A 55676-nucleotide genomic window follows, 5' to 3' on the forward strand; every position below is an offset into this window, starting at 1 on the left:
CCGAGCTGTACTTCTCGCACCGGCTCAGCCCGGAGGAGGTGGCCGACTTCTGCGCGCTGTCGGCGCACGACTGCGCCCGCGCGCACGCCGTCGAGCGGATCTTCGACACCCCGGGCCGGCTGATGGCCGCGCTGTTCCCGGCGCTGCTGCTGGTCCTGGCCGAGGGGCTGCGCCGGGGGCTGCGGTTCGCCTGGCGGATCACCGTCGCCACCGAACTGCTCTGGGCGGCGCTGCTGGGCTGGCTGTACCTCGACTCCGGCCCGGTCAGCGGCGACGTGGTCCAGTACTTCGTCGAGGCGCTGCTGCTGCCGCTGCTCACCCTCGGCCTGCTGCTGGCCACCCGGCAGCGCTTCCGGCTGCGGCTGGCCGGCCGGGCGGTGCTGCGGCTGGGCGCGCTGCTCGGCGGCGCCGCCCTGGCGGCCTCGGCCGCGTACGTGGGGCTCGGGCGCCTCGCGGCCGACCAGTTCGAGCCGGGGGCGAACATCCGCCGGCTGCTGCACGGGCTGCCCGCGCAGTTCCTGCCGCCCGCCTACAACGACCTGCTGCCGGACTACCCGATCGCGGTCGGCCCGGTGGCGCTGTTTCTGGAGACGTACTGCGGGCTGGCCTTCTGGGTCGTCGCGCTGACCACGCTGCTGCTGGCCTTCCGCCGGCCGGTGCTGCACACCGACGCGGAGGCGGCCGCCCGGGCCAGGGCGCTGCTCACCGCGTACGGCGGCGGGACGCTGTCCTTCATCACCACCTGGGACGGCAACCACTACTGGTTCGACGAGGAGGGCCGGGCGGCCGTCGCCTACCGGGTGCACAACACGGTGGCGCTGACCACCGGCGATCCGTTCGGCGCGCCGGAGGCCCGGGCCCGGGCGGTGGCCGGGTTCGCCCGGTTCTGCGACCAGCGCGGCTGGACCCCGTGCTTCTACAGCGTCTCCCCGCAGACCCGGGAGGCCGCCGCGCAGCTCGGCTGGCGCTCGGTGCAGGTCGCCGAGGACACCGTGGTGGCGCTGCCCGAGCTGGCCTTCACCGGCCGCAAGTGGCAGGACATCCGGACCGCGCTGAACAAGGCCGGCAAGCAGGGCATCACCGCCGAGTGGTGGTCCCACCACGAGGCGCCGCGCGCTCTGCGGGACCAGATCCGGGCGATCTCCGAGGAGTGGGTGTCCGAGAAGGGCCTGCCCGAGATGGGCTTCACGCTCGGCGGACTGGAGGAGCTGGACGACCCGGACGTGCGGGTGCTGATCGCGGTGGACGAGCAGCGCGTCGTGCACGGGCTGACCAGCTGGATGCCGGTGTACGAGAACGGCGTGCCGGTCGGCTGGACGCTGGACTTCATGCGCCGGCGCTCGGACGGCTTCCGCGGCGTCAACGAGTTCCTGATCGCCTCGGCCGCGCTGGGCTTCAAGGAGGAGGGCGCGCGCTTCCTGTCGCTGTCCGGCGCGCCGCTGGCCCGTTCCGGGCAGGACGAGGAGCCCTCCGGCCTGCAGCGGATGCTGGACTGGATGGGACGGGTGCTGGAGCCGGTGTACGGCTTCCGCTCGCTGCTCGCGTTCAAGGCGAAGTTCCAGCCGGAGTACCGGCCGATGTACATGGCCTACCCCGACCCCGCCGCGCTGCCGAGCATCACCAGGGCGATCGGCAAGGCGTACCTGCCGCACCTGACGCCGGCGCAGGGCGTCCGGCTGATGCGAAGGCTGTCGGGCTGAGGCGCCCCGGGCCCGGGTGACGGCCGGAAGCGCGGCGGCGCCCCCGGACGCCGGCCCCGCGCGCCGCTCAGCCGAGCAGCTCGGCGAGCGCGCGGTCGGCGTCCAGGTGCAGGTGCTCCTCGCCCTCGGGGACGAGCAGCCGGCTGCGCCACAGGAAGCGGCGCAGGTCGGTGGTGTCGAACTGGAGCAGCGCGGTGCCCTCCGGCGCCCGCAGCTCGACCATGGTGCGCCGGCCGACCGCGGGCCGGACGTGGACGTCGCCGACGCCGGCCGGCAGCTCCAGGCCGGCCGAGAGCAGCTGGCGGGCGAAGACCCAGACGATGTCGTCGGCGCCGTCCGAGCCCGCGCCGCCGTCGGCCGGCTCGTCCAGCGAGAACTCGGCGGGGAAGGCCATCCGGACGGCGAGCGGGTCCTCCGGCAGGTAGCTCAGGAGCACCCGCAGCCGGACGGAGCGGTGGAGCGAGAGGATCAGACGGGCCTGGACGGTCTCTTCGGCGGCGGTGTGCACGGCGAGTCCCTTCGGGTCGGTGTGAGGCCGAGCGACAAGGGGGAGGGTTGGGGCGGCCTCACCCTGGTGAGAGTCCCGGGGCCGGCCATGATTACTCGGTTTCGGAACTGATCGGATGTGATCCGGGTCACGTCGATTTCCGGCCGCCCGGCCCCGGCGCGTCGCCTCGCCTGGCCGCCCCGACGGCGCCGGGCCGGTACGCTGGGCGGGTTGTCCGATCGCCGCCCTTCCGCGGGCCGGGGCTGAGAAACCGCCCCTGACCTGCGATGATCCCCCCTCGGAGACCGTGAGTACTGCCGCCGCCTCCTCGATGCCGCTGTTCTCCGACGTGCCGGAGCCGCAGGCGCCCGCCCGGGGCGCCGGACCCACCGCGTCCGCCGCCTCGCACCACCTCTCGCCGGCCTTCCCCGGCCGCGCCCCCTGGGGCACCGCGGGCAAGCTGCGGGCCTGGCAGCAGGGCGCGCTGGACAGGTACATCGAGACGCAGCCGCGCGACTTCCTCGCGGTCGCCACCCCGGGCGCCGGTAAGACCACCTTCGCGCTCACCCTGGCCTCGTACCTGCTGCACAACCACCTGGTGCAGCAGGTGACCGTCGTCGCGCCGACCGAGCACCTGAAGAAGCAGTGGGCCGAGGCCGCCGCACGCATAGGCATCCGGCTCGATCCGGCCTACTCCTCCGGCCCGCTCTCCCGGGACTACCACGGCATCGTGGTCACCTACGCGGGCGTCGGGGTCAACCCGATGCTGCACCGCAACCGGACCGAGGGGCGCAAGACCCTCGTGATCATGGACGAGATCCACCACGCCGGCGACTCCAAGTCCTGGGGCGAGGCCTGCTTCGAGGCCTTCGAGCCGGCCACCCGCCGGCTGGCGCTGACCGGGACGCCGTTCCGCTCCGACACCAACCCGATCCCGTTCGTCCAGTACGAGGCCGGCGGCGACGGCATCCGCAAGTCCGTCGCCGACTACACCTACGGCTACGGGCACGCGCTCGCCGACCACGTCGTCCGCCCGGTGATCTTCCTCAGCTACAGCGGCAACATGCGCTGGCGCACCAAGTCCGGTGACGAGCTGGAGGCCCGGCTCGGCGAGCCGATGACCAAGGACCTGATCGCCCAGGCCTGGCGCACCGCGCTGGCCCCGCAGGGCGAGTGGATCCCGTCCGTGCTGCAGGCCGCCGACCGGCGGCTGTCCGAGGTCCGCAAGGCGATCCCGGACGCCGGCGGGCTGGTCATCGCCACCGACCAGAACACCGCGCGGGCCTACGCCAAGATCCTGCGCGAGATCTCCGGCGAGAAGGCCACCGTGGTGCTCTCCGACGAGACCGAGGCCTCCCAGCGGATCTCCGACTACGCGGCCGGGGACTCGCGCTGGATGGTCGCGGTCCGGATGGTGTCCGAAGGCGTCGACGTGCCCCGGCTGTGCGTCGGGGTGTACGCCACCTCGATCTCCACCCCGCTGTTCTTCGCCCAGGCCGTCGGCCGCTTCGTGCGAGCCCGCAAGCGCGGCGAGACCGCCTCGGTGTTCCTGCCCACCATCCCGACGCTGCTCGGCTTCGCCAACGAGATGGAGGTCCAGCGCGACCACGTGCTGGACCGGCCGAAGAAGGAGGGCGAGGGCCTCTTCGACGAGGAGGACCGGCTGCTCGCCGAGGCCGAGCGGGCCAACGACGGGCCGGACGGCGCCGGCGGCGACGAGTTCTCCTACGAGGCGATCGGCTCCGACGCGGTCTTCGACCGGGTGCTGTACAACTCCATGGAGTTCGGCATGCAGGCCCACCCGGGGAGCGAGGAGGAGGACGACTACCTCGGCATCCCGGGCCTGCTGGAGCCGGACCAGGTGCAGATGCTGCTGCAGAAGCGCCAGCACCGGCAGATCCAGCGCAGCAAGGGCAAGCCCGCCGAGGAGGCCGACCTGCTGGAGCTGCCGGCCGAGCAGCGGCCGGTCGTCACCCATCAGGAACTCCGGGAGCTGCGCAAGGAGCTGAACGCGCTGGTGGCCGCCTGGCACCACCGCACCGACCAGCCGCACGGCACCGTCCACAACGAGCTGCGCCGCCAGTGCGGCGGCCCGCTGACCGCGCAGGCCACCGCCAACCAGCTGAAGGCGCGGATCGCCAAGATCCGCGAGTGGGCGAAGTAGCCGCGGAACCAGGAGAGGGAACGGTACGGCGCGCGGGAGCGCGCCGGCCGCCCCGCTCCCGCGTGTCCGGACTCCGGAGCGCGGCCGGACCCACGCGCTGACGGGCCCGGAGAAATGCGGGCATTTGTCCCGATTTCTTCGCGCTGTTGAAGTCGATCACGCCCGAATTTTGGACAACCACTTCCGTCACGACATTTCCTTCACTACCTTTCCCCCACGCTCTTCCACCGGGCAACCCCCACAGGACGGGCGCCGCAGGACCGCACGCACGTCAAGGACGACACCGCGAGCGGTCCGAGCGCGGCCACCCCACCTGCGCGCGACACCGAACCCGGTCCGGCGCCGCCTGCCCCCGCGAGCGCCGCGGAAAGGATGCCCGTCGTGACTGCCGAGACCTCCCAGACCCTGGACCGTGGCGTCCGGGTCCTCAAACTCCTCGCCGACTCCGAGCGCGGGCTCACCGTCACCGAGCTGGCCGCCCGACTGGCCGTCAACCGCACCGTCGTCTACCGGCTGCTGGCCACCCTGGAACAGCACGGCCTGGTCCGCCGGGACATCGGCGGCCGCGCCCGGGTCGGCCTGGGCGTCCTGCGCCTGGCCCACCGGGTGCACCCGCTGCTGCGCGAGGCCGCGCTGCCGGCCCTGCGCAGCCTGGCCGAGGACCTCGGCGCCACCGCCCACCTCACCCTGGTGGACGGCAACGAGGCGCTGGCCGTCGCCGTGGTCGAGCCGAGCTGGACCGACTTCCACGTCGCCTACCGCACCGGGCTGCGCCACCCGCTCGGCGAGAGCGCCGCCGGCCGGGCCATCCTGGAGGCGCGCACCTTCCCCAGCCAGCGCCGGCCGGAGCAGGGCTTCGTCATCACCCGTGCGGAGGAGCAGTCCGGGGCCTGCGGCGCGGCCGCCGCGCTGATCGGACTGAGCGGCATCGAGGGCAGCGTCGGCGTGGTGATGCTGAACGGGCTGGTCCCCGAGCGGGTCGGCCCCCGGGTGGTGGAGGCGGCGACCGAGGTGGCCGACGCGCTGCGGTAGGCCGGTACGGGCCCCGGTGTGTTTGGATTCCCCTTGTGTCCGACACCAAGCTGCCCAAGGCCCTCACCTCCCCGCGGACCCGCGCGCTCACGCTCTGCGGGGTGCTGGTCGCCGCGCTGTTCGGCGTGGCCGCCTTCGTCCCGCTGCCGTACACGCTGACCTGGCCGGGCCTGACCGCGGACACCCTCGGCACGTACAAGGACAAGCCGGTCCTCACCGTGACCGGGGCGCCGCTGCGCACCACCGAGGGCGAGCTGCGGATGGTCACCATCTCGGCCACCAACCCGGGGGAGAAGACCACCTTCTGGCGCGCGCTCCAGGCCTGGTTCGACCAGGGCGAGGCGGTACGCCCGACCGACACGGTCTACCAGCCGGGCAACCCGGCCAAGGCCGAGGAGCAGACCGCCCAGCAGATGGCCGAGTCGCAGGACAGCGCCACCGCCGCCGCGCTCGGCTACCTCCACCTCTCGCCGGACCAGGTCAAGGTGAAGGTCGACCTGGGTGACGTCGGCGGCCCGAGCGCCGGGCAGATGCTGGCGCTGGGCATCATCGACAAGCTCGCCGGCGACGGCAAGGGCGGCGACCTCACCGGCGGGCTCACGATCGCGGGCACCGGCACCATCGACGACCACGGAGTCGTCGGCGCGGTCGGCGGCGTCCCGCTCAAGACCCAGGCGGCCGCCCGGGACGGCGCGACGGTGTTCCTGCTGCCCAAGGACGAGTGCACGGACGCCAAGGTCAACACGCCCAAGACACTGCGCCTGGTGCCGGTCGGCACGCTCGGCGAGGCGGTCTCGGCACTGGAGGCGCTGAAGAGCGGCGGCAGCGTCCCCAGCTGCTGACCGGGACGCGGCCGCTGCCGTCGGGCGTGGGCCCTACTCGGCGGCGGCCTGGTCCACCAGCGGCAGGATGCGGTACGGCACCGGGTTCTCCAGCGCGATCGCGGTGGCCGAGCGGACGATCCCGTCGAAGCCCACCACCCGGTCGATCACCCGTTGCAGATCGGCGTTGGAACGGGCCACGATCCGCACCATCATGTCCCCGGCCCCGGTGATGGTGTGCAGTTCCAGCACCTCCGGCACGTTCGCCAGGTGCGTCCGGACGTCGGCGCCCTGGCCCTGCGAGATCTCCAGAGTGGCGAAGGCCGTCACCGGGTAGCCGAGCGCCGCCGGGTCGACCTCCGGGCCGAAGCCGCCGATCACCCCCTTGGCCTGCAACCGGTCCAGCCGGGCCTGCACGGTGCCCCGGGCGACCTGGAGCCGGCGCGAGCACTCCAGCACCCCGATCCGGGGCTCCTCGGCGAGCAGCCGGATCAGCCGGCCGTCCAGCGCGTCGATCGAGTCGTTCCCGCCGCCCGTCCCGGGGGCGGCCGAAGCACCCGGCGGGGCGGGGGAGTTGGGCGAGCCGGGGGAGCTCGGGGACTGGGCGGGGGGCATCGCGGCTCCGTCCTCCGGTGGGCATTCTGTACAGCGGCGCCGCCGATTCTCCCGCCCCGGCGCGCAGCTTGACCAGGAGGAAACGGAACAGTTGCGCGCCGGTCGGCTCGGCGCCACCCTCCAGCCACAACGCCGTGCGCCGGGCCCCACCCCGGCGCACGGTCGCACCCGCCGTGGTCCGCACACCTACCGGGAGGGCCGTCATGACCGACACCGCCGCCGAACCCGTCCTGCTCACCGCAGGGCCCGGAGAGTCCGACCCCCTCCCGATGGGCCGCGCCGACGCGGTGGTCTTCGCGGTCGGCGACGCCGAGCGGGCCGCCCGCCGCTACACCGCCGCGCTCGGACTGCGCTGTACCGCGTACGCCGGGCCGGAGACCGGTGAGCCGGAGACGGTCTCGTACGTGCTGGACGCGCCCGGGACCAGGATCGTGCTCACCTCGTTGGTCCAGGTGATCGGCCCGCGCGGCCGGGAGCTGGCCGCGCACCTGGCCCGGCACGGCGACGGGGTGCTGGACCTCGCGGTGAGCGTGCCGGACGTCTTCTACGCCTACGACTACGCGGTGGACCGGGGCGCCCTGTCGCTGGCCGAGCCGTACGAGGCGCGGGACCGCTTCGGTGCGGTGGTGCTCGCGACGATCGGGGTGCCGGGCGGGACCAGGCACACCCTGGTCGACCGGTCCGGCTACGCCGGGCCGTACCTGCCGGGCTACCTGCCGTTCGAGACCTGGTGACGGGGGCTCAGCGGACGGCCGTCTCGACCACCGGCGGGTGGCCGTTCCAGTAGACGAAGACCGAGTTGGCCTGCTCGCCCTTGGTGAAGTCCACCCGCATCCACTGGTCGCCGTTCCACACCTGCATCTGCCAGCCCGGGTCGGGGGTGGCGGAGACCAGCGAGGCCTTGTCGGGGCGGATGTCCAGGGCGACCTTGCCGCCCGGCACCGGGTAGCTCTTCACGGAGGACACCGCCGTGGTGGTGGCGGGGGTGGGGCGGCGGGTGGCCGGCGGGGAGGCGGCGGCGAGGGTGGTGGCGGGGGCCGGCCCGCGCGTCGTCGTGGCGGTGGTCGGGGAGGCGGGCGGTGGGGTCGGGGCTCCGGTCGGGGTGGCCGACCGCGGCTGGTCGGGGGTGACGGTCGCGGTGTGCGGCGTGCCGTCGGCTCTCGGCGAGGGCAGCGGCAGGGCCGTGGGCTGCTCGAACGCGGCGCCGGTCAGCACCGCGTGCACGCCGAGCCAGGACAGCGCCACCGCCGCCCCGGTGGCCGCCGCCCAGGCGCCGAGCTGTACCAGTCCGTTCCGCATCGTCCGCTCATCCTGCCGTATTCCGGGCCCGCGCAGCCGGGCAGCCCCGTTATTAGTCAGGGGAGTTGCACAATGTCCGGAGGCCGCCCCGAGGCCACCCCGAGGTACAGACCACTGCCCGTCGATGCCGTACCGTGCAGGGCCATGGCAACAGTGCTCGTGGTCGAGGACGACCCTTTCGTACGCTCCGCCCTCATCCGGCACCTGACCGACACCGGTCACGCGGTCCGCAGCGTGGGCACGGCACTCGAGGCGCTGCGGGAGGTCGCCCAGGTCGGCTGTGACCTGGTGATCCTCGACCTGGGCCTGCCGGACCTGGACGGCAGCGAGGCACTCAAGATGATCCGGGGCCTGACCAATGTGCCGGTGATCATCTCGACCGCCCGCGACGACGAGGCCGAGATCGTCCGGCTGCTCAACGACGGCGCCGACGACTACCTGGTGAAACCTTTCTCCGGGGAACACCTCAGCGCCCGGATGGCCGCCGTGCTGCGCCGGCTCGGCGGCGGCGCCGCCCCCGTCGCCCAGGTACTGCGGGTCGGCGGCCTCGCCATCGACCTCCAGCGCCGCGAGGCCTCGCTGGACGGGCGGCTGCTCGACCTGACCCGCCGTGAGTTCGACCTGCTGGCCTTCCTGGCCGGGCGCCCCGGCGTGGTGGTGCCGCGCAAGGAGATCCTGGCCGAGGTCTGGCAGCAGACCTACGGCGGCGACCAGACCATCGACGTCCACCTGTCCTGGCTGCGCCGCAAGCTCGGCGAGACCGCCTCCAGCCCCCGCTACCTGCACACCGTCCGGGGAGTCGGGGTCCGGCTGGAGGCCGCCGGGGGACTGGCGGAGCACCGGACATGAGGAGGTTCGGGCGCTCGCTGCGCTGGGCCCTGATCAAGGCCGCCGTCGCCGGGACCACCATGGTCGCGCTGGCCTTCCTCATCCCGCTCGGCCTGATGGTCCAGCAGACCGCCCGGGACCACGCCTTCACCGCCGCCGAGCGGCAGGCCGCCGCGCTCGGCCCGGCCCTCGCCATCACCACCGACCAGATCGCCATCGACCGCGCCCTGGCCAGCACCGACGCCGGCGGGCAGGGCCGGATGGCGGTCCACCTGCCCGCCCCGGCCGCCCCGGACGCGCTCCCCGGCGCGGGCGGCCCCGGCGGGCCCACCATCGGCGAGGCCCGGGCCGCCGCCGGCGACGTGTCCACCGCCGGAGGCCAGGGCCGCTCCTTCACCGTCGAGGTGCCCGGCGGCTACGCGCTGCTCCAGCCGGTCGCGGTGGACACCGGGCGCACCGCCGTGGTCGAGGTGTTCGTCGCCGACGGCGACCTCACCCGCGGCGTCTCCACCGCCTGGCTGGTGCTCTCGGGCGTCGCGCTCGGCCTGGTCGCCATCTCGGTCCTGGTCGCCGACCGGATGGGCGGCCGGATCGTGGCCTCCGCCCGGCGGCTCGCCGGCGCCGCCCGCTCGCTCGGCGCCGGCAACCTCGCCGTACGGGTCCCCGTGGACGGCAAGCAGGCCGCCGGCAGCCCCGAGGAACTGCGCGAGGCCGCCCACGCGTTCAACACCATGGCCGACCGGGTGGTCCAACTCCTCGCCGCCGAACGGGAACTGGCCGCCGACCTGTCCCACCGGCTGCGCACCCCGCTGACCGTGCTGCGGCTCAACGCCGCCTCGCTCGGCGAGGGCGACGCCGCCGACGCCACCCGGCACGCGGTCTCCCAACTGGAGCGCGAGGTCGACCAGATCATCCGCTCGGCCCGCCGCGACCCCGAGGACGCGCCCGCCGTCGCGGTCGGCTGCGACGTCGCCGAGGTGATCCGCGAACGGGTCGGCTTCTGGTCCGCGCTGGCCGAGGACGAGGGGCGCCGCTGGCAACTGGCCGGCGCCGACCAGGTGACGCCCGTCCCGGTCCAACGCGCCGACCTGGCCGCCACCGTCGACGCGCTGCTCGGCAACGTCTTCCGGCACACCGCCGTCGGCACCGCCTTCTCGGTGGACGTGCTCGCCACCGAGACCTCGGTGATCGTCCTGGTCGGCGACGCCGGTCCCGGCTTCAGCGACCCGGCCGCCGCCCTCAAGCGCGGCGAGGGCCACGGCGGCGAGGGTTCCACCGGCCTCGGCCTCGACATCGTCCGCAAACTCGCCGAATCCACCGGCGGCGACCTGGCGCTCGGCCGCTCCGCCGTGCTCGGCGGCGCCGAGATCCGGCTGCGGCTGCGGACCCGCCCGGACGGCACCCCCGCGCGGGCGGGGCGGCGGCGCAGCCGGGGCGCGCTGTTCCAGAAGTGACCGCTTCCCCGGCTGTTTCCCCGACCGCTTCCCCCGGCTGTTTCCCCGGCTGTTCCCGCGGCCGTTCGCTCGGCCGCTCCCTTGGCTGTTCTCTCGGTCTCGGCCGAAGCCCGGGGAACCGTGGCGGCCGGTCTTCGTGCGCGCCTGACTCCCTGTCGGCTTCGGGATCTTCCTTAAGCGCGTCCTAAGGGAGTTCTTCCCCTCGCTCAGCCCCCCGGTTCGGCCCCCCGGCCGCCGCTAGCGTCGGTCGCGCCGGTCACCCGACCGAGCCGGGCCGGCCGCCCGGACGTCCGCACGCACCCGCGCCCGGACCGCGGCCGACCGACGGCACCCCGGAGGTAACGCGCCATGACCACCCAGCCCAACCGCCGCCCAGGCCGCCGCAGGCGCAGCCGCAAGGGCGCGATCGTCGGGGCCTCGGCGGTCGCCGCCGCCCTGGTCGCGGGCGGTGTCGTCGTCCTCGCCTCCTCGGCCAGCGCCGCCTCGCTCGGCGCCGTCTACAGCCGGACCAGCAGCTGGGACTCCGGCTACACCGGCCAGTACCTGGTCACCAATCCGGACAGCGGCCCGATCGAGGACTGGACGCTCAGCTTCGACCTCCCGGCCGGGGCGAAGATCGACTCGCTGTGGAACGCCACCTTCACCGCCGCCGGCCAGCACGTCACCGTCAGGCCGGAGGCGTGGAGCAAGCGGCTGGAGCCCGGCAAGAGCGTGGTGGTCGGCTTCGTCGCCCAGGGCGCCGGCGCCGCGCAGGCCGAGCCCGGCAACTGCCTGATCAACAACACCTCCTGCAAGGCCGGTGACGGCACCGCGCCCACCCCCTCGGGCCGCCCCACCACCACCGCGCCGACCAGTCCGGTACCGACCGGCCCCGTGTCGACCGGTTCGGTGCCGACCAGCTCGGTGTCGACCACTCCCCGGCCGACCGGGACCGGCACCGCGGCCCCCTCCCCCACGGGGACCGCGAGTGCCACCCCCTCGGCGAAGCCGACCACCCCGGCTCCGGCCCCCACCCCGACCGCCACCCCCACGGCGACCGGTGTGCCCGTACCCCCGGCCGGCGCCGGGGCCGGCTTCGCCCCGTATGTCGACACCTCGCTCTACCCGCCGTACGACCTGGTCGCCACCGCCAAGGCCACCGGGGTCAAGAACTACACCCTCGCCTTCGTGGTGTCCGGCGGCGGCTGCCAGCCCAAGTGGGGCGGCGTCAGCGACCTGTCCGCCGACGCGGTGGCCGCCCAGATCGGCGCCCTGCGGGCGATCGGCGGCGACGTCCGGGTCTCCTTCGGCGGCGCCAACGGCAGCGAGCTCGCCCTCGTCTGCGGCTCCACCGCCGACCTGGCCGCCGTCTACCAGAAGACCGTCGACGCCTACGGCCTGACCAGGCTCGACTTCGACGTCGAGGGCGGCGCGATCGCCAACGCCGCCGCCAACACCCGCCGCGCCCAGGCCATCGCCCAGCTGCAGAAGAACGCCGCCGCCAGGGGCAAGGCGCTCGACGTCTCCTTCACGCTGCCCGCGCTGCCCTCCGGCCTGACCCAGGAGGGCGTCGACCTGGTCGCCGACGCGAAGAAGAACGGCGTCGCGATCGGCGCGGTCAACATCATGGCCATGGACTTCGGCGACGGCGTCGCCCCGAACCCGCAGGGCCAGATGGGCAAGTACGCGATCGCCGCGGCCACCGCCACCCAGGCCCAGGTCAAGAGCGTGCTCGGACTGGACGACGCGGCCGCCTGGCGCAAGGTCGCCGTCACCCCGATGATCGGCGTCAACGATGTCGCCAGCGAGGTCTTCACCGTCGCCGACGCCAAGCAGCTCGCCGACTTCGCGGCGTCCAGGCACCTCGCCTGGCTGGCCATGTGGTCCGGCACCCGCGACAAGGCCTGCGACGGCGGGGCCAAGGCCTACGCCGATGCCAGCTGCAGCAGCATCGTCCAGCAGCCGCTGGACTTCACCCGGGCCCTCGGCGCCTACACGGGCTGAGGTGCGGGGCCGCTGAGCCCCTGGGGCTCAGGGCCTCGCAGCCCTTCCCCCGGCGGCCCCGGCCGTCCGTGCTCCGCCCGCAACGGAGTACGGCCGGCCGGGGCCCGCTCGTCACGCTGTGTGACTGGTCGTGCCCAGGCCCGGTCGGTCCGCATCCGGTATCGTCGGCGATTGGTCGAGTGGTGGACGGAGTGGACTGGTGACAGCGGTGCAAGACGAGCGCAGCCCGGTGCGGACCGCACCCGACCCCGCGCCCGCCCCCCTGTCGGACCGGCTTCGGACCGCGCTCGGCGCCCCCGTCCGCGCGTTGCGCGAGGCCCCCCGCCGACCGCTGCTGGCCGCCTCGGCCGTGGCGCTCCTGTCCCTGGTCGTGTACGCGGTGGTCCGCCACTTCGTGAACACCTCGATGGTCGACATGATCGTCTACCGGGCCGAGGGCGCCGCCGTGGCCAACGGCACCGACCTGTACGCACTGCGCGTCACCGAGTGGAACCTGCCCGCGACCTACCCCCCGTTCGCGGCCATGCTGTTCGTGCCCACCACCTGGTTCCCGATCCCGTTCCTCCGGGTGGCGATCACTCTCGGCAACCTCGGGCTGCTCGCCCTGCTGACCCACCTGTCCTTCAAGCTGGTCGGCTGGCCGCGCCGTGAACTGCGGCCGATCGGCGTCATCCTGGTCACCGGCCTCGGCGTCTGGCTCGAACCCGTCTTCACCACGCTCCGGTACGGCCAGATCAACCTCGCGCTCGCCTGCCTGATCCTCTGGGACCTCACCCGTTCGGACGCCCGCCGCAGCAAGGGCATGGCGATCGGCATCGCCGCCGGCCTCAAGCTCACCCCCGGCCTGTTCGCCGTCTACCTGCTGATCACCGGCCGGGTCCGGGCCGCCTTCGTGGCCGGCCTCACCTTCCTCGCCACCTTCCTGATCGGCGCCGTCGCCCTGCCCGACGCCACCTGGGGCTTCTGGACCAAGTACCTCTACGACTCCTCCCGGGTCGGCAAGACCGAGATCGTCGACAACCAGTCGCTGCGCGGCGCCCTCGCCCGGCTGCTGCACACCGCCGACCCCGGCACCCTCGCCACCCTCGCGGCCGGCCTGGTCGCGGTGGCCGGCCTCGCCGTCGCCGCCTGGGCCCACCGCAGCGCCCGCTGGCTGCCCCGGGCCGAGGCCTGGGGCGTCTGCTGCGCGGCCGTCACCGCCGTGCTGATCTCACCGATCAGCTGGACCCACCACTGGGTCTGGTGCGTGCCGGTGCTCGTCCTGCTCGCCACCGAGGCCTCCGTCGAGCACGCCCGCCCGGTCGGCGTCCGCCGGCTGCGTTGGCGGGCCGCCTTCTGGGCGACGCTGGTCGCCTTCCTCTCCTTCGCGATGTGGGCCGCCAAGCCGCTAGGCCCGGCCGTCCTCCACATGGGGCCGCTGCGCCAGCTGCCGACCTCGGTCTATCCATGGGTCGGGCTCTGCTTCCTGCTCGCCGCCGCCATCCGGATAAGGGCCAGGCGACGCTCCGCCGGCGCACCGTTGGTCCGGCTGCCGGGACAGCGCGACGGCGGTGGCCCGGACGCCACCCGCGGCCGTCAGCAGGCCCCCGCGGCCCGCTGAGCCGGCGGGGGCGCGGCTCCCGTCGCGTCGCGCGGTCCCGGCCGGGCGGGTGGCCGAGGCCGTGTGCCCGTTCGCGGTCGTGCGCGTGCCGGTGGTCGTGTGCGCGCTGGTGGTTGGGCGCGTGCTGGTCGGGCGCGTGCTCACGCAAGCAGGTCCGCGAGCGAGCCGTCCATGTCCAGCGCGGCCATCTCGCTGCCCGGCGGGACCAGCCGGTGGGCCCGCTCCAGCCAGGCCGCGACGACCGGCAGCGGCGCCTCCAGCAGGGCGTCGCCGGCCGGGGAGCTCAGCGCCAGGCAGAGCACGCTCCGCCGGCCCGAGCGGGTCGGCCAGATCCGCACGTCGCCCTGGCCGCACGGCCGGAAGGTGCCCTCGACCAGCAGCTCGCGGGCGAACACCCAGGTCACCGGGGAGCCGGTGTCCAGGTGGAAGGTGATGTGCACCGCGTACGGGTCGTGGCTGCCGTAGGACAGCCGGGCCGGGACGGGGACGCTGTGCTCGGGGGAGAGCACCAGGTTCAGCTCCAGTTCGTGCTCGACCACGCTGGTGGGGCGCTCCATGATCGTCTTCCTCTCTGCCTCGGGTTCCTGCCCGGTTCCGGGCCCGGTGACCTTTGAGAGGGCGGTCCACACCGGCTCTTACACACGTTTCCGGGATTTCTTCGGGAAGTTCGAGGAGGGGCGGCGTGACGAGACGAGGCGGGCGGGACGAGGGGTGGCGAGACGAGGGGTGGTGACCGGTGGGGTGCGCGGCGCGCGGACGCCCGCCGCGCGCCGGGACGGATCGGCCGCCTTTACCCCGGAGGGCCCTCCGCTGTCCGGTGATTGACCAACTTTCCGTCGGCACCGCGACGAGGCACTACCCTTTGTGACTGTCCGGCGACTGTCCGCCTACCAGCGGTGCCCCCACCCACGCGCGCCGGGCGGCTCGCGGGTGCGCCGGGCGGGCGTGCCGTGTCGGCCCCGCCAGGACCCGCCAGGAGAGAAGACCCCCATGACGGACCGCCCCTTCGCCGGCGCCGGCGACTCGGCCGTCGGACCCGAGCCGGGCTACTACCCCGACCCCTCCATCCCCGGCTTCGTCCGGTACTGGGGCGGCTCGGCCTGGGTGCCGGGCACCAGCCGGCTCGCACCCGCCGAGGGCGAGGTGCTGGATCCGCCCCGGTTCGCGTCCCGGCGGCCCGCCGCCGGCGCGGCGGGGACGGCGCGGGCGGTGCCGCCACCGGCGGTGCCGGAGGCGGCCGTTCCGGAGACGGCGGTCCCGGAGGAGGCGGTCCCGGAGCCGTCCTGGGGCCGGACCGCGCGCGGCGGGGCCGGGGGCGGGGACACCGGGCCGGTGTACTTCGACCAGACCACGGGCGGGGCGAAGTTCGTCCTCGGGTCGCGGGCGGCGGAGGTGATCGGCGGGCCGGTGTTCCGGACGGTCGGGGAGCCGGAGGCGTCCGAGAACCCTGAGACGCCCGGACTGGAGATGGCAGCGGTTGAGGTGCCGGTCTTCGGTGAGGCGATCCTGGACGAAGCGGTCCTTGGCGAGCCGGTGGTCGGGGTTTCGGCGGTCGGGGTTTCGGCGGTCGGGGGTGCGGCAGGCCAGGGCGAGGCGGAGGAGCCCGGCTGGCAGGTCGTTCCGCGGGCGCAGCGGGGGCTGATGGAGGCGGGAGACGAGCCGAACCGGGTCTCCTGGGGGGTGCTTTCGGGGGCGCCCGACGGGGAAGAGGGGCGCGCGAGGGAGGTCCGCGCTTCGGTTGCTGTTCCGGTCCGGCCTTCGGTCGGGGTGGAGGTGGCCGCCGCCTCCGGAGCGCCCGCGACCGTCCCGGCGGCGGTGGCGGTGCGGGAGGCGCCGTCGTCCGTCGCGTCGTCCGTCGCGGCGTCTGTCCCGGCGGCTGTGCGCGGGGCCGGGCGCGCCGTCGAGCCCGCGTCCGAGCCCGTCGTACCGGCCCCGGCCCCGGCTCCGGTCGCCGCCGGAGTGGTTCCGGTCCGGGCCCAGGGCCGACCCCCCGCGCCTGCCGCGCCCGCCGGGTCGCTGCCGGTCGTACGCCCGGCCCGGGAGGCCGTCGCGCGGCGAGGGCACGCCCCGACGGCGCCTGCGCCCACCGTGCCCGCCTCCGCGACGCCCGCCGGACTCGGACGTCGGCTGGCCGCGCGCGCCGTGGACACCGTCGTACTCCTCGTGGTCGCCGTCGCCGCCGGAATCCCGCTCGGCCGCTCGGCGTCCGAGCATCTCCAGCAGAAGCTCGACCAGGCCCGGATGGCCAGTTCCCTCACCCGGCGCCAGGTCCAGGTCTGGCTGGTGGACGACGTGGTGCTGGGCAAGGTCGCGGTCCTGCTCGGCATCCTGCTCTTCGTCAGCCTGCTCTACGAGGTGCTGCCGACCGCCCGGACCGGCCAGACCTTCGGCAAGCGGCTGGCCCGGATCCGGGTGGCGGACGCCGCCGCCCCCGCCGCCCGGACCAGGCTGAGCCTCGGCCGCTCGCTGCTCCGATGGGCCGTGAGGCAGCTCGGCCTGCTGCTGCTCGTCGGCCTGGTCTGGCCCGTGTTCGACCGCCCGGCCCGGCGTGGCTGGCAGGACCGGGCCGCCCGCACCCGGGTGGTCCGCGGCTGAGGCCTCCCGGTGTGGCGGCCGGCGCCCGGCGCGGAGGCGTCATCCGGAGTGGAGGCGCCGTCCGGCCCTGGCTGCAAAACGGACAGAATGTCCCAAACGGCGGGAATGTGTGATGTTCTACTCGACGGATGAGCACTCACGACCCCTCAGGCTCCCAGCCGGAGGGGGGCGGTCAGCCCTCCTTCGACAAGCAGCCCCCGCAGCCGGGCGGCGGCACGCCGGAAGACCGGCCGTCGGACCCGAACCCGCCGTCGGACCCGAACCCGCCGTCCGCCCCGCCGCCCGCCGGCGGCCCGTCCGACGGCACCTCCGGCACCCCGTCCGGCGGCCCTGGCGCGTACGGCGGCACCTACGGCGGCCCGACCGGCGGTCAGAGCCCGCCCGGCGGCAGCCCCTACGGCCAGAACCCCTACGACCAGCCCCCGCCCGGCTACGGCCCCACCGGCTACGGAACCCCCGGCGCCGGGCCCGTCCCCGGCATGCCGCCGATCGGCAGCTGGCCCAGGCGCATCATCGCCCGACTGATCGACTACCTCCTCGTCCAGGCCGTCGCCGTGATCGTGGTGGCCCCCTTCGCCGACTTCAGCAACCGCTCCGGCGAGGTCGGCGCGTTCTGGCTCGGCTGCGGCATCTACCTCCTCTACGAGGGCGTGATGCTCGGCCGGGACGGCCAGACCCTCGGCAAGAAGGCGATGCACGTCCGCGTCGCCATGCTGATCGACGGCAACAAGCCCACCCAGAGCGCCGCCTGGACCCGCGCGGCCGTCTACATCCTCCCCGCCGTGATCTGCTGCGCCGCCTTCTGGTGGATCATCGACGGGATGTTCGGCGTCTTCGACAAGCCCTACCGGCAGTGCATCCACGACAAGGCCGCGAAGACCGTGGTGGTGACCACCGACTGACCGGACGAGCGGGCTGCGACGCCCGGCGGCGGACTGGCGTTGCTAGCGCTGCCGGGCGTACTCGTGTCCGGCCGGGGTCGGGGAGGCCGCTCCCGCCCTCGCCGCAGACCGGCCGGACACGGCGATCGACAACACCGTCACCACGATGCCGAGCGCCAGCGCGAACCCCTCCAGCACCGCGACCTCCAGGACGCCCGAGGCGCCCGAGACGGCCAGCAGCGCCACGGTGGCGACGACGACGGTGAACGAGCCGAGGCAGTACTGGGCAGCGGACGGACGAGGCATGGCGGGGGGTCCTTCGCACGTCGGGGGGAACGAGCGGGAATGGCGCCGGTCCCAGAAGTGCTGCCCGGCAAGGGAGTTCGGTAAGTCCAGGCTAACCCGCCGGGCCGGGAGCACGGGGGGCGCACAGGCTCACCTCGGGGTCGTCCGCCCCTCGGTACGGTGAACCCGACCGCGCCCGCCCCACCCACCCGGGGGAACACCCGTGCCCATCCCCGCCGACTGGCCCACCACCGAAGCCCAGGCACTCGCCGAACAGGAACGCCTGCGCCCCCTCGTCCAGACCCACGACACCGACGACACCGATGACCTCGACGGTTCCGGTTCCGGTTCCGGTTCCGCTTCCGCTTCCGGCGCCGGCGGCGGGGTCGGGCGGCTCATCGCCGGCGTAGACGTCGCCTACGACGACGAACACGACCTCGTCGCCGCCGCAGCCGTCCTCCTCGACCACGACACCCTCACCGTCGTCGAACAGTCCACCGCCGTCGGCCGCATCCCCTTCCCCTACACCCCTGGACTGCTCGCCTTCCGCGAACTCCCCGCCGTCCTCGACGCCCTCGCCGCCCTCACCCGCACCCCCGACACCGTCGTCTGCGACGGCTACGGCCTCGCCCACCCCCGCCGCCTCGGCCTCGCCAGCCACCTCGGCGTCCTCACCGGCCTGCGCACCCTCGGCGTCGCCAAAACCCCCTTCACCTTCCACCACCACGACCCCGACACCCCCCGCGGCTCCACCACCCCGCTCACCGACCCCGCCACCGGCGAAGAAGTCGGCCGCGCCCTCCGCACCCGGCCCGGCGTCAAACCCGTCTACGTCTCCGTCGGCCACCGCATCAGCCTCGACACCGCAGTCCGCACCACCCTCCAACTCGCCCCCCACTACCGGCTCCCCGAAACCACCCGGCGCGCCGACTCCCTCTGCCGCCGCGCCCTCGCCGACGCCCTCCACGCGGGGACGCCTGCGAACTGACCAGGTACCAGGCGGAATTCGGGCCCCGTGTGTTAGACATGAGACACCGGGGCCCAACCCCGGCAGCGACCCACGGCCGCACGGGGGAGGCGCCGAAGTGGCAACAGGAACCGGCACGACCGGAGGCGCCGGCCGGGGCTACCGCGTCGAGGTCGAACAACTCCGCGCCTTCGCCGCCCAAGTCCGGCTCCTCCTCGCCGAATTCCAGCACCACGCCGACGGCACCGGCACCCACGGGCGCAGCGGCATCGGCAAGACCGCCTTCGGCACCTTCGCCGAAGCCACCGAGATCCACAACCGCTACAACACCATGCGCGACGGCCTGCGCGACGTCCTCGACCAACTCCAACAAGCCGTCGACGAAGCCCAGAAGAACGCCGAACTCACCGCCACCACCTACGAGGAACACGACCGGCACACCGCGAAGAAACTCGAACTCGGCGACGACGGCTGGTCCGTCGCCAACCCCTCCGCCGGCGGCAAGGCCGCCTACGAGCGCACCGCCGCCCCACCCGCCCCCTGACCCCCGGCCACCACCGGCCGAGCCCGAACGGAGGCGAACCCCCCATGGCCTACACCGACTTCACCACCTACAGCCACGCCCAACTCCGCACCATGGCCCAAGCCCTCAACCCCGGCGAAGTCATGGCCGCCGGCGACCCCTGGCGCCATGCCGCCGACACCCTCAAGGCCATCCGCGCCACCCTCACCCGCGCCAGCACCGAAGCCGCCGTCACCTGGGAAGGCGCCACCAGCGACGCCTTCCACACCCGCATGCTCCACCTCGCCGACAGCATCAACAACGCCGCCTCCTACGCCAACGACGCGGCCAACACCCTCCACAACATGTCCGAGGCCATCGCCAAGGCCAAACGCGACATGCCCGAGGAACCCAGCACCTGGGAAAAGGTCAAGGACACCGTCGGCGACGGCGTCTCCTCCGTCTTCGGCGGCGACGACGAACACATCCCCGTCGCCGACCGCCGAAAAGCCGAAGCCGCCACCGTCATGCAAACCCTCGCCATGCACTACCGCATCGCCACCCCCACCCTGAAGCCGCCACCGAACCTGCCAACGCTGCAGCAGTCGGGTGAGACACGCGACGTGACACCACAGGACGATCCGGCCGGGGTGGCGGTGGTGGCGAGCGCGATGATGTCGGGAACGTCGATCGGCGTCGTGGGAACATCAGGGCGGGTGACGACCAGCCCACCACCACAGGGTCCGAATTCCTCCGGACCGGCGATGCCAGCCCGCTCCACGCCGAGGAGTGCGTCTGTTCCGACCGATTCGGGGATCAAGGGCGGCGCGGCGCAGACTCCGCCGAAGCCCCTGGGCTCGGTGACCTACGGCCCGGGTGCGGGCATCGCCGACACGCCGGCGGTCGTCCCCAACAGGACTGAGGTCACCACCGCGCTCCCGGGAACTCACGTGTCCGGGGCGGGCGTTGTACCGCTTGGTGGCGCTGCGGGCGGCCTCCCGGGAAGCAGCGGCGGGCAGGGGATCTCCAATCCCGCAGGCCCGGCGGCTGGTCTACCGGTCGGCCCCGGCATCGGCCAGGCCAAGGTCGGATTCGGCGGTCGGGAACTCCCGGGCAGTGACAATCCGGCGGGCGGCCGTGGACCGGGTGGGGGAATCGGAGGTCGAGGTGGCTCCGGTGCCCGGCCGATGGGTGGGTCTACAGGCCGACCTGGTGGGATCGTCGGTGGGACCGCAGGGCCGGTCGAGGGAATGCGCGGCAAGCAGGCGTTCACGGAAGGCGGTTCCGGCCTGGGAGTCCGGAACCGGCCCAGGGGCGAACCCGGTGCCGGCGGCTCTGGCGGTATGGCCCCTGGCCCGCCGCTCACCGGCGCGCAACGGCATGAGAAGGACCGGGAGAAGGGCCGTCGGAGGCCCGACTACCTCGTTGAGGACGAGGAGACCTGGGCGTCGGACAAGCCGGCCAATCCGAACGTGGTGGAATGAGCCCGGTCCTGAAGCGGACGGGTGATCTGATCGCGTCCCGTAGATCGGTGATCTGCGGGGCGCCTCGCTGAGTGGGGTGACCAGGCTTGACGAGCCACCGGTTGGCGCGTGGTACAGCGGTCCTTGCCGCCGGGGCATTGATCTGGAGTGTCGCGGCACCGACGGCATCGGCGGATCAGATCAGAGACAAGCAGTGGGCTCTGAAGGCCTTCGAGGCCGAGACGAAAGTCTGGACTGTCAACCAGGGCGAGGGCGTGATCGTCGGAGTGGTCGACAGTGGGGTCAACCCGGACCACCAGGACCTCACCGGACAGGTGCTTGCGGGGGGTGACTTCTCCGGTACGAACACGGACGGTCGTACCGACGGCGACGGCCATGGCACCGGGATGGCGAGCCTGATCGCAGGGCACGGGCACGGTGCACAATCGGGGGTCATGGGCCTGGCGCCGAAGGCGAAGATCCTGCCGGTGAAGGTGCGGACCGACGGCGGGAATCAGGATGTCCAGCAGAACGGCCTCGCCGAGGCGATCCGCTTTGCCGTGGACCACGGTGCGAAGGTCGTCAACATGTCGGTCGGGGGGACGTCGAGGTTCGACTCCCCGGCACGTGAAGCCGTCAACTACGCGGTCTCCAAGGACGTCGTGCTGGTCGCCGCCACCGGGAACAACGGCGACAGCCTGAGCGGTGTCCAGTACCCGGCGGCCTTTCCCGGAGTGGTGGCGGTGGCGGCTGTGGACTCCACGGGCAGAGTTTGGGACCGCTCGACGCCGGGTGCCGAGACGACACTCGCCGCGCCCGGTGTGGAGATCTACCAGGCCACGGCCAAGTCCTCGTCGAGCTACGGCGTGGGCAACGGCACCTCGGATGCCACCGCCTACGTCTCCGCCACCGCCGCGTTGATCCGGGCGAAGTATCCGGAGCTTTCGGCGGGGCAGGTGATCAATCGGATGATCAGGACTGCCACGCCGCCGCAGGACGGGTCGGCGGTGCCGGGGAGCAGGTACGGCTTCGGGGTGCTGGCGCCGGCGAAGGCGTTGGCGGCCGATCCGGTGGTGGACGGCGGGTCTCGGGAGAATCCGTTGGTGGGGCGGGCGGAGTCGCAGGGGGCTGCGGGGGACAGGGTGACGGAGTCGCCGGGTGGCGATGCCGTGGTGCCTGCGGCTGGGGCCGGTGGGGCTGGTGGGGGCGGCTGGTTCGGGGTCGGGGTTGCGGTGGGGGTGGCGTTGTGGGGGGTGCTGGTCGGCGGGGTGGTGGCGGTTGTGGTGTGGGTGGTGCGGGTGCGGCGGCGCAGGGGTGCGGGCGGCTGAGGGCTGCGGGCGGGGTGGCAGCATTTTGGCGGCGGTTGGCGTCCTTGCCGCTGGTGGGGCGGGTGGTGGGGTGGCCATGCTGGGGCCATGAGTGCTTCTGAGCGTGGCGCGGATCCGGTGGGTGTGGTCGTTCCGGACGGCAAGGACTGGACGTGGGTGTTGGAACGCCCGTGTCCGGATTGTGGGCTGGATGTTGCGGCGGTGGTGCGGGAGGACGTCGCCGGGATGGTCCGGGCCAATGCGGAGGCCTGGGTGGCGTTGTTGGCCGGGGCCGAGGAGGGTCTGCGTCGGCGGCCGCGGCCGGGGGTGTGGTCGGGGCTGGAGTACGCGTGCCATGTCCGGGACGTGTTCCGGCTGTTCCGGGTCCGGTTGGATCTGATGCTGGCCGAGGCCGACCCGCTGTTCCCGAACTGGGACCAGGACGAGACGGCGGTTGCCGAGCGGTACGGGGAGCAGGTGCCGGCGGTGGTGGCCGGGGAGCTGGCGGCGGACGCGGAGGCGCTGGCGGTGGCGTTCGGGCGGGTGGCGGGCGAGCAGTGGGGCCGGACCGGGGGGCGTAGTGACGGGGCGCGGTTCACGGTGGAGTCGTTCGCCCGTTATCTGATCCACGACCCGGTGCATCACTTGTTCGACGTGACGGGTGAGCGGGTCTGAGGGGGCTCACCAGCCGGAGGCCTCCCACAGCATGGTGCGCCGGAGCCGGCCGGCGACGCTGGCGGTGTCGGTGCCGATGACGTCGGCGATCTCGGGGGCGGCGAGGCCGACGACGTAGTGCAGGATCGCCAGGTCGTCGTCGGCGGGGTGGCGGTCCGGTGCGGCGGGCACGTGCCGGGTGTGGTCGGCGACGGTGCTGCGCAGGATCTGCCAGGCGTTCGCGGTGGGGTTGGAGCTGCCGAGCAACTCGCGCCATTGGACGGCGATTTCGGCGAACGCCTGTTGGACGGCGATGGCCGCGCTGCTGTGCTCGGTCAGCCACACCCGGGCGTAGCTGAGGTACCGGGGGCGGTGGAGTTCGCAGAAGGCGGCGAACTCCAGTGGTACGTCCTCCGGTTCACCGGGCCTCGGGGGCGGCTCGGCGGAACTCGCGTGACGATTGGTCATCTCGGCTTCTCGGAAAGGGAGATGGGTGGCTGACGGTCGATCATCTGCGCTCACTCTACGATATGCCCTCGGTGCGCTGGGTTACCAATCGGATTGAATGCCCGGAACCCGCCGCCGCTCGGCCGGTTCCGGTGTCGACCGGTGGGGCGCGGTGGTGCGGCGGTGGTGGGGCGGCCGGGCGGAGGATCGGTGGGGGAGGGTGGCGCAGTGGTGCGGGGGGTGCGGTTGCGAGCGCGTCGCGGCTGGTCAGGGGGTGCAGAAGGGCCGTGGTTGCAAGACGGTTGATGTGCCACCGTAGGGCTTATGGAGGCTGGCGTCCACGCCCACGGCGCGAAGCTGCGGCCGCACAACCATCCGCGCAACCACACCTTCGGTCGCGCCCGCACCGGCGTGGCGTGACGGGCCGAGTGGGCCTCGCCGTGCATGTCTCCACCGGGGGGCGCGCAGCCCGGGTGCGGGCGGTGGGTGCGAGGCGGGCGTGGTGGCGTGGCGGCAGGGGTGGCGGGTGGGCGGTGCGCTCGCCGTGGCGGCGGCGCACCGGGCGGCCGAGGGGGCGGAGCAGGCGCTGATCCGGGCTGTCCCGCGCCTGCTGGCCGCCACCGTTAACGTCGCCCACGCCTCGGCGGCCTGGGGCCGTCCGGCCCGGGGGCCGAGGCGCGGGTGGGGTGGTCTGCCGTCAGGACTGCGGTCGGGCCTCCGTCGGGGAGAGGCGGTCGTCGACGGCGCTGCTCCGTTCGACCTGGGCGGGGAAGGACTCGATGGCCCGCCGCCGGGCGAGTTGGGCGGCGCCGGCGGCTGCGGCTGCGGCCGCAGCGGCGGCCCCGGTGGCGGCTTCCTCGCGTTCGCACCGGTGTGCGGCGCCGGTGGTGTGCCCGGCGGTGGCGGGGTGCGCGGCGCCGGTGGGGTGTCCGGTGGCGGGGTGTCCGCCGGCGGTTCGTCGGCGGCGGCCGAGCGCGGTGCGGGCGGCGTGTTCCTCGGCCGCCTGTCTCGCGGCCAGGTAGGCCTGGACGGCGGCCATGCCGTAGACCGGCTGGATGAGCTGGTGGCCTTTGAAGAAGGGTCTGGCCGGGGCGAACCCGGCGGCGACCACGAGGTCGCGGATCTCGGCTATCTCGGCCTCGCTGCGGGCGGTGAAGCGGACCTCCCAGCCCTTCTTGTACGTATGGCCCTGTTCGCCGCTGCGGCGGGCCGGGTCCGGGCGGCGGACGTATCCGGGCAGACGGCCAAGGCGGAGCTGGGCCGCGCGGAGGCCGGCGGTCTCGTCACGTGACATGACGCAAGCCTAGGCAATTCCCGGGGCGGGTTTGACGCCTGATGGGTCTCCCGGCGTATGCCTTTGGTCACTCTGGGTCAGGCGGCCTGGTGGGCGATCGATTTCGATCAGATATGACAACCTGACGACCGTCAATTACTCCGATTGAGTGAGGGTATGGGGACTTTAGTGCGAGCTGATCCCGGTTTCGCGACGGTTGGGTAACAGTGCGTCAGGTGGCCGGTGGCGGGTCGGAGCGGTTGGGGATGGTGTCCGCATGAGCTACCGGATTCCCACGCCGCCGCCGTCCCTGGAGGAGCTGGCGAAGCGTCAACAGAACGTCGTCACCGCGAGCCAGTTGCGCGCCCGGGGCGTGCCGGCCCGGGTCATCACCGAGCACTGCCGTCGCGGCGGGCCCTGGCGGCGGCTGCTGCCCCGGGTGTACCTGCTGCAGTCCGACGGGCCGACCCCGGAGCAGCGGATGTGGGCCGCGCTGCTGTACGCGGCGCAGAACGGTCGCGAGGAGGGCCGCCGCGAGGGTGCGGTGATCACCGGTGCGGCCGCGCTCGCGCTGTACGGCTTCGCCGCCGTGCCCCGGCTGCCGGCGGTGACCGGGGTGGACGTCCTGGTGCCCCGCCAGCGCCGGTTGAAGGACGCCGGGGAGGTGCGGATCCGGCGCACCGAACGGGAGTTGGTGGCACGCTCGGTGCACGGCCTGGCCTGCGCGCCGGTCGCCCGGGCGGTCGCGGACGCGCTGTGCGAGTGGACCGCGGAGGAGGGTGGCACCCCGGTGCCGGTCCGGGAGGTGCTGCGCGAGGCCGTCTCGCGGCCCGACGGCCCGTGCACCGTGCGGGAGTTGGCGACCGAGCTGACCGATTCCGGGCTGACCGGCGAGCCCCGGGTGCGCGCCGCCCTGGACGAACTGCTGGCCGGTGAGCGGGACTTCGTCCTGGAGCGGGTCGGCGAACTGGTGGACGAGTGTCTGCTGCCCGTCCCGCTGGTCGGCCCCGAGCTGCGGATGCGCGGCGGCACGTACATCGCCGTCCCGGACCTCTACTGGCCGGAGCAGGGCGTCGCCGTGGAGGTGGACTCGGACCTGCGCTGCGTCAGCGAGGGCGAGGCCGCCTGGGTGCGCGGCGGCCAGCACCGGATGGAGTACCTGGGGATCCGGGTGGTGTACGTCTCCGGCGCCCGGCTCGCGGCCGACCGGGACGCGGTCGGCGCCGAACTGCGCGAGGCCCACCGGGTGGGCGGTTCGGACGTGGTGGAGTTGATGGTCGGTTAGCTCCGGGCCGGATCCGCCCGCACCCGGAGCCGGGACTGCACCCGAGCCGCACCCGGAGCCGGGGCCGCTCCCGAACCGGAGCCGGAGCCGGAGCCGGGACTGTACCCGAGCCGGAGCCGGGGCTACGCCCGAACCATCGGGGATCCCACCAACTCGACCCCGGCGGCCCGCAGTTCGGCGAGCGCGGCGGTGGTGGTCGCCGGCGCGACCCCGGCGGTGAGGTCGAGCAGGACGCGGGTGGTGAAGCCGGCCCGGGCGGCGTCCAGGGCGGTGGCCCGGACGCAGTGGTCGGTGGCGATGCCGACCACGTCGATCTCGTCGACCTGCCGTTCGCGCAGCCACTCCACCAGGCCGCGGTTGTTCTCGTCCAGCCCCTCGAAACCGCTGTACGCCGCCGAGTAGGCGCCCTTGTCGAAGACCGCCTCGACCGCGCCGGAGATGACGGACGGGGCGAAGTTGGGGTGGAAACCCACGCCCTCGGTGCCGGCCACGCAGTGCACCGGCCAGCTGGTGACGTAGTCGGGCTCGGTGGAGAAGTGGTCGCCCGGGTCGATGTGGTGGTCGCGGGTGGCGAGGATGTGCTGGTAGCCGGGGGAGGACTCGGCGATCAGGTCGGTGATGGCGGCGGCCACCTCGGCGCCGCCGGCGACGGCCAGACTGCCGCCCTCGCAGAAGTCGTTCTGCACGTCGACGACGATCAGTGCCCGGTGCATGGCTCGCATCCTCGGATGTGGGGGGCGGCCGTGGCGGCGCCCTGGTGGGGGGAGCCCTCGGGAGTACTCGGCCCGCGGCGGGGCTCGGGGGTTCTCGGGAAGCTCCGGGGGAACTCTACGGCTGACTCTAGGGAGTGGCGTGCGGGGGCGGAAGGCCTGGGGCGGACCCCGGACCGGCGCCCGGCGCGAACCGGCGAACCGCGGCGGCCCCGCGAACCGGCGGACCGGTGAACCGCGGCGAACCGGCGGACCGGCGGACGGCCCCGGGGCCGGCTCCCGGTCCGCGCCGGTCGGCCGGGGCGGGGTCAGAGCACGAGCTCGGTCGGCAGCACCGGGTCGCCCTTGGAGAGCTGGGTGGCCGACAGCGGCAGTGCGGCCCGGGCCCGGATGTGCCGGTCGCGCGCGGCGGTGAGCGGTTCGCGGCCGACGGCCCGGCCGGCCCGTACCAGCGGCACCTGCATCAGGTGCGGCTCCAGGTCGGCGGGGACCGCTCCGGTGCCGACCACCTCGGCTTCGGCGACGCCGTCGGCGTCGGGTCGGCGGGCGGCCCACTTGCGGCCGCCGATGCTGGTCTTGCCGCCGGCCGCGCGCTTGGCCACCGGCACCAGCGGCCCGTCCGTGCTCTCGGCGCGGGCGACCAGCTTGTAGACCATCGCGCAGGTCGGGTGGCCGCTGCCGGTGACCAGGCTGGTGCCGACGCCGTAGCCGTCCACCGGGGCGGCGGCGAGCGCGGCGATGGCGTACTCGTCGAGGTCGGAGGTGACGATGATCCGGGTCTTCGTGGCGCCGAGGTCGTCCAACTGGCGGCGGACCCGGTGGGCCAGCAGGGTGAGGTCGCCGGAGTCGATCCGGACGGCGCCCAGTTCGGGGCCGGCCACCTCGACGGCGGTGCGGACGGCCTCGCGCAGGTCGAAGGTGTCGACCAGCAGTGTGGTGCCCTTGCCCATGGAGGCGATCTGCGCGCGGAAGGCGTCCCGCTCGCTGTCGTGGACGAGGGTGAAGGCGTGGGCGGCGGTGCCGGTGGTCGGGATGCCGTGGGTGAAGCCGGCCTCCAGGTCGGAGGTGGCGGCGAAGCCGGCCACGTACGCGGCCCGGGCGGCGGCGACGGCGGCCTGCTCGTGGGCGCGCCGGGCGCCCATCTCGATCACCGGGCGGCCGCCGGCGGAGGCGGTCATCCGGGAGGCGGCGGCCGCGATCGCGGAGTCGTGGTTGAGGATCGAGAGGATCACCGTCTCCAGGATCACCGCCTCGGCGAAGCTGCCCTCGACGGTGAGCAGCGGCGAGCCGGGGAAGTAGACCTCGCCCTCGGGGTAGCCGTGGATGTCGCCGGCGAAGCGGTAGTCGGCGAGGTAGCGCAGGGTTTCGTCGTCGACCACGTCCTGGCCGGCCAGCCAGTCGAGCTGCGGGGTGGTGAAGCGGAAGTCCTCGATGGCGTCGAGCACCCGGCCGGTGCCGGCCATGACGCCGTAGCGGCGGCCGCTGGGCAGGCGACGGGTGAACACCTCGAACACGGAGCGGCGGTGCGCGGCCCCGCTGCGCAGGGCGGCCTGCAGCATGGTGAGCTCGTAGCGGTCGGTGAGGAGCGCGGTCGAACCGGCCGCGCGCACTGAAGTGGCGTCCATGCGGATGATGCTACTACCACTTAGCGTCAGAGTGACGATTTCTCGTGCTGCGAGCCGGGCCGGAATCGCCCGGGGGTCCCCCGGATGGCAGCATGGGGCTGAAGAGGCGTGGACGGACTGCGCAGCGAGGAGGACCCGGCGGTGAGTGTCGCGCCCGTGGAGATCGAGCGCCCGGAGGTCGAAGGACTACCGGTGGTGGAGCCGGACACGCCCTGGGTGACCATCGTGCACAACGACCCGGTGAACCTGATGAGCTACGTCCAGTACGTCTTCCAGGCCTACTTCGGCTACCCGAAGGACAAGGCCAGGAAGCTGATGATGGAGGTGCACACCAAGGGTCGGACGGTGGTCTCCAGCGGCTCCCGCGAGGAGATGGAACGCGACGTCCAGGCGATGCACGGCTACGGCCTCTGGGCGACGCTGCAGCACGACTGACCGCGGCACGACTGACCGCTGGCCGCGGCACGACTGGCCGCAGTGCGACCGGCGCAGTGCGGACCGCGGCGCGACCGGCCGCGGAGCCGGTACCCCACCCGAGACGACGAAGACGGGCTGACCGATAGACATGGCTGGGTTGTTCGAGAGTGCCGGCGGCGGGAGTGCGGCGATCGCGCTGGACGAGGTGGAGGCCTCCATCCTGCGCTCCCTGGAGGTGGGGATCCTGCAGCTGATCGGGCCCGGCCCGGGCGGGGACGGCGGCGATCCGCTGGCCGCGCTGTTCGCCGAGGGCCCGACCGAGGCGCCGGCCAACCCGATGCTCGCCCGGCTCTTCCCGGACGCCTACGGCGACCCGGCCGGGCCGGAGGACCAGGAGAGCCGGGCCGCCTCGGGCGAGTTCCGCCGCTACACCGAGGTGGACCTGCGGACCCGCAAGCGCGAGGACGCCCTGCATGTCGTCCGGATGCTCGACCGGCTCGGCGGTGAGGGCGGGGTGGTCAAGCTGGACCCCGCCGACGGCCTGCGCTGGCTGGGCGCGCTCAACGACCTGCGGCTGACCCTGGGCGTCCAGCTGGAGGTCAGCGAGGACGACGAGGAGCTCTACGAGCTGCCGGACGAGGACGACCGCAAGCCGCTGGTGATGGCGTACGTCTGGCTGGGGGCGCTCCAGGAGACGCTCCTGGAGGCGATCGCGGACTGATCCTGCCCGCTTCCGGGCAAGCCCCGGTCGATTCGTCCAATATGTGGACGGATGGCCGGGGCATTTCTCTTCAAATCGGGCAAACCCTAGCAGGTCATGCTCAAATAACGCTCAGATGAACACCGCTATCCGAACCCTGCGTGGTACGACTTCTCCACCCCACGAGACCCACCCAGGACGGTGCACCATGGCCGAGCAGCTGTACGACGACGTGGTCGACGCGAAACCGGACGAGGAGGGTTATCACCGGGGGCTGGGAAGCCGCCAGATCCAGATGATCGCGATCGGCGGTGCCATCGGCACCGGCCTCTTCCTCGGGGCGGGCACCGCGATCTTCCGGTCCGGCCCGAGCCTGATCCTCTCCTACGCCGTCGCCGGCGTGGCGATCTTCGTGATCATGCGCGCCCTCGGCGAACTCCTCACCTACCGCCCGGTCTCCGGCAGCTTCGCCGAGTACGCACGCGAGTTCCTCGGCCCCTTCGCCGGCTACGTGACCGGCTGGACGTACTGGCTGTTCTGGGTGGTGACCGGCATGGCGGAGACCACCGCCGCCGCCGTGTACGTGAGGTTCTGGGCGCCCGACATCCCGCAGTGGGCCAGTGCGCTGACCTTCCTGGTGATCCTCTACGCGGCCAACCTGATCTCCGTGAAGCTGTTCGGCGAGATCGAGTTCTGGTTCTCGATGGTCAAGGTCACCGCCATCATCGGCATGATCCTGATCGGCATCGGGGTGCTCACCCTCGGCTTCAGCAAGGCCGGTGACACCGCGTCGATCACCCACCTGTGGCAGGACGGCGGCTTCTTCCCCAAGGGCATCGGCGCCACCGTGATGACGCTGCAGATCGTCATGTTCGCCTACCTGGGCGTCGAACTCGTCGGCGTCACCGCCGGGGAGAGCGAGAACCCCGAGAAGACCCTGCCGCGCGCCATCAACACCCTGCCCTGGCGCATCATGCTGTTCTACATCGGCGCGCTGGTGATCATCCTCTCGCTCGTGCCGTGGACCGAGTTCCAGCCCGGCGTCAGCCCGTTCGTGGCCGCCTTCGGCAAGATCGGCATCCCGGCCGCGGCCGGCATCATCAACTTCGTGGTGCTCACCGCCGCGCTCTCCTCCTGCAACTCCGGCATGTACTCCACCGGCCGGATGCTGCGCGACCTCGCCCTGCGCGGCCAGGCCCCGGGGCAGCTCACCAAGCTCAACTCCCACCGCACCCCGGCCTTCGCGATCACCCTCTCCTGCCTGCTGATGGGCGTCGGCGTGGTGCTCAACCGCCTCGTCCCGGCCAAGGCGTTCGAGTACATCACCTCCGTCGCCACCGTCTGCGGCCTGTGGACCTGGGCGATGATCCTGATCTGCCAGATCCGCTACCGCAAGGCCTGGCGGGCCGGCCACCTGCCGCCGCCCACCTTCAAGGCGCCCGGCGGTCCCTGGATCAGCTGGACCGCGCTCGCCTTCCTCGCCCTGGTCGTGGTGCTGATCGCGTTCGACCCGGTCAACCGGATCTCGCTGTACGTCTTCCCGGGCTGGGCCGTCCTGCTGGTGGTCGGCTACCAGGTGCTCAAGCGCCGCAACCCGAGGGCCGCCCACGGCGTCGCCCACGACCACCTGCACGTGCGCGACGGCGGCTGAACCGCCTGGGCCGGGCCGCCGCGCCCAGGTGGCGGACACCCGGTGACCGCGCTCCGGACGCCCCGGCGGACACCCGCCGGGGCGTGGCTATCCTGACCGCATGCTGACCATCACCCGAGAGATCCGCGACCGGATCGTGGCCCACGCCCGCGCCGACCACCCGGACGAGGCCTGCGGCGTGGTCGCCGGACCGGCCGGCAGCGGACGGCCCGAGCGGTTCATCCCGATGCTCAACGCGGCCCGCTCGCCCACCTTCTACGAGTTCGACTCGGGCGACCTGCTCAAGCTCTACCGCGAGATGGACGACCGCGACGAGGAGCCGGTGATCGTCTACCACTCGCACACCGCCACCGAGGCCTACCCCTCGCGCACCGACGTGAGCTACGCCTCCGAGCCGTTCGCCCACTACGTCCTGGTCTCCACCGCCGACGGCAACGGCGAGGACGACCCGTTCCAGTTCCGCTCGTTCCGCATCGTGGACGGCGAGATCACAGAGGAAGACGTCCAGGTCGTCGAGGCCCACCCGGCCTGACCAGCACCCACCTGGGCGCGGCCCGCCGACCGCCCGCGAGCGGTCGGCGGGCCCGTGTCGTCTCAGCCCGAGAAACAGGAACATCCGGATCCCGAGACGGGCATGGAGGAGCGGGCCGGGGAATCTATACGATGAGCCCATGCGTTCCGTCGATGTGAGCAACCAGGCCCCGGGCACCCGCCTCGTGGCGCGCCTGCACGTCGACCTGTGCCGGCTCGCCAGTGCGATCTGTCCCGGCACGCCCGCGCGCTCGCGCTGAGCCGCCCCGCCCCACCCGGGCCCACCGCCTGCCGGCGACGCCGAGCCCCGGGACCACCCTCCCCGCCGCGCCCGCCGCGGCCCACCCGCCTCACGACTCGCACAGGAGCGCACCCATGGCCATCGAGGTCCGCATCCCGACCATCCTCCGCACCTACACCGACGGCGCCAAGGCCGTCGAAGGCACCGGCAGCAACCTCGGGGAACTCTTCACCGACCTCGACGCCCGCCACCCGGGCATCGCCGCCCGCCTGGTCGAGGGCGGCGAGCTGCGCCGCTTCGTCAACGTCTACCTGAACGACGAGGACGTCCGCTTCCTGGAGGGCATCTCCACCGCCCTCGCCGACGGCGACAGCGTCACCATCCTGCCCGCCGTGGCCGGCGGAGCCCGCTGACCTCCCGCCCCCGCCGCCCGCCCGCGGCGGGCGGCGGGGGCGCCCTTCCGCACCCCCACCGCCGTGGCCGGAGGCCTCCCTTGCGTTACGACAGCCCGCTCGAAGCCGTCGGCAACACCCCGCTGGTCCGCCTGCCGCGGCTGTCCGCCGCCGTCCCCGGCAACACCGACGGGCAGGTGACGCTCTGGGCCAAGCTGGAGGACCGCAACCCCACCGGCTCGATCAAGGACCGCCCGGCGCTGCACATGATCGAGCGCGCCGAGGCCGACGGCCGGCTCACCCCCGGCTGCACCATCCTGGAACCCACCAGCGGCAACACCGGCATCTCGCTCGCCATGGCCGCCAAGCTCAAGGGCTACCGGATGGTCTGCGTGATGCCCGAGAACACCAGCGAGGAACGGCGCGAACTGCTCCGCATGTGGGGCGCCGAGATCATCCCCTCGCCGGCCGCCGGCGGCTCCAACACCGCCGTCCGGATCGCCAAGGAGATCGCCGCCGAGCACCCGGACTGGGTCATGCTCTACCAGTACGGCAACCCCGACAACGCGGGCGCCCACTACGCCACCACCGGCCCCGAGATCCTCGCCGACCTGCCGACCGTCACCCACTTCGTGGCCGGCCTCGGCACCACCGGCACCCTGATGGGCGTCGGCCGCTACCTGCGCGAGAAGGTCCCCGGCGTGCGGATCGTCGCCGCCGAACCCCGCTACGACGACCTGGTGTACGGGCTGCGCAACCTCGACGAGGGCTTCGTCCCCGAGCTGTATGACGCCGCGGTGCTCACCACCCGCTTCTCGGTCGGCTCCGCGGACGCCGTCCGCCGCACCCGCGAACTCCTCCAGCAGGAGGGCATCTTCGCGGGCGTCTCGACCGGCGCGATCCTGCACGCCGCGATCGGCGTCGGCCGCAAGGCCGCGGCGGCCGGGGAGCGGGCCGACATCGTCTTCGTGGTCGCCGACGGCGGCTGGAAGTACCTGTCCACCGGCATCTACACCGCGGAGACCACCGAGGCGGCCGTCGAGGCGCTGCAGGGGCAGCTCTGGGCCTGAGAAGCCCTGGCGGTGCCGGACGGCCGGCTTCAGACCTGAGGCCCTAGCCGCGTTGCAGGGCCTGCTGCGCGCGGGACCAGACCTGCCGGTCCACCGTGCCGGCCCGGCGGCGGAAGGCCGACAGCGGCACCTCGCGTAGCTCGTCGGTCTCCAGCCAGCTGGTGCGGCCCTGCCGGTCGCCCACCGAGGCGGGCGGCAGCGGCAGCACGCCCGGGCGTTCGGCGTGGTGCTTGCTGGTGATCTTCGCGACGGTGGCGGTGCGGCCGTGCACCCGCAGTACCAGGCACGGGCGGTCCTTCGACCCCGGGCCGTCCTCGAACGGGACCTCCGCCCACCAGATCTCCTGCGGCTGCGGCCCCGGACGGCCCTTGGCGGCCGGGCGCGGGCGCGGAGCCGTCGGACCGGCCGGTCGCGGCGCCGGGCGGGTGCGCCGGACCAGCGCCCCCACGACGGCGGCCAGCAGCGCGATGCCCACCACCGCCAGGACCACCCAGACCCCGGTCGAACTGTTCATGGCGCGAACCGTACCGGGCCCATGGCGGCCCCCACCACTGTGAGTGCCCGGACGGCCCGGCATTTGTCCGTACCTCGCTCCCGGTTCGTCACGGAATGACCACGGTGCCCGTTCTGTGGTGAAGAGTCACCAACGCCCGGACAGGCTGCCTCACGTACGCCCGCCCCGCCCCTCCGGAGGTGCCTCGTGGGGAGAAGCTCCGAGCTGTGGTCCTACGCCGAGATCGCCCGCCACATCAACGTGCAGGCCGAGAGCGTCCGCAACTACCGGCGGCACGGGCTGCTGCCCGCCCCGGACGTCCTCGACGCCAGCGGTCACCCCCGCTGGTACCCCGACACGATCAGGGCCTGGGCCCGCAACCGCCCCCGCCACCGCTGACCCGACGGCACTCGAACGGACGGCACCGCCCCCGCCCCGGCGTTCTGGTGATTCCAGCCACAGCCCGGCACGGGGACGGGGGCAAAGTGCCGCTCCGCCCTTACTCTCGACACGCGAAGCAGTGCTACCGGCCGGTTCCACCGGCCCGGCCTGCCGTTTTCCAGCAGCAGCCAGGACGTGTCGGGGCGGAGGGGCTCGGATGAAACTGACCGTGGTGGGGTGCTCGGGGAGCTTCCCGTCCGCCGAATCGCCCTGCTCCAGCTACCTCGTCGAGGCCGACGGCTACCGCGTCGTGCTCGACCTCGGCAACGGCGCCCTCGGTGCCCTGCAGAAGTACGTGGACATCTACGAGGTCGACGCCGTCCTGCTCAGCCACCTGCACGCCGACCACTGCGTCGACCTGTGCGCCTACTGGGTCGCCCGCAACTACCGTGCCGAGGGCTGCCCCGACCCGATGCCCGTCTACGGCCCGGCCGGCACCGCCGAACGGCTCGCCCGCGCCTACGACATGCCGGAGAACCCGGGGATGAAGGAGGTCTTCGACTTCCACACCCTCACCCCCGGGGCCTTCGACCTCGGCCCGTTCCGGATCGAGGTCGCCCAGGTCAACCACCCCGTCGACGCCTTCGCCTTCCGCCTCGAACACGACGGCCGCGCGCTCGTCTACTCCGGCGACACCGGCGAGAGCGCCGAACTCGTCGAACTCGCCCGGGACGCCGACCTCTTCCTCTGCGAGGCCGCCTACATCGACGGCCGGGACACCTACCAGGCCGTCCACCTCAACGGCCGGGAGGCCGGCGAGCACGCCGCCGCCGCCCACGTCCGGCGGCTCGTCCTCACCCACATCCCCCCGTGGACCGACGCCGAGCACAACCGCCGCGACGCCGCCGCCGCGTACCCGGGCCCCGTCGAGGTCGCCCGGGCGGGTGCGGTGTACCGGATCTGAGCGGGCGGGCCGGTCGGCTCGGCGTCGGCCGTCTCAGCGCCGGCCGGGGAGCGGCAGGCCGAGGTGGTCGCGCAGGGTCGTCCCGCTGTAGTCGGTGCGGAACACCCCGCGCTCCTGGAGCAGCGGCACCACGCGGTCGACGAACGCGTCCAGGCCGCCCGGGGTCAGGTGGGGGACGAGGATGAAGCCGTCGGCCGCGTCGTTCTGCACGAAGAAGTCGATCTGCTCGGCGACCGTCGCGGGGGAGCCGATGAAGGACTGCCGGCCGGTCACCTCGATCACCAGCTCGCGGCTGGTGAGCTTCTTCTCGGCGGCCAGCTCCCGCCAGCGGGCGGCGACGGCCAGAGGGTCGCCGATCCGGACCCGGCCCTGGGCCAGGGCGCTGTCCGGGTCGGGGTCGACGGCGGGCAGCGGACCGTCCGGGTCGTGGTCGGACAGGTCGATGCCCCAGACCTGTTCCAGGAAGGCGATCGTGGTCTGCGGACCGACCTGGGCCCGGCGGATCTCGGCGGCGAGTTCGGCGGCCTCGGCGTCGGTGTCGCCGAGGGCGAAGGTGACGCCGGGCATGATCTTCAGCTCGTCCGGCTTGCGGCCGTACGCGGCGAGGCGGCGCTTGACGTCCGTGTGGAAGGCCTGGCCGTCGGCGAGGGTGGAGTGCCGGCTGAAGACGACGTCGGCGGTCGCGGCGGCGAACTCCCGGCCCTCGTCGGAGTCCCCGGCCTGGATGACCACCGGGTGGCCCTGCGGCGGGCGGGGCAGCGAGAGCCGGCCCTCGACCTCGAACTGCGGGCCGCGGTGCCGGACGGTCTCCGCGCCGCCGTCCCAGAACTCCCGGGCGAGCTGCACGAATTCGGCGGCCCGGGTGTAGCGGTCGGCGCGGTCGAGGTAGCCGCCGCGGCGGAAGTTCTCCCCGGTGAAGGCGTCCGAGGAGGTGACCACGTTCCAGGCCGCGCGCCCGCCGGAGAGGTGGTCCAACGAGGCGAAGCGGCGGGCCAGTTCGTACGGTTCGTTGAAAGTGGCGTTGACGGTGCCGGCCAGCCCGAGGCGGGTGGTGACGGCGGCCAGCGCGTTCAGCACGGTGATCGACTCGGGGCGGCCGACCACGTCCAGGTCGTGGATGCGGCCCTTGTTCTCGCGCAGCCGCAGGCCCTCGGCGAGGAAGAAGAAGTCGAACTTCCCGCGTTCGGCGGTCTCGGCGAGGTGGCGGAAGGAGTCGAACTCGATGTGGCTGCCGGAGTCCGGGTCGCTCCACACCGTGGTGTTGTTGACGCCGGGGAAGTGCGCGGCGAGGTGGATCTGCTTGAGCGGGCGGTCCGTCATCGGGTCACCTCGGCGAGAGCGGCAGCGGACGGGGTGGCGGTGGCGGTGGCGTCGGTGTTGGTGGCGGCGCTGGTGGCGTAGCGGCTGGCCGGGCGGGCCAGGCCGAGGTGGTCGCGCAGGGTGCGGCCGGCGGCGTACCCGGCGCGGAACAGCCCCTGGGCGCGCAGGACCGGGACGACCCGTTCGGCGAGGGCGGCCAGGTCCCGTTCGGGTTCGGCGGGGACGAGGTGGAAGCCGTCGACGCCGGTGCCGATCGCGGCGAGGTCGGCGAGCAGGCGGTCGGCCGCGGCGTCGTCGGGCAGGGCGGCGTCGGTGCGGGCGAGGATGCGCAGGTGCTCGCCGGCACGCAGCCGCAGTTCGGTTGCGGCGGCCAGCCGGGCGGCGTGGTCGGGGGCGTCCAGCAGCACGACGTCGGCGTACCGGATCGCCGTCGCGACCCGGGCGCGCCCGCCGGGGGAGGCGTACGGGGCGAGGTCGACGGCGGCCACCGGGACGGCGACGACCGGGCGGCCCTGCGGTGGGCGCGGGGTGATCGACGGTCCGCGGACGGAGAAGTGCGGGCCCTCGAAGTCGACGTAGTGCAGCTTGTCGCGGTCGATGAACCGCCCGGTGGCGGTGTCGCGGATCTCCGCGTCGTCCTCCCAGCTGTCCCAGAGCCGGGCGGCGACCTCGACGGCGTCGGCGGCCTCGGTCCAGAGCGCGTCCGCGGTGGCGGTCGGGCGGCGGCCGAAGGCCCTGGCCTCGGCCTCGGTGGCGGAGACGCCGACCAGCCAGCCGGCCCGGCCCCGGCTCACCCAGTCCAGGGTGTTGACCGCGATCGAGGTGTGGAACGGCTCGGTGTGGGTGGTGGTGACGGTGGGCACCAGCCCGACCCGCTCGGTCAGCGGGGCGATCCGGGCGAGGGCGGCGAGGGCGTCGGGGCGGCGCGGTTCGGGGGTGAAGGAGTCGTCGAGGGTGACGAAGTCGAGGGTGGCCCGCTCGGCGAGGTGGGCGAGGGCGGCGTAGTGCCCGGCGTCGACGTGGCCGGGGCTGTCCAGGGCGGCGGAGAGGTGCAGTTGGCGGGGCATGCTGAGGCCTGACTTTCCTCGTGCGGACGCGTGCGGGCGACGCCGGCGAACGCGCACAGGGTGCGTGCGGGTGCGTACGGCCGCGCACGGGTGCGCGGTGACGGCCCGGAGGCGGGCGGGGCCCGTGCGGGCGGGAGGGGAGGAACGGCGCCGGGCGGGAGGTCAGCCGGGCGGCGGGGGGAACGGTCGGCTCAGCCGCGACACGCCGCGGACCACACGCGACCGAAGTCGATGTGGCTGCGGGTCACCAGCGGGCAGGACGCGTTCACGGCTTCAGTTGACCAGTGCCTGCGCCGGTTCGTCAACCGCCGTTCCCGCCGCCCCGGGGCGGGACGCACGACGACCCCGCCCCGCCGCTGGGGGAGCAGCGGCGGGGCGGGGCCGTGGAGTGCGGACGGGCGGGGCCTCAGGCCTTGGTCACGTCCTCGATCTCGTCGTCGTCCTCGCGACCGGGGGTCTTGAGGTTGAACTTGGTGATCGCGAAGCGGAAGAGGAAGTAGTACAGCGCACCGAAGACCAGGCCGATCGGGATGATCATCCACGGCTTGGTGGCCAGGTTCCAGTTGAGCCCGTAGTCGATCAGGCCGGCCGAGAAGCCGAAGCCGTCGTGCACGCCCAGGCCCCAGGTGACGGCCATCGAGAGGCCGGTGAGCACCGCGTGGATCAGGTAGAGCACCGGGGCGATGAACATGAAGGAGAACTCGATCGGCTCGGTGACACCGGTCACGAAGCTGGTCAGTGCGACGGAGATCATCATGCCGAGCACGGCCTTGCGGCGCTCGGGGCGCGCGGCGTGGGCGATCGCGATGGCGGCGGCGGGGAGGCCGAACATCATGATCGGGAAGAAGCCGGACATGAACTGGCCGGCGGTCGGGTCACCGTGGAAGAAGCGCGGGATGTCGCCGGTCCAGGTGTGGCCGGTGGGGTCGGTGAAGCTGCCGACCTGCTGCTGGAAGAAGGTGTTCAGGAACTGGTGCATGCCGACCGGGATCAGCGCGCGGTTGGCGACACCGTAGACACCGGCGCCGACGCTGCCGAGGCCGGTCAGCCAGTCGCTGGCGTGGGTCAGGCCGGTGCCGATCGGGCCCCAGATGAGGCCCATGACGACGCCGAGCAGGGTGCCGAGGAAGGCCATGATGATCGGGACGAGGCGGCGGCCGTTGAAGAAGCCGAGCCAGTCGACGAGCTTCTTGCGGTGGTACTTCTGCCAGATCACGGCGCTGAGCAGGCCGACCACGATGCCGCCGAAGACCCCGGGGTTCTGGGGCTTTCCTTCCGGCAGCGCTGCGGTGATGCTCCCGTCCACCGGGAAGACGGTCAGCACGTTGTGGAAGACCAGGTAGCCGACCAGGGCGGCCAGCGCGGTCGAGCCGTCGGCCTTCTTGGCGAAGCCGATGGCGACACCGACGCAGAACAGCAGCGGCAGGTTGCTGAACACGGCGTCACCGGCGGTGGCGAAGACCTGGGCGACCTTTCCCCAGCCGAGCCCGTCCTTGCCGAAGACGTCGTCCTGGCCGAGGCGGAGCAGGATGCCTGCGGCCGGGAGGACGGCGACCGGCAGCTGGAGGCTGCGGCCGATCTTCTGCAGGCCCTGGAGGAGGTTCTGGCCGAACTTCTTGACGGGGCTTGGCGTGGCCGGAGCCGTGGCGGGCGCCGGTGCCTGCGCTGACTGACTCATTGGGGTGGGTTCCTAACGGCATGGCGGTCGGGGGAGGGGCACAGGGGGCCGAACCGCGAACTGGTCTACACCACGTGTGGTGTAGACCAGTTTTGTAGCACGGGTGGAGAAGGGGGGGAACCCCGGAAAGCGCCCCTGCCGGGAAGCGCTATGAAATCGAAACCTAGTTGCGGAACGACGATCATGATTACCGGTCGTGATTGGGATTTTGGCTATTTGCGCAACAAAAAGACCCGGCCCCGCCCGGAGGCCCCGCCGAGGCCTCGTCAGGGGTCCGCCGCGGGCCCGGCGGTGCGCGGACGGGGGTCGGGTCGGCGGGGTTCACGGGCGGGCGCGACGGTGTCCGGGCGCAGGCGGCCCCCGGGGTCCGGGTGTCCGCCGTCGGGGTCCGGTCCGGGTCCGGCGGGCGGCGGGGAAGGGGCCCGCCGGGGTGTCGGACATCACGAACGGCCGGCGGTCGGGACGAGTCCGGGCCCCACCCCGTCCGGCTTCGGCCAATCCGCGGCTTTCCGACCCCCCGCGGCGCACGGTCGGGGCCGACGGGGAAACGGCGTCGGCCGATTGCCGGCCACCGCCCGCGCCGGGCGGCCGTGGCCTTTCCCCACCCCCGCGACGCCCCCGGCCGACGGCCCGGCGACGGGGCGGTGCGGGCCGCCCCGGCCCCGCCTGGCACGGCGGACGGCCCGCCGGGGAATCCCCGGGGCGTATATCGGAATTGTTTTACCGCCCGGGCATCCGGTCCTTTCCGGAAATGCCGACGGCCTCCGGACCGTCGGGTCCGGAGCCCATTGCGGGTGCTGCCCGGTGACGCTCGGTTTCAGAGCTTGGTGACGTCCTCGACCTCGCTCTCGTCCTCCCGCCCGGGTGTTTTCAGATTGAATTTGACGATGATGAACCGGAAGAGCGCGTAGTACACGGCGGCGAAGCAGAGCCCGATCGGGATGATCAGCCACGGCTTGGTGGCCAGCCCCCAGTTGATGACGTAGTCGATCAGGCCGGCCGAGAAGCTGAAGCCGTCGTGCACCCCGAGCCCCCAGGTGACGGCCATCGAGGCGCCGGTCAGCAGCGCGTGCACGCCGTACAGGGCCGGGGCGACGTAGGCGAAGGAGTACTCGAGCGGTTCGGTGACACCCGTCACGAAGGAGGTCAGGCCGACCGAGAGCATCAGGCCGTAGATCTCCTTGCGGCGGTGCGGTTTCGCCGCGTGCGCGATCGCCAGGGCGGCGGCGGGCAGCGCGAACATCATGATCGGGAAGAATCCGGACTGGAACTGGCCGGCCGTCGGGTCACCCGCCAGGAAGCGCGGGATGTCGCCGTGCGCGATGGTGCCGTCCGGCTTGACGAACTCGCCGAACTGGAACCAGACGAATGTGTTCAGCAGCTGGTGCATGCCGATCAGCAGCAGCGCGCGGTTGAACAGGCCGAAGATGCCGGCGCCGCCCGCGCCCAGGTCGGCCAGGGTCTGGCTGAAGTCGTTGAGCCCGCGGCCGATCGGCGGCCAGACCCAGAGCGCGACGCAGGCGGTGGCCAGGCCCACCACCGCGGTGATCATCGGCACCAGGCGGCGGCCGTTGAAGAAGCCCAGCCAGTCGACCAGCTTGGTGCGGTGGAAGCGGACCCAGAGCCAGGCCGACATCAGGCCGATCAGGATGCCGCCCAGGACGCCCGGGTTCTGGTACGTCGCGGCCGCCGCCTTGGCCGAGCTGTAGTCCACGCACTGGCCGGTCCAGGCGTCGGTGACCAGGACCGTCCCGTTCTTGCAGTTCTCCGGGAACGCGTGCAGGACCTTGTAGTAGACGAGGAAGCCCACCACGGCGGCCAGCGCGGTGGAACCGTCCGCTTTCTTCGCCATGCCGATCGCCACACCGACGCAGAACAGCATCGGCAGGCCGAACGAGGAGTCCAGCAGGGCGCCGCCGGCCGCGGCGAAGACCTTGGCGACGTCGGTCCAGCCGAGGCCGTCCTTGCCGAAGACGTCGGGCTGGCCGAGCCGGTTGAGGATGCCGGCCGCGGGGAGCACCGCCACCGGGAGCTGCAGGGAGCGGCCCATCTTCTGGAGGCCGCCGTAGAAGGTGTGCCACCACACGCGCTGCGGGGCCGTGGCGCCTGCCGAACTCATCCTTCGCCCTCCGGGAGCAGTTGCCGGCCGGTGGCCCCCGGCGGGACCCCCGGGCGGGGATCCGGAACACCCGGGGTCCTTTCTGCGTTCATCGGAGTACACATATATTGGTGTAGACCACTTTGGGACGCAGGCCGCACTCCGGGCACGAGCCCGCTGCTCGTCATCCTCTGGTGACGGTCGGGACCGTGCGCGCCAGAATGGGCCAAAAGTGGACTAACGTGGCAGATCGGACCGGAGCAGGTGATGCTGGTCGCGCTGCCCGGCGGCGCGACCGAGGCTGAACCCGCGTCAGCACCGGTACCGACCACGCCGGCCACCGGTCGGCGGACACCCCAGCACAGCGCAGGACGGCACCCGGCAGAGCGGCCGGCGGGCCGAGACAGAGGGAGAAATCAGATGGCCAGCAAGGCTGAGAAGATCGTCGCCGGTCTGGGCGGCATCGACAACATCGAAGAGGTCGAGGGCTGCATCACCCGCCTTCGCACCGAGGTCAAGGACGCCTCCCTGGTCAACGAGGCCGCCCTCAAGGCCGCCGGCGCCCACGGCGTCGTCAAGATGGGCACCGCCATCCAGGTCGTCATCGGCACCGACGCCGACCCGATCGCCGCTGACATCGAGGACATGATGTGAGCTGAGCCACCCGGCTCACCCCACCCCCGGCCCGCCGCCCCACCCGGGAACGGCGGGCCGAGGCGCACCCGGAACACCCACTCCGAGCGACTACGCTCAGTGCCTATGTCACGCATCGACGGCCGCACCCCCGACCAGCTCCGCCCCATCACCATCGAACGGGGCTGGAGCAAGCACGCCGAAGGATCCGTCCTCATCTCCTACGGCGACACCAAGGTGCTGTGCACCGCCAGCGTCACCGAGGGCGTCCCCCGCTGGCGCAAGGGCAGCGGCGAAGGCTGGGTCACCGCCGAGTACTCCATGCTCCCGCGCGCCACCAACACCCGCGGCGACCGCGAGGCCGTCAAGGGCCGCATCGGCGGCCGCACCCACGAGATCAGCCGACTCATCGGCCGCTCGCTGCGCGCCGTCGTCGACCACCGCGCCCTCGCCGAGAACACCATCGTGCTCGACTGCGACGTCCTCCAGGCCGACGGCGGCACCCGCACCGCCGCCATCACCGGCGCCTACGTCGCCCTCGCCGACGCCGTCGCCTGGGCCCGCGACCGCAAGCTCCTGCGCGCCAAGGGCCAGCCCATCACCGGCGGCGTCAGTGCCGTCAGCGTCGGCATCATCGACGGCGTCCCGATGCTCGACCTCCAGTACGAGGAGGACGTCCGCGCCGAGACCGACATGAACATCGTCTGCACCTCCGACGGCCGCTTCGTCGAGGTCCAGGGCACCGCCGAGGGAGCCCCCTTCGACCGCGCCCTGCTCGACCGCCTGCTCGACCTCGGCACCCTGGGCTGCGCCGAGCTCGACGAGATCCAGCGCAAGGCCCTGGAGGCCTGAACCGGTTCGGCCCGCGGCGCCGTGGACCCGGATGTACCCGCAGCCGTACGGGCCGCTGTACACGCCGGGCCCGAAGCCCGTACGGTTCCCGCAGCACCCCTGCTGCGGGAACCGCGCACCCCCCGGCGCGCGTCCCGTCCCACGGAACCCGCGCGCCCCACAGGAGGACCGGATGCCGTCCAGCATCGCCCGCCCCGCCGCCCTCGCCGTGGCCGGCCTGATCGCCATCCTCCCGCTCAGCATGGTCAGTTGCTCCGCAGCCCAGAAGGCGATCGACTGCGGCAACACGGCGGTCAGGATCACCGGCGACCTCGCCGACGTCACCAGCGCCTACGGCAACGCGAGCAACGACTCGGCGGCCGCCGCGAAGGCGCTGGAGAAGCTCAGGACCGACCTCAACCAGGTCGGCAGGAACTCCAAGAACACCGACGTCGCCAAGGCCGTCGCCGACCTGCAGAAGCAGGCCGACAAGGTCCAGCAGGCCGTCGACAAGAAGGAGGTCCCCGACCTCAAGCCGCTCGGCGACGCGGCCGGCAACCTCACCTCGGTCTGCACCGGCTGACGTCGGGAGGGCTGCCGATAGGGTGGGCGATATGTCCACCCGATTGATCCTCGCCACCCGTAACCAGCACAAGGTCGCCGAACTCCGCGCCATCCTCGGCGAGGCCGGCCTGGACGTCGAACTCGTCGGTGCCGACGCCTACCCCGAGATCCCGGACGTCCCGGAGACCGGCGTCACCTTCGCCGAGAACGCGCTCCTCAAGGCCCATGCCCTCGCCCGCGCCACCGGCCTGCCCGCCGTCGCGGACGACTCCGGCCTCTGCGTCGACGTCCTGAACGGCGCCCCCGGCATCTTCTCCGCCCGCTGGGCCGGCAAGCACGGCGACGACCGCGCCAACCTCGACCTGCTGCTCGCCCAGCTCTCCGACATCTCCGACCCGCACCGCGGCGCCCACTTCTTCTGCGCCGCCGCCCTCGCCCTCCCCGACGGCACCGAGCGCGTCGTCGAGGGCCGCCTCCTCGGCACCCTGCGCACCGCCCCCTCCGGCGACGGCGGCTTCGGCTACGACCCGATCCTCCAGCCCCTCGGCGAGACCCGCACCTGCGCCGAACTCACGCCCGCCGAGAAGAACGCCATCAGCCACCGCGGCCTGGCCTTCCGCGGCCTCGCCCCGGTCGTCAAGGACCTCCTGGGCTGAGAAAATCGAAGGGGCCCGATCGGAATCATTCCGGTCGGGCCCCTTCGATTTGAAGGTCATCCTGGTGCGGCCGAAGGGATTCGAACCCTCAAGCCCTCACGGGCCAACGGACCTAAACCGTCTGCGTCGCCTCTGCGCCACGACCGCCTGTCCTGCTGACCATCATGCTACTGGGCCCGCGAATTGGCCGACACCTTCCTCCGGCCAAGCCGCTAGGCAGTGCGCTTCCTCGACTTCCGTTTGCAGTAGGTCGGAGTGATGGCGTGGCAGTTGGGACAGAGCAGCCGCAGGTTGTCCGGCCGGTTGTCCGACCAGTCGCCGTTGACGTGATCGACCTCCAGCGTCATCGGGTGCCCGCGCCACTCGGGGCCGGTGCTGCAGCCCTCGCACTCTTGCGGCCTGCCGAGTTCGTTCAGCGCGCTACGGATCCGCGAGCCCGGGAGTCGCTTGGCCCCCCAGGGGCGCTGAACGAGGAGTTGTTCGGCGGGGATTCTGGTGGGTGCATGCTTACCGCGGCCGTGGGCCTGCCCGGTGAAGTGCGAGGTGTCGATGCCGAGTGCCTTGATGCGGCGCCCGATGTGGGCCTGGGTGCCACCGGCCTGACGCTGGTCGAGGTAGCGTACGACCCCGGCCACGCTGTGCGAGGCCACGACGGCCTCCTGGAGGAGTTCCCGGGTGTAGACGGTTCCAGGCGACGGGAAGTGCGACGTGTCGATGCCGTACGCCTTGGCCCTCCGTCGCAGGTAGGAGCGGTTGTACCGGTTGGGTTCGCGGTCGAGTGTGATCAGCATCTCGTCGAGCGTGGTTGCGGCAGCGGCGACCTCGGCCAGCACCTCCTTCGAGTACTGGCGCCGCCTGTAGGCGCGGCAACCCTCCTGGGTGAAGTGCGAGGTGTCGATGCCGTAGTGCCGGAGCCGCCTGCTCAGGTAGCTGTGCTTGCCGCCCGCCGTCGGCACGCCGAGCTTTCGCATCATGTCGTTGACGCTGCTGGACTCGGCCGCGAGCGACGCGAGCAGTTCGCGGGTGTACTTGACCGGCATGGTTGTTCCCCTTCGGGCAGTGGTTCGCCCGTCCCCCGGTGTGCGAACGATCGATGGGGGATTTGGTTACGGGTGACGGGGTTTCGGCCAGGGGGTGACTTGTTGTCGTCGGTGGGGTGACCGGCGGGGTTGGGGGTTTGATTACCAATTGGTACAGACCTATTGACCTATGTGGTTCAGACCACATAGCTTCGGCGCCAATTGCAATCCCCCACGTGCGTGCTCCCCCACAGGCACGCGCCGACACTCTCTCCCGGAGGACCGAGTGTTGATCCGAAACACGGCGGAGCGGCGTCCCACCGCCGCACTCCGTCGCAAGAGCCCGGCTGCCCGGGCGGGTGCGGTCTCGCTGGCCGCGGCCGGTCTGGCCGGTCTGCTGCTGTCGACGCTGGGCGCGGTGCCCTCGCAGGCGTCCGCGACCGTCGACAACGGGGCCTGTCGCCCCGACGGCCTGTACCAGACGGCCGGGGTGGACGTCCCGTACTGCTCGGTCTACGACACCGGCGGCCGAGAGAAGATGGGCGCGGACCACCAGCGCCGCATCATCGGCTACTTCACCGGCTGGCGCACCGGCAAGAACGGCGACCAGCCCTACCTGGTGAACGACATCCCCTGGGACAAGGTCACCCACCTCAACTACGCGTTCGGCCACGTCGGCGGTGACAACAAGCTCTCCGTCGGCACCGACGGCCCGACCAACGAGGCCACCGGGATCTCCTTCCCGGGCGTGCCCGGGGCCGAGTTGGACCCGACGCTGCCCTACAAGGGCCACTTCAATCTGCTGACGAAGTTCAAGAAGCAGTACCCGAACGTCAAGACCCTGATCTCGGTGGGCGGTTGGACCGAGACCGGCGGCTACTTCGGGGACGACGGCAAGCGCGTCAACTCCGGCGGCTTCTACTCGATGACCGTCAACCCGGACGGCAGCGTCAACCAGGCCGGCATCGACACCTTCGCCGCCTCGTCCGTCGACTTCATCCGTAAGTACGGTTTCAACGGCGTCGACGTCGACTACGAGTACCCGACCTCGATGAAGGACGCCGGCAACCCGCTGGACTGGCAGCTCGCCAACTCCAAGCGCGGCTCGCTGGCGAAGGGCTACGCGGCGCTGATGAAGACGCTGCGGGAGAACCTGGACCGGGCCGGCGCCGCCGACGGCAGGCACTACCTGCTGTCGGTCGCGGCCCCGTCGTCCGGCTACCTGCTGCGCGGCATGGAGACCTTCCAGGTGGCGCAGTACCTGGACTACGTCAACATCATGTCGTACGACCTGCACGGCGCCTGGAACAAGTACGTCGGTCCGAACGCCTCGCTGTTCGACGACGGCAAGGACGGCGAGCTGGCGGCGGCCAACGTGTACGGCACCGGCCAGTACGGGGGCATCGGCTACCTGAACACGGACTGGTCGTACCACTACTTCCGCGGTGCGATGCCGGGCGGCCGGATCAACGTCGGTCTGCCGTACTACACCCGGGGCTTCAAGAACGTCACGGGCGGCACCAACGGCCTGTGGGGCACCGCGGCGGCGACCACCTGCCCGGCCGGTTCCGGCCTGACCTCCTGCGGTGACGGCGCGGTCGGCATCGACAACATCTGGAACGACAAGGACGACGCGGGCAAGGAGTCCCCGGCCGGGTCGAACCCGATGTGGCACGCGAAGAACCTGGAGAAGGGCATCCTGCCCGACTACCTGGCCAAGTACGGCGTGAAGGACACCGCGCTGCAGGGCACCTACGCCCGCAACTACAGCAGCAGCCTGGTGGCGCCGTGGCTGTGGAACGACACCAAGAAGGTGTTCCTCTCCACCGAGGACGAGCAGTCGGTGGGTGCCAAGGCGGACTACATCGTCAACCAGGGCGCCGGCGGCGCGATGATCTGGGAGCTCGCGGGCGACTACAAGTGGGACGCGAGCGCCAACGGCGGCAAGGGCGAGTACGTGCCGGGTTCGACGCTGACCTCGCTGATGTACGACAAGTTCAAGGCGGCCACGCCGTACGGCGCGACCCGCTCGACGGTCCCGCTGCCGCAGCAGACCCTGCCGATCGACGTGTCGTTCACCAACTTCGCGCTGGGTGACTCGAACTACCCGATCAACCCGAAGATCCACATCGTCAACAACTCGACGACGACCCTGCCGGGCGGCACCGAGTTCCAGTTCGACTACAGCAACTCGGCTCCGGGCAACGCCAAGGACCAGTCCGGCTTCGGCCTCCAGGTCATCCGGCAGGACAACCCCGGTCCGGGCAACGTGGGCGGCCTGAAGGGCACCTACAACCGGGTGTCGGTCAAGCTGCCGGGCTGGCAGTCGCTGGCGCCGGGCGCCTCGGTGGACCTGGACTTCGTCTACTACCTGCCGGTCTCGACCCCGTCGAACTGGACGGTCAACGTGAACGGCACGCTGTACGGGCTCAAGGGCGACCTGACCCGGGGCACGGTGGACGGCGGCACGCCGACCCCGACCCCGACCCCGACGCCTACCGCGACCGCGACCGCCTCCCCGACGGCGACGGCCTCGCCGACCGCCACGGCCTCCCCGACCGCCACGGCCACCGCGACCGCCACCCCGACGACGGGGGCCTGCACGGCCGCCCCGAGCTGGGACGCGGGCACCACCTACGCCACCACCACCAAGGTGTCGTGGAAGGGTCACTACTACCAGAACAAGTGGTGGACCAAGGGCGACGACCCCGCGGCCAGCGGCTCGTGGGGCGTCTGGAGCGACCTCGGGGCCTGCTGACGGCGCCCTGAGGTGAGAGACGCGGTGGCGGTGCACCCGGTCGGGGGGTGTGCCGCCACCGCTTCGTTCAGCGAGGCGCCGGGCGAGCGAGGCGCCGGGCGAGCTGGATGCCCAGATGCCAGGCCGTCGAGCGTCAGGCCGTCTCGACCTTGAGGTCGCGCAGCAGCTTGGCGACGTGCCCGGTGGCCTTCACGTTGTACAGCGCGCGCTCGACCTTGCCCTGCTCGTCCACGATCACGGTGGAGCGGATCACGCCGACGTAGGTGCGGCCGTAGTTCTGCTTCTCGCCGTAGGCGCCGTAGGCCTCCAGCACCTGGTGGTCCGGGTCGGACACCAGGGTGACCTTGAGGTTCTCGGCCTCGCGGAACTTGCCGAGCTTCTCCGGCTTGTCCGGGGAGACGCCGATGACGTCGTAGCCGGCACCGGCGAGGACCTCCAGGTTGTCGGTGAAGTCGCAGGCCTGCTTGGTGCAGCCGGGGGTGAGCGCGGCCGGGTAGAAGTAGACGATGACCTTGCGGCCCAGGTGGTCGGCGAGGGACACCTGGTTGCCGTCGGCGTCGGACAGGCTGAAGGCGGGCGCGGTGTCGCCGGGCTGGAGACGCTCACTCACGGGTAAATCTCCTGTTGCTGGGGCGGGCGGTCATAGCACGGCAAACTTACCTCCGATGGTGGGTGGGGTCGCGCGGCCCTGCTCGGCAACTGACAGACTGGGTCAGTCGCACAGGACAACATCAGCAAGTGAATGGGGTGGCCCGAGTGGGCGAGGCGAGCACGAAGGACAAGTCGGCGCGGACGACCGCCCAGATCGAGGCGGACATCTCCCGGACCCGCACCCAGCTGGCGGCCACCCTGGACGAGCTGGCCGTGCGCGTCCACCCGAGCACGATCGGCGCCCAGGTGAAGGCGAAGGCCGTGGCCGCCGTCGAGGAGCAGGCCGGCCGGGCGTACGTGGCCGCCAACGGCGTGGTGGAGAAGGTGCGGGCGCAGTTCGTGGACGAGAAGGGGCAGCCGCGCACGGAGCGGATCGTCCCGGCCGCGCTGGTCGGCGTGGGCGTGCTGCTGCTGGTGGCTTCCGCCCGGAAGCGCCGCAAGGGCTGATCGGGCACGGGGTGAGGGCCGGGCGCGGGAGGCGTCCGGCCTTCGGTGTGCCCGGGCCCGGGAGGTGTGCCCGGGCCTGGAATGTGCCCTGACCTGGAGTGTGCCCTTGCCTGGGGGTGTGCCCGGCCCCGCGGGTGCCGCGGCTTCCCGCATGCCGGGCCAGCGTCACGCCGCGCGCCCGGGGGCGGTACCTTCGGGATCGTGAGTACGAACGACGAACCGACCCCGCAGGCCTCCTCCGCCGCACCCGAGTACGAGGCGGCGCGGCACGACCGGCTGGGCGAGAAGCTGCCGATCCGGATGCTGCACGACCGCGTGCTGGTGCGGATCGAGGGCAGCGAGGGCGAGCGCCGCTCGACCGGCGGCATCCTGATCCCCGCGACCGCGGAGCTGTCCAAGCGCTGCACCTGGGCGGAGGCCGTCGCGGTGGGCCAGAGCGTCCGCTCGGTGGAGCCGGGTGACCGGGTGCTCTACGACCCGGAGGACAAGCTGGAGGTCGAGGTCCGCGGCGCCACCTACGTGCTGCTGCGCGAGCGCGACCTGCACGCGGTGGCGGCGACCCGCTTCGGCGACACGGAGGGCTCGACCGGGCTCTACCTCTGAACCTCTGAGCACGGACGTGGCGTGAGCCGGTCGGGGCGCTGCCCCGGCCGGCTCCTTGCGTCCGGGCCTGTCGGTGGTGGGCGCTAGGGTCCGGGCATGACGAGGCGTGTGCCGGTGATCGGCGAGGGTGAGCGGCGGGCCCGGGTGGGGCGGCGGCAGTTGCTGGCGCCGTCGGTGCGGGTGGCGCGGGTGGAGCAGGTGGCGGACGCGCTGGTGGGGCTGCACGCGTCGGACCCGGCGACGGTGTACCTGTCGGCGTGCGCGCGGCTGGTGGAGCCGTCGGCGGCGGAGGTGGACCGGGCGCTGTACGAGGACGTCACGCTGGTGAAGCTGCTGTCGATGCGGCGGACGCTGTTCGCGGTGACGGAGGGCTTCGCGCCGCACGTGAGTTCGTCGACGGCGCGGGCGATCGCGGCAAGGGAGCGGGCGACGCTGCTCAAGCACCTGCGGGACCACGCGGACGGCTGGGACGAGGCGCGGCTGGCCGGGGCGGAGCGCGCGGTGCTGGCCGCCGTGGCCCGGCGCGGCGAGGCGACGACGAAGGAACTCGGCGACGACGTGCCGGAGTTGCGCGAGACGATGCTGATGTCGGTGGGCAAGCCGTACGAGAGCCGGCAGAGCGTGGGAAGCCGGCTGCTGCGGGTGCTGGCCGCGGACGGGCACGTGCGGCGGGGCCGTCCGCGCGGGTCGTGGCTGAGCAACGTCTATCCGTGGGCGCCGGTGCCGCAGTGGCCGGAGGCGCCGGTGCGGGAGGCGAAGGCGGAGGTGGTGCGGCGCTGGCTGGCCGGGTACGGCCCGGCGACCGTCGAGGACGTGAAGTGGTGGACGGGCTGGACGCTGGGGGACACCCGCCGGGCGCTGGCGGACGTGGGCGCCGAGGACGTGGAGCTGGCGGGCGGGGCGGCGGCGCTGGTGCTGCCGGGGGACGCCGGGCCGGTGGCGGAGCCGGAGCCGTGGGCGGCGCTGCTGCCGGCGCTGGATCCGACGGTGATGGGCTGGCGGGGGCGGGACTGGTACCTGCGGCCGGAGGACGTTCCGGCGCTGTTCGACCGGGCGGGCAACGCCGGGCCGACGGTGTGGTGGTGCGGCCGGGTGGTGGGCGGCTGGGCGCAGCGGCCGGACGGCGAGGTGGTGTGGCGGCTGTTCGGTGATGTGGGGGCGGAGGCCGGGGCGGCGATCGCGGCGGAGGCGGCGCGCCTGGCTGGCTGGTTGGGGGAGGTGCGGGTGACGCCGCGGTTCCGGTCGCCGTTGGAGCGGGAGTTGGTGGCGGGGTAGTCCACCGGTCGGCGGGGTGGTTCACCGGTCGGCGGGGTGGTTCACCGGTCGGCGGGGTGGTCCACCGGCCGGTGGGGTGGTTCACCGCTCGGGGGGTTGCTCACTGGGCGGGCGGGGTGGCCCGCTGGGCCGGTGGTGTCGCGCTCGTCGCCGGGTTGGTGGCGGCGCCGGTGGTGCTGGATGGCGTGGTCGGGTGGGTGGGCCGGGTCTGGGTGGGTCGGGGGGTGGGGCTGGACTGCTCCTGGGTGGCGGTGGGCTGGGGTGCCTGCGGGCTGGGCTGTTCCTGGGTGGTGGTGGGCTGCGGGGCGGGCGCGCTGGGGGCGTGGGTGGGGGTGTCGGGCACGGGGGTGCTGCTGCTGGGGGGTTCTTCGCTGCTGCCGCCGCCGGTGGTGGGGGTGGTGGCGGTGGGGCTGGGGGTGGTGGTGGCGCTGCTGCTGGGGCTGAAGCCGGGGGCGGGGGTGTCGCGGCCGGTCTGGAGGTCGAACTGCTGGGTGGCGGTGCCGTCGAGGGCGGCGCTCATGTAGGCGGTCCAGATCCGGGTGGGGAAGGTGCCGCCGTTGATCCGGGCGAGTCCGGCGGTGCCGGCCAGTGGTTCCTTGGCGTGGGTCTTCGGGTTCTCGCGGAACAGGCCGACGGTGGTGGCGAGTTCGGGGGTGTAGCCGGCGAACCAGGCGGAGAGGTTGGAGTCGGTGGTGCCGGTCTTGCCGGCGGCGGGGCGGCCGAGGTCGAGGGCGGCGGCGCCGGTGCCGCGGGGGCCGATGACGTCGCGCAGGACGTCGGTGACAGTGTCGGCGTAGGGCCGGTCGATGGCGTCGACGGGGGTGTGGTCGGGCATCTTGGGGGCGTCGACGGCGCCGCCGGTGTGGACGCGTGCGAGTTTGAGGACGGACCACGGGGCGTTCGCCTGGCCGTGGTTGGCGAGGGTGGCGTAGGCGCCGGCCAGGTCGAGGGCGCTGGGGGTGGCGGTGCCGAGGGTCATCGAGGTGTTGGCCGGGTCCATGCCGCGGACGCTGTCGGGGATGCCGAGTTTGACGGCGGTGTCGCGGACGCGGGCGAGGCCGGCGTCGACGCCCTCCTGCGCGTACACGGAGTTGACGGACTTCACCATGGCGTAGCGCAGGGTGATGTTGCCGTAGTCGACGTCGTCCTCGTTGGGCGGCGCGTAGGGGGTGGGGCCGCCGGTGACGGGGCGTTCGCTGGTGCCGTCGTAGCGGGTGTCGGGGGTGATCGGCCGGCCGTCGAGGGTGTGCTGGGCGATGAGGCCGGCGGCGAGGTCGACGGGTTTGAAGGTGGAGCCGATCTGGTTGTCCTGGCGCAGGGCGTCGTTGTAGGGCTGTTTGGCGTAGTCGGGGCCGCCGTAGACGGCGACGACGCGGCCGGTGGCGGCCTCGACGGAGGCGCCGGCGACCCGGACGTCGGTGTCGGTGGCGGGGCGGTGCTGGGGGTCGAGTTCGTCGGTGAGTTCGTCCTGGACGGCCTTGTGGAAGGCGTCCTGCTTGGGCTTGTCGAAGGTGGTGGTGATGCGCCAGCCGCCGGCCTTGAGGGTGGCGGTGTCGATGATGCCGGCCGAGACGAGGTAGTCGTCGGCGACGCCGACGAGGTAGCCGGCCTGGCCGGAGAGGCCGGTGGCGGGCTGGGGGTCGATCGGTTCGGGGAAGGTGGTGGCGGTGCGTTCGGCGTCGGTGAGGAAGCCGAGTTGGACCATGCCGTCGAGGGTGTAGTGCCAGCGGGCGATGGCCTTCTCGCGGTTGGCGGGGGTGGCGGTCTTGACGTCGTAGCTGCTGGGGGCCTGGAGGAGGGAGGCGAGGTAGGCGCCCTGGGCGAGGGTGAGGGCGGAGACGTCGACGCCGTAGTAGGCGTGGGCGGCGCTCTGGATGCCGTAGGCGCCGCGGCCGAAGTAGCTGCTGTTGAGGTAGCCGGCGAGGATCTCGGGCTTGTCGCGCTGCTGGTCGACCTTGAGGGCGATGAAGAGTTCGCGGCCCTTGCGTTCGATGGTCTTGTCCTGCGTCAGGTAGTAGTTCTTGACGTACTGCTGGGTGATGGTGGAGCCGCCTTGGGTGCCCTTGCCGGTGAGGGTGTTCCAGCCGGCCCGGAGCATGCCTTTGAGGTCGATGCCGCGGTTGCGGTAGAAGGTGCGGTCCTCGGCGGAGACGACGGCGTGCTGGGTCTGCGGGGGGATCTGGTCGATGGTGACGTCGGTGCGGTTGACGGCGCCGGTGCGGGCGATCTCGGTGGTGTCGTCGGCGTAGAGGTAGATGTTGTTCTGGGCGACGGCGTGGGCGTTGGGGTCGGGCACCGGGACGATGACGTAGAGCACGGCGAAGGCGCCGACGGTGAGCAGGAGCGCGGTGGTGAGGGCGCCGAGCGTGATGCGCCAGGTGGGCAGGAGCCGGCGCCAGCGGGGGAGGGCTCGGCGGGCCGCGCGGCGGGCGGCTCGTTTGGCCTGGCGTCGGGTGCTCAAGGTCATGCCGCGATTATGTGCTATTTGATGGCCGATCAGGGGGTGGTCGGGGGGTTGGCGTGCTCGGGGAAATCGGGTGCGGCGGCTGGTCCCCGGCGCTACGGTGAAAGGTGCAGACCAGGTAGCGCCGCACGTGGCGCACTCGCATAGCGCACCCAGTTCCGTCAGCTCCGCGCGGTCGGCCCGGTACCCCCGGGTGCGGCCGGTCGGAGCCGTTGGGGTGTGCGCGGACGTCGGCGGGCATTCATCTGCCCGTATTTGTCGACAAGGAGACAATATGCTGAATCTCGCGCCCCCGGAGACGCGGACCGCACGCCCTCCTGATCCCACCGGACCGCTCCCCGCCCTCGGGCTCTACGCGGCCGTCGCCCGCGGCGCCTTCCGTCGCTACTCCACCTACCGGGCCGCCACCGTGGCCGGCACCTTCACCAACACCGTCTTCGGCATCATCCTGGCCTCCTCCTTCCTCGCCCTCTGGCAGGCCCGCCCCGGCCTCGGCGGCTACGACCAGAGCCAGGCCGTCACCTACATCTGGGTCAGCCAGTCCCTGCTGGTCACCGTCGCGGTGTGGGGCGGCGGCTTCCAGGACGACCTCCAGGACCGCTTCCGCAGCGGGGACATCGCCGTCGACCTCTACCGCCCGGTCGACTTCCAGGGCTGGTGGCTGGCCACCGACCTCGGCCGGGCCGCCTTCCAACTGCTGGTCCGCGGCACCGTGCCGCTGCTGGTCGGCGCCCTGGTGTTCCGCACCCGGATGCCCGAGCAGCCGCTGACCTGGGCGGTCTTCCTGCTCTCGGTGCTGCTCGCGCTGGTGGTCAGCTTCGGGCTGCGCTTCCTGGTCTCGATCACCGGCTTCTGGCTGCACGACTCGGACGGGGTGCGCTCGGTGATGCTGGTGGTCTCGATGTTCTTCTCCGGGATGCTGCTGCCGATCGCGCTCTTCCCCGGCCTGCTCGGCGACCTCGCCGCGGTGCTGCCCTGGGCGGCGCTGGTGAAGGTGCCGACCGACGTCTTCCTGGAGCGCTCGACCGGCGCCGGCCTGCTCGGCGCGCTCGGCTTCCAGCTCGCCTGGGCCGTCGCCCTGCTCGCCGCGGGCCGGGGCGCCCAGTGGCTGGCGACCCGCAGGGTGGTGGTGCAGGGTGGCTGAGCCGATCGTGCCCCGCACCGCCTGGGCGGTCCGCTCCTGGTGGTTGTGCGCCCGGATGTGGATGCGCTCGATGATGGCCTACCGGGCCTCCTTCGCCCTGAACCTGGTGGCCAGCCTGGCCACGCACTCGCTGGACTTCGTCGTCCTGGTGCTGATGTTCCGGCACACCGACCAGCTGGGCGGCTGGCGCCTGCCGGAGATCGCCTTCCTCTACGGCACCGCGACCTTCGCCCTCGGGGTGGCCAACCTGCTGGTCGGCTCGGTCGAGGGCCTCGGCGTGCGGATCGTCAACGGATCGCTGGACACCATGCTGATCCGGCCCGCGCCCGCGCTCGCCCAACTGTGCGCCGAACGTTTCTCGCTGCGCCGGCTCGGCCGCCCGATCCAGGCCCTGGCGGTGCTCGCCTGGTCGCTGGCCGCCCTGGACGTCCACTGGACCTGGGACCGCGTGCTGCTGGTGCCCGCCCTGCTGGTCTGCGGCAGCGTCATCTTCGGCGCGATCTACGTCGGCGGCGCGACCGTGCAGTTCTGGTGGGGCGAGTCCAAGGAGATCCAGAACTCCTTCACCTACGGCGGCGCGACCCTGCTGCACTACCCGCCGACCATCTTCGCCAAGGAACTGGTGGCCGGCGTGGTCTTCGGCGTCCCGCTGGCCTTCGTCAACTGGCTGCCAGCCCTGCGCGTCCTCGGCCGGCCCGACCCGCTCGGCCTGCCCACCGCCTTCCAGTACGCCTCCCCGCTCGCCGCCGCGCTCTGCGTCGCCGCCGCCGGGCTCGCCTGGCGGGCCGGGCTGCGCGCCTACCGCGGCACCGGCAGCTGAACCCCCCTCCTACGCAAGGAACCCCCATGGCACTGATCGAACTCGAGGACGTCCGCCGCACCTTCACCGTGCGGGTCCGTACCGGCCGCTTCAGCCGGGTCAAGCGCGAGGTGCGCGCGGTGGACGGGCTGAGCTTCACCGTCGAGGCCGGCGAGTGCGTCGGCTACATCGGCCCCAACGGCGCCGGCAAGTCGACCACCATCAAGATGCTCACCGGCATCCTCGTGCCCAGCGGCGGGCGGTTGCGGGTCGCCGGAGTAGACCCGGCCCGCGAGCGCGTCGCGCTGGCCCGCCGGATCGGCGTCGTCTTCGGCCAGCGCACCACGCTCTGGTGGGACCTCCCGCTCCGCGACTCCTTCGAACTCGCCCGCCGGATCTACCGCATCCCCGACCGCCGATATCGCGAGAACCTCGGCCGCTGCGTCGAACTGCTCGACCTGGAAGGGCTGCTGGACACCCCCGTCCGCCAGCTCTCGCTCGGCCAGCGGATGCGCGGCGACCTCGCGGCGGCGCTGCTGCACGACCCGCAGGTGCTCTACCTGGACGAGCCGACCATCGGCCTGGACGTGGTCAGCAAGGGGAAGGTGCGCGAGTTCCTGCGCGAGGTCAACCGGGACCGGGGCACCACCGTGCTGCTCACCACGCACGACCTGACCGACATCGAGCAGCTCTGCGGCCGGGTGATGGTGATCGACCACGGCCGGGTCGTCTACGACGGCGGGCTGGACGGCCTGCACGCCACCGGGCGCAGCGAGCGCACCCTGGTGGTCGACCTGGCCGAGGCCCGGCCCGCGATCGAGGTGGCGGGCGCCCGGGTGGTGAAGGTCGAGG

The 55676-nt window shown here is 72.8% G+C and carries 54 protein-coding genes and 1 tRNA gene (2 of these 55 cut by a window edge); 37 read left to right on the forward strand and 18 right to left on the reverse strand.

The genetic code is table 11. The features are described from left to right. Positions 1-1700, forward strand: partial view of a phosphatidylglycerol lysyltransferase domain-containing protein gene (locus tag ABT015_RS20930; protein WP_350881136.1) — the 3' portion only. Its footprint begins 841 nt before the window's first position; 1700 of the gene's 2541 nt are visible here — the last part of the coding sequence; its start codon lies beyond the left edge, outside the window; its stop codon occupies positions 1698-1700. 67 nt (positions 1701-1767) lie between these two features. Here ABT015_RS20930 and ABT015_RS20935 read toward each other — a convergent pair whose 3' ends face one another. Next, the gene (locus tag ABT015_RS20935; RefSeq protein WP_350881138.1) at positions 1768-2208 is read right to left on the reverse strand and encodes an SsgA family sporulation/cell division regulator; all 441 of its coding nucleotides are present in this window, start codon (positions 2206-2208) and stop codon (positions 1768-1770) included. 310 nt (positions 2209-2518) lie between these two features. On the opposite strand from ABT015_RS20935, the gene ABT015_RS20940 reads away from it, so the two are divergent. From ABT015_RS20940 to ABT015_RS20950, 3 genes are all read left to right on the forward strand, one after another. Next, positions 2519-4351 (forward strand): DEAD/DEAH box helicase, encoded by a 1833-nt coding sequence (locus ABT015_RS20940; RefSeq protein ID WP_350881263.1) that lies wholly within the window; start codon positions 2519-2521, stop codon positions 4349-4351. 381 nt (positions 4352-4732) lie between these two features. Beyond that, positions 4733-5383, forward strand: coding sequence for an IclR family transcriptional regulator (locus tag ABT015_RS20945; protein WP_350881140.1), 651 nt, complete (start codon positions 4733-4735; stop codon positions 5381-5383). A gap of 35 nt (positions 5384-5418) precedes the next feature. Next, on the forward strand, positions 5419-6225 hold the full coding sequence (locus ABT015_RS20950; protein ID WP_350881142.1) for a S16 family serine protease: 807 nt from the start codon (positions 5419-5421) through the stop codon (positions 6223-6225). 33 nt (positions 6226-6258) lie between these two features. On the opposite strand, the gene ABT015_RS20955 is transcribed toward ABT015_RS20950, so the two are convergent. Then, complete coding sequence (locus ABT015_RS20955; RefSeq protein ID WP_350881144.1) at positions 6259-6819, reverse strand: Lrp/AsnC family transcriptional regulator; 561 nt, start codon at positions 6817-6819, stop codon at positions 6259-6261. Between the two features lie 203 nt (positions 6820-7022). Here ABT015_RS20955 and ABT015_RS20960 point away from each other — a divergent pair, with 203 nt between their 5' ends. After that, entirely contained in the window at positions 7023-7553 is a 531-nt protein-coding gene (locus ABT015_RS20960) for a VOC family protein (protein ID WP_350881146.1), read from the forward strand. Between the two features lie 7 nt (positions 7554-7560). Here ABT015_RS20960 and ABT015_RS20965 read toward each other — a convergent pair whose 3' ends face one another. Then, a complete protein-coding gene (locus ABT015_RS20965) occupies positions 7561-8118 on the reverse strand; it encodes a hypothetical protein (RefSeq protein WP_350881147.1) in 558 nt (185 codons plus the stop codon). Between the two features lie 144 nt (positions 8119-8262). Here ABT015_RS20965 and ABT015_RS20970 point away from each other — a divergent pair, with 144 nt between their 5' ends. The 4 genes from ABT015_RS20970 to ABT015_RS20985 all read left to right on the forward strand — a co-directional run bounded on the left by ABT015_RS20970 (position 8263) and on the right by ABT015_RS20985 (position 13983). Beyond that, entirely contained in the window at positions 8263-8967 is a 705-nt protein-coding gene (locus tag ABT015_RS20970; protein WP_350881149.1) for a response regulator transcription factor, read from the forward strand. Between the two features lie 17 nt (positions 8968-8984). Further along, entirely contained in the window at positions 8985-10400 is a 1416-nt protein-coding gene (locus ABT015_RS20975; protein WP_350881265.1) for a sensor histidine kinase, read from the forward strand. A gap of 348 nt (positions 10401-10748) precedes the next feature. Continuing rightward, complete coding sequence (locus ABT015_RS20980) at positions 10749-12383, forward strand: cellulose binding domain-containing protein (RefSeq protein WP_350881151.1); 1635 nt, start codon at positions 10749-10751, stop codon at positions 12381-12383. Positions 12384-12582: 199 nt separating this feature from the next. Next, complete coding sequence (locus ABT015_RS20985) at positions 12583-13983, forward strand: glycosyltransferase 87 family protein (protein ID WP_350881153.1); 1401 nt, start codon at positions 12583-12585, stop codon at positions 13981-13983. A 140-nt stretch (positions 13984-14123) separates the two neighbouring features. Here ABT015_RS20985 and ABT015_RS20990 read toward each other — a convergent pair whose 3' ends face one another. Further along, complete coding sequence (locus tag ABT015_RS20990; protein ID WP_063349195.1) at positions 14124-14540, reverse strand: SsgA family sporulation/cell division regulator; 417 nt, start codon at positions 14538-14540, stop codon at positions 14124-14126. Positions 14541-14973: 433 nt separating this feature from the next. Here ABT015_RS20990 and ABT015_RS20995 point away from each other — a divergent pair, with 433 nt between their 5' ends. Then, a complete protein-coding gene (locus ABT015_RS20995) occupies positions 14974-16578 on the forward strand; it encodes an RDD family protein (RefSeq protein WP_350881156.1) in 1605 nt (534 codons plus the stop codon). Positions 16579-16706: 128 nt separating this feature from the next. Next, complete coding sequence (locus tag ABT015_RS21000) at positions 16707-17480, forward strand: RDD family protein (RefSeq protein ID WP_350881158.1); 774 nt, start codon at positions 16707-16709, stop codon at positions 17478-17480. 42 nt (positions 17481-17522) lie between these two features. Here the strand turns inward: ABT015_RS21000 and ABT015_RS21005 are convergent, their stop codons facing one another. Further along, entirely contained in the window at positions 17523-17765 is a 243-nt protein-coding gene (locus ABT015_RS21005; RefSeq protein WP_350881160.1) for a hypothetical protein, read from the reverse strand. A gap of 202 nt (positions 17766-17967) precedes the next feature. Here ABT015_RS21005 and ABT015_RS21010 point away from each other — a divergent pair, with 202 nt between their 5' ends. From ABT015_RS21010 to ABT015_RS21030, 5 genes are all read left to right on the forward strand, one after another. After that, positions 17968-18732, forward strand: a complete 765-nt coding sequence (locus tag ABT015_RS21010; protein WP_350881162.1) for an endonuclease V — start codon at positions 17968-17970, stop codon at positions 18730-18732. A 97-nt stretch (positions 18733-18829) separates the two neighbouring features. Beyond that, the gene (locus ABT015_RS21015) at positions 18830-19255 is read left to right on the forward strand and encodes a DUF2563 family protein (protein ID WP_350881164.1); all 426 of its coding nucleotides are present in this window, start codon (positions 18830-18832) and stop codon (positions 19253-19255) included. A gap of 44 nt (positions 19256-19299) precedes the next feature. Continuing rightward, on the forward strand, positions 19300-20697 hold the full coding sequence (locus tag ABT015_RS21020) for a WXG100 family type VII secretion target (RefSeq protein WP_350881166.1): 1398 nt from the start codon (positions 19300-19302) through the stop codon (positions 20695-20697). A gap of 86 nt (positions 20698-20783) precedes the next feature. Continuing rightward, the gene (locus tag ABT015_RS21025; RefSeq protein ID WP_350881168.1) at positions 20784-22004 is read left to right on the forward strand and encodes a S8 family serine peptidase; all 1221 of its coding nucleotides are present in this window, start codon (positions 20784-20786) and stop codon (positions 22002-22004) included. Between the two features lie 123 nt (positions 22005-22127). Continuing rightward, on the forward strand, positions 22128-22658 hold the full coding sequence (locus ABT015_RS21030) for a DinB family protein (protein ID WP_350881170.1): 531 nt from the start codon (positions 22128-22130) through the stop codon (positions 22656-22658). Positions 22659-22664: 6 nt separating this feature from the next. On the opposite strand, the gene ABT015_RS21035 is transcribed toward ABT015_RS21030, so the two are convergent. Together ABT015_RS21035 and ABT015_RS21040 are read right to left on the reverse strand one after the other, a co-directional pair. Then, positions 22665-23105, reverse strand: a complete 441-nt coding sequence (locus tag ABT015_RS21035; protein WP_350881172.1) for an RNA polymerase sigma factor — start codon at positions 23103-23105, stop codon at positions 22665-22667. 676 nt (positions 23106-23781) lie between these two features. Beyond that, a complete protein-coding gene (locus tag ABT015_RS21040) occupies positions 23782-24378 on the reverse strand; it encodes a hypothetical protein (protein WP_350881174.1) in 597 nt (198 codons plus the stop codon). 256 nt (positions 24379-24634) lie between these two features. Here ABT015_RS21040 and ABT015_RS21045 point away from each other — a divergent pair, with 256 nt between their 5' ends. After that, positions 24635-25642, forward strand: coding sequence for a hypothetical protein (locus ABT015_RS21045; protein WP_350881176.1), 1008 nt, complete (start codon positions 24635-24637; stop codon positions 25640-25642). A gap of 122 nt (positions 25643-25764) precedes the next feature. Here the strand turns inward: ABT015_RS21045 and ABT015_RS21050 are convergent, their stop codons facing one another. Both ABT015_RS21050 and ABT015_RS21055 read right to left on the reverse strand, forming a co-directional pair. Continuing rightward, a complete protein-coding gene (locus ABT015_RS21050; RefSeq protein WP_350881178.1) occupies positions 25765-26355 on the reverse strand; it encodes an isochorismatase family protein in 591 nt (196 codons plus the stop codon). Between the two features lie 305 nt (positions 26356-26660). After that, the gene (locus ABT015_RS21055) at positions 26661-27977 is read right to left on the reverse strand and encodes a nicotinate phosphoribosyltransferase (RefSeq protein WP_350881180.1); all 1317 of its coding nucleotides are present in this window, start codon (positions 27975-27977) and stop codon (positions 26661-26663) included. A 141-nt stretch (positions 27978-28118) separates the two neighbouring features. On the opposite strand from ABT015_RS21055, the gene clpS reads away from it, so the two are divergent. The 7 genes from clpS to ABT015_RS21090 all read left to right on the forward strand — a co-directional run bounded on the left by clpS (position 28119) and on the right by ABT015_RS21090 (position 32979). Beyond that, complete coding sequence (clpS, locus tag ABT015_RS21060; RefSeq protein ID WP_063351371.1) at positions 28119-28412, forward strand: ATP-dependent Clp protease adapter ClpS; 294 nt, start codon at positions 28119-28121, stop codon at positions 28410-28412. A gap of 130 nt (positions 28413-28542) precedes the next feature. Continuing rightward, positions 28543-29115 carry a DUF2017 domain-containing protein gene (locus tag ABT015_RS21065; protein ID WP_350881183.1) on the forward strand — a complete coding sequence of 191 codons (573 nt, stop codon included), beginning with the start codon at positions 28543-28545 and terminating at the stop codon, positions 29113-29115. Positions 29116-29302: 187 nt separating this feature from the next. After that, on the forward strand, positions 29303-30745 hold the full coding sequence (locus ABT015_RS21070; protein WP_350881185.1) for an amino acid permease: 1443 nt from the start codon (positions 29303-29305) through the stop codon (positions 30743-30745). 100 nt (positions 30746-30845) lie between these two features. Then, the gene (locus tag ABT015_RS21075) at positions 30846-31277 is read left to right on the forward strand and encodes a M67 family metallopeptidase (RefSeq protein ID WP_350881187.1); all 432 of its coding nucleotides are present in this window, start codon (positions 30846-30848) and stop codon (positions 31275-31277) included. 139 nt (positions 31278-31416) lie between these two features. Continuing rightward, positions 31417-31536, forward strand: coding sequence for a putative leader peptide (locus ABT015_RS21080; protein ID WP_347878546.1), 120 nt, complete (start codon positions 31417-31419; stop codon positions 31534-31536). Between the two features lie 115 nt (positions 31537-31651). After that, a complete protein-coding gene (locus ABT015_RS21085) occupies positions 31652-31930 on the forward strand; it encodes a MoaD/ThiS family protein (RefSeq protein WP_196952340.1) in 279 nt (92 codons plus the stop codon). An 80-nt stretch (positions 31931-32010) separates the two neighbouring features. Beyond that, on the forward strand, positions 32011-32979 hold the full coding sequence (locus ABT015_RS21090; protein WP_350881189.1) for a PLP-dependent cysteine synthase family protein: 969 nt from the start codon (positions 32011-32013) through the stop codon (positions 32977-32979). A 43-nt stretch (positions 32980-33022) separates the two neighbouring features. On the opposite strand, the gene ABT015_RS21095 is transcribed toward ABT015_RS21090, so the two are convergent. After that, positions 33023-33493 (reverse strand): type II toxin-antitoxin system PemK/MazF family toxin, encoded by a 471-nt coding sequence (locus ABT015_RS21095; protein WP_350881191.1) that lies wholly within the window; start codon positions 33491-33493, stop codon positions 33023-33025. A 186-nt stretch (positions 33494-33679) separates the two neighbouring features. On the opposite strand from ABT015_RS21095, the gene ABT015_RS21100 reads away from it, so the two are divergent. Together ABT015_RS21100 and ABT015_RS21105 are read left to right on the forward strand one after the other, a co-directional pair. Beyond that, on the forward strand, positions 33680-33871 hold the full coding sequence (locus ABT015_RS21100) for a MarR family transcriptional regulator (protein WP_350881193.1): 192 nt from the start codon (positions 33680-33682) through the stop codon (positions 33869-33871). A gap of 199 nt (positions 33872-34070) precedes the next feature. Then, a complete protein-coding gene (locus ABT015_RS21105) occupies positions 34071-34817 on the forward strand; it encodes an MBL fold metallo-hydrolase (RefSeq protein ID WP_350881195.1) in 747 nt (248 codons plus the stop codon). 33 nt (positions 34818-34850) lie between these two features. Here ABT015_RS21105 and ABT015_RS21110 read toward each other — a convergent pair whose 3' ends face one another. From ABT015_RS21110 to ABT015_RS21125, 4 genes are all read right to left on the reverse strand, one after another. Continuing rightward, complete coding sequence (locus ABT015_RS21110) at positions 34851-36137, reverse strand: LLM class flavin-dependent oxidoreductase (protein WP_350881197.1); 1287 nt, start codon at positions 36135-36137, stop codon at positions 34851-34853. Then, positions 36134-37204: an LLM class flavin-dependent oxidoreductase gene (locus ABT015_RS21115; RefSeq protein ID WP_350881199.1), complete on the reverse strand. Its 1071-nt coding sequence runs from the start codon at positions 37202-37204 to the stop codon at positions 36134-36136. Before ABT015_RS21115 ends, ABT015_RS21110 begins: the two co-directional genes overlap by 4 nt. A 406-nt stretch (positions 37205-37610) precedes the next feature. After that, positions 37611-38882 (reverse strand): PTS transporter subunit EIIC, encoded by a 1272-nt coding sequence (locus tag ABT015_RS21120; RefSeq protein WP_350881201.1) that lies wholly within the window; start codon positions 38880-38882, stop codon positions 37611-37613. 817 nt (positions 38883-39699) lie between these two features. Further along, a complete protein-coding gene (locus ABT015_RS21125) occupies positions 39700-41001 on the reverse strand; it encodes a PTS transporter subunit EIIC (RefSeq protein WP_350881203.1) in 1302 nt (433 codons plus the stop codon). 399 nt (positions 41002-41400) lie between these two features. Between ABT015_RS21125 and ABT015_RS21130 the strand changes: the two genes are divergently transcribed. The 4 genes from ABT015_RS21130 (at position 41401) to rdgB (ending at position 43664) form a co-directional block, all read left to right on the forward strand. Next, on the forward strand, positions 41401-41634 hold the full coding sequence (locus ABT015_RS21130; RefSeq protein WP_063349220.1) for a PTS sugar transporter subunit IIB: 234 nt from the start codon (positions 41401-41403) through the stop codon (positions 41632-41634). A gap of 105 nt (positions 41635-41739) precedes the next feature. Then, on the forward strand, positions 41740-42465 hold the full coding sequence (rph, locus tag ABT015_RS21135) for a ribonuclease PH (RefSeq protein ID WP_350881205.1): 726 nt from the start codon (positions 41740-41742) through the stop codon (positions 42463-42465). A gap of 172 nt (positions 42466-42637) precedes the next feature. Beyond that, a complete protein-coding gene (locus ABT015_RS21140) occupies positions 42638-43027 on the forward strand; it encodes a hypothetical protein (RefSeq protein WP_063349222.1) in 390 nt (129 codons plus the stop codon). Positions 43028-43058: 31 nt separating this feature from the next. After that, complete coding sequence (gene rdgB, locus ABT015_RS21145) at positions 43059-43664, forward strand: RdgB/HAM1 family non-canonical purine NTP pyrophosphatase (protein ID WP_350881208.1); 606 nt, start codon at positions 43059-43061, stop codon at positions 43662-43664. Between the two features lie 62 nt (positions 43665-43726). Here rdgB and ABT015_RS21150 read toward each other — a convergent pair. Both ABT015_RS21150 and ABT015_RS21155 read right to left on the reverse strand, forming a co-directional pair. After that, positions 43727-43811: transfer RNA gene (locus tag ABT015_RS21150), tRNA-Leu, on the reverse strand. A gap of 65 nt (positions 43812-43876) precedes the next feature. Continuing rightward, positions 43877-44704 carry an HNH endonuclease gene (locus tag ABT015_RS21155; RefSeq protein WP_350881210.1) on the reverse strand — a complete coding sequence of 276 codons (828 nt, stop codon included), beginning with the start codon at positions 44702-44704 and terminating at the stop codon, positions 43877-43879. Between the two features lie 271 nt (positions 44705-44975). On the opposite strand from ABT015_RS21155, the gene ABT015_RS21160 reads away from it, so the two are divergent. Then, positions 44976-47441 (forward strand): chitinase C-terminal domain-containing protein, encoded by a 2466-nt coding sequence (locus tag ABT015_RS21160; RefSeq protein ID WP_502897366.1) that lies wholly within the window; start codon positions 44976-44978, stop codon positions 47439-47441. A gap of 133 nt (positions 47442-47574) precedes the next feature. On the opposite strand, the gene bcp is transcribed toward ABT015_RS21160, so the two are convergent. Continuing rightward, positions 47575-48051: a thioredoxin-dependent thiol peroxidase gene (bcp, locus tag ABT015_RS21165; RefSeq protein WP_063349225.1), complete on the reverse strand. Its 477-nt coding sequence runs from the start codon at positions 48049-48051 to the stop codon at positions 47575-47577. A 146-nt stretch (positions 48052-48197) separates the two neighbouring features. Here bcp and ABT015_RS21170 point away from each other — a divergent pair, with 146 nt between their 5' ends. From ABT015_RS21170 to ABT015_RS21180, 3 genes are all read left to right on the forward strand, one after another. After that, complete coding sequence (locus ABT015_RS21170; RefSeq protein ID WP_350881213.1) at positions 48198-48539, forward strand: DUF3618 domain-containing protein; 342 nt, start codon at positions 48198-48200, stop codon at positions 48537-48539. 300 nt (positions 48540-48839) lie between these two features. After that, on the forward strand, positions 48840-49142 hold the full coding sequence (locus tag ABT015_RS21175) for a GroES family chaperonin (protein ID WP_079136310.1): 303 nt from the start codon (positions 48840-48842) through the stop codon (positions 49140-49142). A gap of 96 nt (positions 49143-49238) precedes the next feature. Further along, positions 49239-50417 carry a winged helix DNA-binding domain-containing protein gene (locus ABT015_RS21180; RefSeq protein WP_350881215.1) on the forward strand — a complete coding sequence of 393 codons (1179 nt, stop codon included), beginning with the start codon at positions 49239-49241 and terminating at the stop codon, positions 50415-50417. Positions 50418-50517: 100 nt separating this feature from the next. Here ABT015_RS21180 and ABT015_RS21185 read toward each other — a convergent pair whose 3' ends face one another. Continuing rightward, positions 50518-52884: a transglycosylase domain-containing protein gene (locus ABT015_RS21185; RefSeq protein WP_350881217.1), complete on the reverse strand. Its 2367-nt coding sequence runs from the start codon at positions 52882-52884 to the stop codon at positions 50518-50520. A 271-nt stretch (positions 52885-53155) separates the two neighbouring features. Here ABT015_RS21185 and ABT015_RS21190 point away from each other — a divergent pair, with 271 nt between their 5' ends. The 3 genes in view from ABT015_RS21190 to ABT015_RS21200 are tightly spaced (at most 26 nt apart) and all read left to right on the forward strand, a layout consistent with a single transcriptional unit that may run on beyond the window. Continuing rightward, complete coding sequence (locus tag ABT015_RS21190) at positions 53156-54025, forward strand: ABC transporter permease (RefSeq protein ID WP_350881219.1); 870 nt, start codon at positions 53156-53158, stop codon at positions 54023-54025. Then, on the forward strand, positions 54018-54845 hold the full coding sequence (locus tag ABT015_RS21195) for an ABC transporter permease (RefSeq protein WP_350881221.1): 828 nt from the start codon (positions 54018-54020) through the stop codon (positions 54843-54845). Before ABT015_RS21190 ends, ABT015_RS21195 begins: the two co-directional genes overlap by 8 nt. 26 nt (positions 54846-54871) lie before the next feature. Further along, positions 54872-55676: the 5' portion of an ABC transporter ATP-binding protein gene (locus ABT015_RS21200; RefSeq protein WP_350881223.1), read on the forward strand. It continues 155 nt past the right edge of the window; the window shows 805 of its 960 coding nt (coding positions 1-805); its start codon is at positions 54872-54874; the stop codon falls past the right edge of the window.

The sequence above is a fragment of the Kitasatospora sp. NPDC094016 genome, assembly GCF_040304045.1.
Taxonomy (GTDB): Bacteria; Actinomycetota; Actinomycetes; order Streptomycetales; family Streptomycetaceae; genus Kitasatospora.

Excerpts from the sequence above, each read along its gene's own strand:
- ABT015_RS20940 (WP_350881263.1), top strand. The coding sequence starts at position 2,519 with ATGCCGCTGTTCTCCGACGTGCCGGAGCCGCAGGCGCCCGCCCGGGGC.
- ABT015_RS20955 (WP_350881144.1), bottom strand. The coding sequence starts at position 6,819 with ATGCCCCCCGCCCAGTCCCCGAGCTCCCCCGGCTCGCCCAACTCCCCC.
- ABT015_RS20960 (WP_350881146.1), top strand. The coding sequence starts at position 7,023 with ATGACCGACACCGCCGCCGAACCCGTCCTGCTCACCGCAGGGCCCGGA.
- ABT015_RS20965 (WP_350881147.1), bottom strand. The coding sequence starts at position 8,118 with ATGCGGAACGGACTGGTACAGCTCGGCGCCTGGGCGGCGGCCACCGGG.
- ABT015_RS20970 (WP_350881149.1), top strand. The coding sequence starts at position 8,263 with ATGGCAACAGTGCTCGTGGTCGAGGACGACCCTTTCGTACGCTCCGCC.
- ABT015_RS20980 (WP_350881151.1), top strand. The coding sequence starts at position 10,749 with ATGACCACCCAGCCCAACCGCCGCCCAGGCCGCCGCAGGCGCAGCCGC.
- ABT015_RS20990 (WP_063349195.1), bottom strand. The coding sequence starts at position 14,540 with ATGGAGCGCCCCACCAGCGTGGTCGAGCACGAACTGGAGCTGAACCTG.
- ABT015_RS20995 (WP_350881156.1), top strand. The coding sequence starts at position 14,974 with ATGACGGACCGCCCCTTCGCCGGCGCCGGCGACTCGGCCGTCGGACCC.
- ABT015_RS21000 (WP_350881158.1), top strand. The coding sequence starts at position 16,707 with ATGAGCACTCACGACCCCTCAGGCTCCCAGCCGGAGGGGGGCGGTCAG.
- ABT015_RS21005 (WP_350881160.1), bottom strand. The coding sequence starts at position 17,765 with ATGCCTCGTCCGTCCGCTGCCCAGTACTGCCTCGGCTCGTTCACCGTC.
- ABT015_RS21020 (WP_350881166.1), top strand. The coding sequence starts at position 19,300 with ATGGCCTACACCGACTTCACCACCTACAGCCACGCCCAACTCCGCACC.
- ABT015_RS21035 (WP_350881172.1), bottom strand. The coding sequence starts at position 23,105 with ATGACCAATCGTCACGCGAGTTCCGCCGAGCCGCCCCCGAGGCCCGGT.
- ABT015_RS21040 (WP_350881174.1), bottom strand. The coding sequence starts at position 24,378 with ATGTCACGTGACGAGACCGCCGGCCTCCGCGCGGCCCAGCTCCGCCTT.
- ABT015_RS21045 (WP_350881176.1), top strand. The coding sequence starts at position 24,635 with ATGAGCTACCGGATTCCCACGCCGCCGCCGTCCCTGGAGGAGCTGGCG.
- ABT015_RS21050 (WP_350881178.1), bottom strand. The coding sequence starts at position 26,355 with ATGCACCGGGCACTGATCGTCGTCGACGTGCAGAACGACTTCTGCGAG.
- ABT015_RS21055 (WP_350881180.1), bottom strand. The coding sequence starts at position 27,977 with ATGGACGCCACTTCAGTGCGCGCGGCCGGTTCGACCGCGCTCCTCACC.
- ABT015_RS21065 (WP_350881183.1), top strand. The coding sequence starts at position 28,543 with ATGGCTGGGTTGTTCGAGAGTGCCGGCGGCGGGAGTGCGGCGATCGCG.
- ABT015_RS21070 (WP_350881185.1), top strand. The coding sequence starts at position 29,303 with ATGGCCGAGCAGCTGTACGACGACGTGGTCGACGCGAAACCGGACGAG.
- ABT015_RS21075 (WP_350881187.1), top strand. The coding sequence starts at position 30,846 with ATGCTGACCATCACCCGAGAGATCCGCGACCGGATCGTGGCCCACGCC.
- ABT015_RS21080 (WP_347878546.1), top strand. The coding sequence starts at position 31,417 with ATGCGTTCCGTCGATGTGAGCAACCAGGCCCCGGGCACCCGCCTCGTG.
- ABT015_RS21085 (WP_196952340.1), top strand. The coding sequence starts at position 31,652 with ATGGCCATCGAGGTCCGCATCCCGACCATCCTCCGCACCTACACCGAC.
- ABT015_RS21095 (WP_350881191.1), bottom strand. The coding sequence starts at position 33,493 with ATGAACAGTTCGACCGGGGTCTGGGTGGTCCTGGCGGTGGTGGGCATC.
- ABT015_RS21105 (WP_350881195.1), top strand. The coding sequence starts at position 34,071 with ATGAAACTGACCGTGGTGGGGTGCTCGGGGAGCTTCCCGTCCGCCGAA.
- ABT015_RS21110 (WP_350881197.1), bottom strand. The coding sequence starts at position 36,137 with ATGACGGACCGCCCGCTCAAGCAGATCCACCTCGCCGCGCACTTCCCC.
- ABT015_RS21115 (WP_350881199.1), bottom strand. The coding sequence starts at position 37,204 with ATGCCCCGCCAACTGCACCTCTCCGCCGCCCTGGACAGCCCCGGCCAC.
- ABT015_RS21120 (WP_350881201.1), bottom strand. The coding sequence starts at position 38,882 with ATGAGTCAGTCAGCGCAGGCACCGGCGCCCGCCACGGCTCCGGCCACG.
- ABT015_RS21125 (WP_350881203.1), bottom strand. The coding sequence starts at position 41,001 with ATGAGTTCGGCAGGCGCCACGGCCCCGCAGCGCGTGTGGTGGCACACC.
- ABT015_RS21130 (WP_063349220.1), top strand. The coding sequence starts at position 41,401 with ATGGCCAGCAAGGCTGAGAAGATCGTCGCCGGTCTGGGCGGCATCGAC.
- rph (WP_350881205.1), top strand. The coding sequence starts at position 41,740 with ATGTCACGCATCGACGGCCGCACCCCCGACCAGCTCCGCCCCATCACC.
- ABT015_RS21140 (WP_063349222.1), top strand. The coding sequence starts at position 42,638 with ATGCCGTCCAGCATCGCCCGCCCCGCCGCCCTCGCCGTGGCCGGCCTG.
- rdgB (WP_350881208.1), top strand. The coding sequence starts at position 43,059 with ATGTCCACCCGATTGATCCTCGCCACCCGTAACCAGCACAAGGTCGCC.
- ABT015_RS21155 (WP_350881210.1), bottom strand. The coding sequence starts at position 44,704 with ATGCCGGTCAAGTACACCCGCGAACTGCTCGCGTCGCTCGCGGCCGAG.
- ABT015_RS21175 (WP_079136310.1), top strand. The coding sequence starts at position 48,840 with ATGCTGCACGACCGCGTGCTGGTGCGGATCGAGGGCAGCGAGGGCGAG.
- ABT015_RS21180 (WP_350881215.1), top strand. The coding sequence starts at position 49,239 with ATGACGAGGCGTGTGCCGGTGATCGGCGAGGGTGAGCGGCGGGCCCGG.
- ABT015_RS21185 (WP_350881217.1), bottom strand. The coding sequence starts at position 52,884 with ATGACCTTGAGCACCCGACGCCAGGCCAAACGAGCCGCCCGCCGCGCG.
- ABT015_RS21190 (WP_350881219.1), top strand. The coding sequence starts at position 53,156 with ATGCTGAATCTCGCGCCCCCGGAGACGCGGACCGCACGCCCTCCTGAT.